The organism is Bradyrhizobium sp. USDA 4353 (genome assembly GCF_054063215.1).
The window spans coordinates 4,036,304-4,093,709 of record NZ_JBSSGB010000001.1; the positions used below are offsets into that span (position 1 = coordinate 4,036,304).

General features: G+C 65.3%; 52 protein-coding genes and 1 riboswitch (1 of these 53 only partly in view). Of the genes, 18 read left to right on the plus strand and 34 right to left on the minus strand.

The genetic code is table 11. From position 1 onward, the window contains the following. The 3 genes from ACVILH_RS18055 to ACVILH_RS18065 all read right to left on the minus strand — a co-directional run. Positions 1–608: the 5' portion of an HD-GYP domain-containing protein gene (locus ACVILH_RS18055; protein WP_456714085.1), read on the minus strand. It extends 439 nt beyond the left edge of the window; the window shows 608 of its 1,047 coding nt (coding positions 1–608); it begins with the start codon at positions 606–608; the stop codon falls past the left edge of the window. Positions 609–821: 213 nt separating this feature from the next. Beyond that, on the minus strand, positions 822–1,211 hold the full coding sequence (locus ACVILH_RS18060; protein ID WP_456714086.1) for a hypothetical protein: 390 nt from the start codon (positions 1,209–1,211) through the stop codon (positions 822–824). Positions 1,212–1,258: 47 nt separating this feature from the next. Then, positions 1,259–1,441: a hypothetical protein gene (locus tag ACVILH_RS18065; RefSeq protein WP_456714087.1), complete on the minus strand. Its 183-nt coding sequence runs from the start codon at positions 1,439–1,441 to the stop codon at positions 1,259–1,261. Here ACVILH_RS18065 and ACVILH_RS18070 point away from each other — a divergent pair. Further along, positions 1,440–2,939, plus strand: coding sequence for a caspase family protein (locus ACVILH_RS18070; RefSeq protein WP_456714088.1), 1,500 nt, complete (start codon positions 1,440–1,442; stop codon positions 2,937–2,939). The two genes, ACVILH_RS18065 and ACVILH_RS18070, sit on opposite strands and share 2 nt — an antisense overlap. 117 nt (positions 2,940–3,056) lie before the next feature. Here ACVILH_RS18070 and ACVILH_RS18075 read toward each other — a convergent pair whose 3' ends face one another. Together ACVILH_RS18075 and ACVILH_RS18080 are read right to left on the minus strand one after the other, a co-directional pair. After that, positions 3,057–3,308: a PilZ domain-containing protein gene (locus ACVILH_RS18075; protein ID WP_006610151.1), complete on the minus strand. Its 252-nt coding sequence runs from the start codon at positions 3,306–3,308 to the stop codon at positions 3,057–3,059. 147 nt (positions 3,309–3,455) lie between these two features. Beyond that, positions 3,456–3,896 (minus strand): PaaI family thioesterase, encoded by a 441-nt coding sequence (locus ACVILH_RS18080; protein WP_456714089.1) that lies wholly within the window; start codon positions 3,894–3,896, stop codon positions 3,456–3,458. 365 nt (positions 3,897–4,261) lie between these two features. On the opposite strand from ACVILH_RS18080, the gene ACVILH_RS18085 reads away from it, so the two are divergent. Continuing rightward, positions 4,262–4,558, plus strand: a complete 297-nt coding sequence (locus ACVILH_RS18085) for a hypothetical protein (protein ID WP_456714090.1) — start codon at positions 4,262–4,264, stop codon at positions 4,556–4,558. A gap of 114 nt (positions 4,559–4,672) precedes the next feature. Next, on the plus strand, positions 4,673–4,903 hold the full coding sequence (locus ACVILH_RS18090; protein ID WP_456714091.1) for a hypothetical protein: 231 nt from the start codon (positions 4,673–4,675) through the stop codon (positions 4,901–4,903). A gap of 15 nt (positions 4,904–4,918) precedes the next feature. Here ACVILH_RS18090 and ACVILH_RS18095 read toward each other — a convergent pair whose 3' ends face one another. The 3 genes from ACVILH_RS18095 to ACVILH_RS18105 form a co-directional block, all read right to left on the minus strand. Beyond that, positions 4,919–5,056 carry a hypothetical protein gene (locus ACVILH_RS18095; protein ID WP_172114324.1) on the minus strand — a complete coding sequence of 46 codons (138 nt, stop codon included), beginning with the start codon at positions 5,054–5,056 and terminating at the stop codon, positions 4,919–4,921. Between the two features lie 191 nt (positions 5,057–5,247). Beyond that, the gene (locus ACVILH_RS18100; RefSeq protein ID WP_015665825.1) at positions 5,248–5,487 is read right to left on the minus strand and encodes a DUF6894 family protein; all 240 of its coding nucleotides are present in this window, start codon (positions 5,485–5,487) and stop codon (positions 5,248–5,250) included. A 1,446-nt stretch (positions 5,488–6,933) separates the two neighbouring features. Further along, on the minus strand, positions 6,934–7,287 hold the full coding sequence (locus ACVILH_RS18105) for an ADP-ribosylation/crystallin J1 (protein ID WP_456714092.1): 354 nt from the start codon (positions 7,285–7,287) through the stop codon (positions 6,934–6,936). Between the two features lie 338 nt (positions 7,288–7,625). Between ACVILH_RS18105 and recA the strand changes: the two genes are divergently transcribed. Next, the gene (gene recA / locus ACVILH_RS18110; protein WP_456714093.1) at positions 7,626–8,717 is read left to right on the plus strand and encodes a recombinase RecA; all 1,092 of its coding nucleotides are present in this window, start codon (positions 7,626–7,628) and stop codon (positions 8,715–8,717) included. 234 nt (positions 8,718–8,951) lie between these two features. After that, a complete protein-coding gene (locus ACVILH_RS18115; protein ID WP_456714094.1) occupies positions 8,952–9,998 on the plus strand; it encodes a DUF1835 domain-containing protein in 1,047 nt (348 codons plus the stop codon). Between the two features lie 118 nt (positions 9,999–10,116). On the opposite strand, the gene gcvP is transcribed toward ACVILH_RS18115, so the two are convergent. The 3 genes from gcvP to gcvT form a co-directional block, all read right to left on the minus strand. Beyond that, a complete protein-coding gene (gene gcvP / locus ACVILH_RS18120; RefSeq protein ID WP_456714095.1) occupies positions 10,117–12,990 on the minus strand; it encodes an aminomethyl-transferring glycine dehydrogenase in 2,874 nt (957 codons plus the stop codon). 147 nt (positions 12,991–13,137) lie between these two features. Then, positions 13,138–13,503: a glycine cleavage system protein GcvH gene (gene gcvH, locus ACVILH_RS18125; protein ID WP_456714096.1), complete on the minus strand. Its 366-nt coding sequence runs from the start codon at positions 13,501–13,503 to the stop codon at positions 13,138–13,140. A 24-nt stretch (positions 13,504–13,527) separates the two neighbouring features. Continuing rightward, on the minus strand, positions 13,528–14,685 hold the full coding sequence (gene gcvT, locus ACVILH_RS18130; protein ID WP_456714097.1) for a glycine cleavage system aminomethyltransferase GcvT: 1,158 nt from the start codon (positions 14,683–14,685) through the stop codon (positions 13,528–13,530). 139 nt (positions 14,686–14,824) lie between these two features. Continuing rightward, positions 14,825–14,936: riboswitch (glycine riboswitch) on the minus strand. A gap of 180 nt (positions 14,937–15,116) precedes the next feature. Here gcvT and alaS point away from each other — a divergent pair. From alaS to ACVILH_RS18150, 4 genes are all read left to right on the plus strand, one after another. After that, on the plus strand, positions 15,117–17,792 hold the full coding sequence (gene alaS / locus ACVILH_RS18135) for an alanine--tRNA ligase (RefSeq protein WP_456717017.1): 2,676 nt from the start codon (positions 15,117–15,119) through the stop codon (positions 17,790–17,792). A 2-nt stretch (positions 17,793–17,794) separates the two neighbouring features. After that, on the plus strand, positions 17,795–19,036 hold the full coding sequence (locus ACVILH_RS18140; RefSeq protein WP_456714098.1) for a cyclic nucleotide-gated ion channel: 1,242 nt from the start codon (positions 17,795–17,797) through the stop codon (positions 19,034–19,036). 135 nt (positions 19,037–19,171) lie between these two features. Further along, entirely contained in the window at positions 19,172–19,378 is a 207-nt protein-coding gene (locus ACVILH_RS18145) for a hypothetical protein (RefSeq protein ID WP_456714099.1), read from the plus strand. A 42-nt stretch (positions 19,379–19,420) separates the two neighbouring features. Next, a complete protein-coding gene (locus tag ACVILH_RS18150; RefSeq protein WP_456717018.1) occupies positions 19,421–19,669 on the plus strand; it encodes a type II toxin-antitoxin system RelE/ParE family toxin in 249 nt (82 codons plus the stop codon). A gap of 15 nt (positions 19,670–19,684) precedes the next feature. On the opposite strand, the gene ACVILH_RS18155 is transcribed toward ACVILH_RS18150, so the two are convergent. The 5 genes from ACVILH_RS18155 to ACVILH_RS18175 are packed head-to-tail and all read right to left on the minus strand — an operon-like array spanning position 19,685 to position 25,703. Next, positions 19,685–19,930 carry a formate dehydrogenase subunit delta gene (locus ACVILH_RS18155; protein WP_008961224.1) on the minus strand — a complete coding sequence of 82 codons (246 nt, stop codon included), beginning with the start codon at positions 19,928–19,930 and terminating at the stop codon, positions 19,685–19,687. Further along, positions 19,920–20,756: a formate dehydrogenase accessory sulfurtransferase FdhD gene (gene fdhD, locus ACVILH_RS18160; RefSeq protein WP_456717019.1), complete on the minus strand. Its 837-nt coding sequence runs from the start codon at positions 20,754–20,756 to the stop codon at positions 19,920–19,922. Before fdhD ends, ACVILH_RS18155 begins: the two co-directional genes overlap by 11 nt. 13 nt (positions 20,757–20,769) lie before the next feature. Beyond that, positions 20,770–23,649, minus strand: coding sequence for a formate dehydrogenase subunit alpha (fdhF, locus tag ACVILH_RS18165; RefSeq protein WP_456714100.1), 2,880 nt, complete (start codon positions 23,647–23,649; stop codon positions 20,770–20,772). A gap of 24 nt (positions 23,650–23,673) precedes the next feature. Then, a complete protein-coding gene (locus tag ACVILH_RS18170) occupies positions 23,674–25,230 on the minus strand; it encodes a formate dehydrogenase beta subunit (protein WP_456714101.1) in 1,557 nt (518 codons plus the stop codon). Further along, positions 25,227–25,703 (minus strand): formate dehydrogenase subunit gamma, encoded by a 477-nt coding sequence (locus tag ACVILH_RS18175; protein WP_456717020.1) that lies wholly within the window; start codon positions 25,701–25,703, stop codon positions 25,227–25,229. Before ACVILH_RS18175 ends, ACVILH_RS18170 begins: the two co-directional genes overlap by 4 nt. Positions 25,704–25,977: 274 nt before the next feature. On the opposite strand from ACVILH_RS18175, the gene ACVILH_RS18180 reads away from it, so the two are divergent. Together ACVILH_RS18180 and ACVILH_RS18185 are read left to right on the plus strand one after the other, a co-directional pair. Then, complete coding sequence (locus ACVILH_RS18180) at positions 25,978–26,871, plus strand: LysR family transcriptional regulator (RefSeq protein WP_456714102.1); 894 nt, start codon at positions 25,978–25,980, stop codon at positions 26,869–26,871. 332 nt (positions 26,872–27,203) lie between these two features. Next, positions 27,204–28,445: a YeeE/YedE family protein gene (locus tag ACVILH_RS18185; protein WP_456714103.1), complete on the plus strand. Its 1,242-nt coding sequence runs from the start codon at positions 27,204–27,206 to the stop codon at positions 28,443–28,445. A gap of 12 nt (positions 28,446–28,457) precedes the next feature. Here ACVILH_RS18185 and ACVILH_RS18190 read toward each other — a convergent pair whose 3' ends face one another. The 10 genes from ACVILH_RS18190 to ACVILH_RS18235 form a co-directional block, all read right to left on the minus strand. Then, positions 28,458–28,811 (minus strand): antibiotic biosynthesis monooxygenase, encoded by a 354-nt coding sequence (locus ACVILH_RS18190; RefSeq protein ID WP_456714104.1) that lies wholly within the window; start codon positions 28,809–28,811, stop codon positions 28,458–28,460. A gap of 454 nt (positions 28,812–29,265) precedes the next feature. Then, a complete protein-coding gene (locus tag ACVILH_RS18195; protein ID WP_456714105.1) occupies positions 29,266–31,590 on the minus strand; it encodes an ATP-binding protein in 2,325 nt (774 codons plus the stop codon). A 208-nt stretch (positions 31,591–31,798) separates the two neighbouring features. After that, complete coding sequence (locus ACVILH_RS18200) at positions 31,799–33,187, minus strand: cation diffusion facilitator family transporter (RefSeq protein WP_456714106.1); 1,389 nt, start codon at positions 33,185–33,187, stop codon at positions 31,799–31,801. A gap of 108 nt (positions 33,188–33,295) precedes the next feature. Beyond that, positions 33,296–34,264 (minus strand): zinc-binding dehydrogenase, encoded by a 969-nt coding sequence (locus ACVILH_RS18205; RefSeq protein ID WP_456714107.1) that lies wholly within the window; start codon positions 34,262–34,264, stop codon positions 33,296–33,298. A gap of 169 nt (positions 34,265–34,433) precedes the next feature. Then, the gene (locus ACVILH_RS18210) at positions 34,434–34,853 is read right to left on the minus strand and encodes a CBS domain-containing protein (RefSeq protein ID WP_006610125.1); all 420 of its coding nucleotides are present in this window, start codon (positions 34,851–34,853) and stop codon (positions 34,434–34,436) included. Between the two features lie 213 nt (positions 34,854–35,066). Next, positions 35,067–36,383, minus strand: coding sequence for an oxalate/formate MFS antiporter (gene oxlT, locus ACVILH_RS18215; RefSeq protein ID WP_456714108.1), 1,317 nt, complete (start codon positions 36,381–36,383; stop codon positions 35,067–35,069). A gap of 245 nt (positions 36,384–36,628) precedes the next feature. Further along, complete coding sequence (oxlT, locus tag ACVILH_RS18220) at positions 36,629–37,918, minus strand: oxalate/formate MFS antiporter (protein ID WP_456714109.1); 1,290 nt, start codon at positions 37,916–37,918, stop codon at positions 36,629–36,631. Positions 37,919–38,126: 208 nt separating this feature from the next. Beyond that, positions 38,127–39,626, minus strand: coding sequence for a tripartite tricarboxylate transporter permease (locus tag ACVILH_RS18225; protein WP_456714110.1), 1,500 nt, complete (start codon positions 39,624–39,626; stop codon positions 38,127–38,129). A 42-nt stretch (positions 39,627–39,668) separates the two neighbouring features. Next, complete coding sequence (locus tag ACVILH_RS18230) at positions 39,669–40,163, minus strand: tripartite tricarboxylate transporter TctB family protein (protein WP_456714111.1); 495 nt, start codon at positions 40,161–40,163, stop codon at positions 39,669–39,671. A gap of 9 nt (positions 40,164–40,172) precedes the next feature. Beyond that, positions 40,173–41,171, minus strand: coding sequence for a Bug family tripartite tricarboxylate transporter substrate binding protein (locus ACVILH_RS18235; protein WP_456714112.1), 999 nt, complete (start codon positions 41,169–41,171; stop codon positions 40,173–40,175). 156 nt (positions 41,172–41,327) lie between these two features. On the opposite strand from ACVILH_RS18235, the gene ACVILH_RS18240 reads away from it, so the two are divergent. Beyond that, complete coding sequence (locus ACVILH_RS18240) at positions 41,328–41,585, plus strand: hypothetical protein (RefSeq protein WP_456714113.1); 258 nt, start codon at positions 41,328–41,330, stop codon at positions 41,583–41,585. Here the strand turns inward: ACVILH_RS18240 and ACVILH_RS18245 are convergent. Next, positions 41,570–41,707, minus strand: a complete 138-nt coding sequence (locus ACVILH_RS18245; protein ID WP_456714114.1) for a hypothetical protein — start codon at positions 41,705–41,707, stop codon at positions 41,570–41,572. The two genes, ACVILH_RS18240 and ACVILH_RS18245, sit on opposite strands and share 16 nt — an antisense overlap. A gap of 379 nt (positions 41,708–42,086) precedes the next feature. On the opposite strand from ACVILH_RS18245, the gene ACVILH_RS18250 reads away from it, so the two are divergent. Beyond that, entirely contained in the window at positions 42,087–42,578 is a 492-nt protein-coding gene (locus ACVILH_RS18250) for a peptidoglycan-binding domain-containing protein (protein WP_456717021.1), read from the plus strand. A gap of 40 nt (positions 42,579–42,618) precedes the next feature. Here ACVILH_RS18250 and ACVILH_RS18255 read toward each other — a convergent pair whose 3' ends face one another. From ACVILH_RS18255 to ACVILH_RS18280, 6 genes are all read right to left on the minus strand, one after another. Then, positions 42,619–42,924 carry a DUF7660 family protein gene (locus ACVILH_RS18255; protein WP_456714115.1) on the minus strand — a complete coding sequence of 102 codons (306 nt, stop codon included), beginning with the start codon at positions 42,922–42,924 and terminating at the stop codon, positions 42,619–42,621. A gap of 311 nt (positions 42,925–43,235) precedes the next feature. Continuing rightward, the gene (locus ACVILH_RS18260; RefSeq protein WP_456714116.1) at positions 43,236–43,445 is read right to left on the minus strand and encodes a hypothetical protein; all 210 of its coding nucleotides are present in this window, start codon (positions 43,443–43,445) and stop codon (positions 43,236–43,238) included. Between the two features lie 259 nt (positions 43,446–43,704). After that, complete coding sequence (locus ACVILH_RS18265) at positions 43,705–44,373, minus strand: hypothetical protein (RefSeq protein WP_456714117.1); 669 nt, start codon at positions 44,371–44,373, stop codon at positions 43,705–43,707. 487 nt (positions 44,374–44,860) lie between these two features. Continuing rightward, complete coding sequence (frc, locus tag ACVILH_RS18270) at positions 44,861–46,138, minus strand: formyl-CoA transferase (RefSeq protein WP_011927755.1); 1,278 nt, start codon at positions 46,136–46,138, stop codon at positions 44,861–44,863. A gap of 65 nt (positions 46,139–46,203) precedes the next feature. Beyond that, complete coding sequence (oxc, locus tag ACVILH_RS18275) at positions 46,204–47,934, minus strand: oxalyl-CoA decarboxylase (RefSeq protein WP_456714118.1); 1,731 nt, start codon at positions 47,932–47,934, stop codon at positions 46,204–46,206. Between the two features lie 52 nt (positions 47,935–47,986). Then, positions 47,987–48,682, minus strand: coding sequence for a GntR family transcriptional regulator (locus tag ACVILH_RS18280; RefSeq protein ID WP_371259368.1), 696 nt, complete (start codon positions 48,680–48,682; stop codon positions 47,987–47,989). A 226-nt stretch (positions 48,683–48,908) separates the two neighbouring features. Here ACVILH_RS18280 and ACVILH_RS18285 point away from each other — a divergent pair, with 226 nt between their 5' ends. The 5 genes from ACVILH_RS18285 to hyi all read left to right on the plus strand — a co-directional run bounded on the left by ACVILH_RS18285 (position 48,909) and on the right by hyi (position 56,710). Further along, positions 48,909–51,050, plus strand: a complete 2,142-nt coding sequence (locus tag ACVILH_RS18285) for an acetate--CoA ligase family protein (protein WP_456714119.1) — start codon at positions 48,909–48,911, stop codon at positions 51,048–51,050. A gap of 127 nt (positions 51,051–51,177) precedes the next feature. Continuing rightward, a complete protein-coding gene (locus ACVILH_RS18290; protein WP_456714120.1) occupies positions 51,178–52,011 on the plus strand; it encodes an IclR family transcriptional regulator in 834 nt (277 codons plus the stop codon). Between the two features lie 128 nt (positions 52,012–52,139). Further along, complete coding sequence (locus tag ACVILH_RS18295; RefSeq protein ID WP_456714121.1) at positions 52,140–53,942, plus strand: adenine deaminase; 1,803 nt, start codon at positions 52,140–52,142, stop codon at positions 53,940–53,942. Positions 53,943–54,097: 155 nt separating this feature from the next. Then, the gene (gene gcl / locus ACVILH_RS18300; protein WP_456714122.1) at positions 54,098–55,885 is read left to right on the plus strand and encodes a glyoxylate carboligase; all 1,788 of its coding nucleotides are present in this window, start codon (positions 54,098–54,100) and stop codon (positions 55,883–55,885) included. A gap of 33 nt (positions 55,886–55,918) precedes the next feature. After that, complete coding sequence (hyi, locus tag ACVILH_RS18305; protein ID WP_456714123.1) at positions 55,919–56,710, plus strand: hydroxypyruvate isomerase; 792 nt, start codon at positions 55,919–55,921, stop codon at positions 56,708–56,710. 223 nt (positions 56,711–56,933) lie between these two features. Here the strand turns inward: hyi and ACVILH_RS18310 are convergent, their stop codons facing one another. Then, a complete protein-coding gene (locus ACVILH_RS18310; RefSeq protein ID WP_456714124.1) occupies positions 56,934–57,374 on the minus strand; it encodes a hypothetical protein in 441 nt (146 codons plus the stop codon). Positions 57,375–57,406 lie beyond the last annotated feature (32 nt).

Below are 57,406 nucleotides of genomic sequence, written 5' to 3' on the forward strand. Positions count from 1 at the left end.
CCAAGGCTCAGACCGAAATCGACGGTGATGCCGGTGACGAGCAGGCAGTGCTGATAGGTGCCTTCATGATGGCGGCGGACGGTGGCGAGCCAGTCGGACAGGCCGTTCTCGGCGATGCAGTCGGCAATCCGCTTGCCGGCGCGCCGCGTCTCGTCGACATCGATCTCGGCGCCGCTCAGCACGGCGGCGAACATCGAGGCGATGCAGGAGGCTCCGCTGAACGCGGCCTGCCGGTCGTCCGTGGCGACGCTCTTCGCCGGTGAATGGGGGCGTGCATCGAGCAGCTTGCTGAGTAGTTGATTGCGGCTCGGTGTGGCCGAGAGAACGGTCGTGGCGCCGAGCGCGTAGGCCTGCACCGTGGACAGGCGCGATTTGTGATTGGTCAGGAAGATGCGGCGCGGAATACGCGCGAGCCGGTCGGAGATTTCCTTCAGGGCCGTGATGTTGTCGACGTCGCGCAGATCAGCGGCCACGACGATCGCATCGATGTCGCCGCCCTTGATGTCGGCCTCACCGATCAGCTCGGTCGTGAGAGAGCAGCGCTCGGCCAGCATCCCGCGCAGCAAAGCAAGCTTGGCCGAATCGTCTCCGACGAGGTGAACGTTCATGAAGAACCAGATCCAGTGGTCATTCCCGGCGTTAGCTGACCGCAATGTTGCGCAAGAATCGTTAAATTTGAGCCAGTCGTGCGCTCCTCGGTTTCGCGCTTGCGTTAGCTAATAACTAACGCTTCGCTGCCCGGGAGGTAGCGGGTTCCCGCGTCTCTCGCGACTTGATCCGCTGCGGTCGATTGCATCGCGCATCATCAGCCAGGAGTTGAATCACTTTGTTGGTAGGACAGCGGTGAAATTTTCGGAAACACAGTCCTGGCCGGCGGCGCGCCGGCGGTCGATGATCTCATCCTGCCGGATCGTCAGCCGGTAGGTCTGGCGCCGGAGCGGAGCGCCGGTGACCGAAATGATCTCCGCGCGGACGCAGGCCGTCCATGCATCGCCACGTTCCGTGCGCTGCGGGGCAGTGGCCTCGAGATCGCGCGGTTGCGTCGTGGCGACGAAGATCATGTCGAGGTTCTTGCGGACGAGACGCCCGACATCCGGGGGAGCTTCGGGCGGCGGAGGCTCGGGTGCCCGCACGCGCATGAAGGCCGGCAGCCGCGATTGGCTGTCTGCGGCGCAGCCCGAGAGGAGCAGAGCTGCGAGCAGCCCTGCCAATGTTGCCGTCCGCCGCATTGTCACCCCGCCGCCATGCGGCGCGGAAGCTATGAGGCGATCGCGGCAACACCGCGGGAGTCCTGTGCAGCAACGATGTCCAATTCCGTTTCCAATGTGCCGAGCAGCACAGATCCAGCCGCGCCAGGCGTGTAGTACTTGCTTCTGCAATGAACCGGGTCGCGAACCGGCCCGACCAACTGGCACGTCAGCAGCAGATTGGAGATCGCCATGTTTCGCCACGCTTTCAGGGCCGCATTGATTGCGGGCGGCCTGCTTGCCGGCCTGGCGCCAGCCTCGGCCGAGAGCAGCCGGCTGGCGCTAGTGATCGGACAGTCGGCCTATCGGTCAGTGACGCCGCTGCCGAATCCGGCGAACGACGCCAACGCGATGGCCAAAATGCTGGGAGAGTCGGGCTTCGAGGTGACCACGGCCGCCGATCTCTCACAGAAGGATCTGAACCGCGAGGTCGGAGATTTTGCCGCGAAGATCGCGAGCAAGGGGGCCGATACGGTAGCGCTGGTGTTCTATGCCGGCCACGGGCTGCAGATCGACGGCGAGAACTATCTGGTGCCTGTTGATGTCGATCCGCGCCGCGAGGCCGATATTCCGCTACAGGCGGTGCGCCTTAACGATGTTCTCAACACGCTCAACGCGGTGCCGAGCCGGATGCGCATCCTGCTGCTCGATGCCTGCCGCAACAATCCTTTCCCGGCCATCAACCAGAGCGCCGGCCGCGGCCTTGCGTTGCTCGACACCAAGAGCGGCGCGCCGGGCACGTTCCTGTCCTACTCGACCTCGCCGGGCGCTGAGGCTGAGGACGGCAATGGCGCCAACAGTCCCTACACCACCGCGCTGCTGCAGGCGGCACGCGAGCCCGGCCTGCCGATCGAGGAGGCGTTCAAGCGGGTGCGCGTCGCCGTCAACAAGGCGACGGAAGGACGGCAGACGCCGTGGGATTCGTCCTCGCTCACGGAGGATTTCCGCTTCGTGGCCGCGAGCGATGCAAGCGCCGCCAATGCCGGGCCGCGGCCGGTGATCGCCAAGCGCAGCGTCGACGAATGGAAGCGCAGCCTGCAAGGCAAGCCGATTGAGACCGCCAATGAGATCATCGTCGGCGACGGCAGTGTCGAAGCTTATGAGGCGTTCGTCACGCTCTACACTGCGCCGCCCTATGGCCCGCAGGCGCGGCAATGGCTCGATCTGCACAATCGCATGGCCGCGTGGAACGAGGCCGTGCTGATCAACACCGTCGCGTCCTATCAGGGCTTTCTCGATCGCTTTCCGGAGAGCGACCTCACGCCCACCGCACGCAAGCTGATCGAGCGCTTGCGCAACCGTCCGGTCGTGACGCCGGTGGTCGCGGCGGCAAATGCCGCCATCCCCGCGGTGGTCCCCGCAACGCCGCTGGTGCCGGCGAATGCTGCCGCCGGTCCGACCTGTCCGTGCTCGCAGACGCCGCCGGCGCGCAAGTCCGATACGCCCAAGCGTGTCGAGGAGAAGCCGGTCAGGAAACGCGACGAGGATCCGCCGAAGCGCGCCAGCCGCCCGTCGCGCCGTGACCCCGATGATGTGGTGGTCTACGCGCCGCCGCCACCGCCGCCGCGGGACTATTATGGACCGCCGGTGCGGGTGGTGCCGCCGGTCAGCATCGGGATCGGCATCGGCGGTGGCTATGGTGGTGGCTACGGGCGGGGTCCTTCGAACTATCCGACCCGGCGCGGCTACTAAGTCGACCAAAAGCGGCCGCTCTGGAGGCGGCCGCTTTTATGGCGCGCTCGCTCCCAAGCTCCAAAGGAGCGCCGCCGGCCCGCCATGCGCGACAGGTCCAATCGCCAGGTATTCCGGTCAATCGAAAGCGATGCCGATCCGCTTGTCGTGGCTCCACACGGCGTGGCCACGGCGCGTGAACCTGTCCGCCGGGATCACCAGCGTGAAGGCTTCGGGCAGGCCGACCGGGCTGACCACCTCGACGCGCGCGCCGGTATCCGACATGTTGCGGACCATGCAATCGACCGCGCCGCCGCCGTCGAACGCCAGCCTGCCTTGCTTCAGCACCCGATGACGGGGTGCAATTCGTTTTTCATCTGTCTCGCTCATCGCCTGCAACCCGATGCCGAATGGGATCACCTTTCGCGTCAAAAGCGCATAAAATAAATCAGGCCCGGGTTTCATCGCGATGAATCGGATCGACCAAGACCGGCCCCTCATCTTTACGCTTCGTTAAACTCCCGTGGCTTTGCGGGCTCAGAGCATCGCAAAGGCGCTCGACACCATTGCAACCGGCTTGCCGTCGGCGGCGCTCGTCAACGTGACCCGGCCGAAGCCCATCGTGCGGCCGAGCCGGACGACACGCGCATCGGCCAACACGTCGGAGGAGGAGGCCGCGCGCATGAAGTGCGTGGTCTGGTCGACCGTGGTCATCGGCCGATAGCCTCCGCTCGCGCTGACCATCGCGATGACCGTGGCGGTGTCGGCAAAGGCCATCAGCGCCTGCCCGCAGACGACGCCGTTGTCGCGGCACAGACGCGGCGAGAACGGCAGGCGCAGGATGGCGCCCGGCTCGCCCTGCGCGGAGGGCGCGATGTCCTCGACGACCAGCGCAAGATCCTTGATCCAGGGGGCGAACACGTCATCCAGCAGGCGCCGCGCCTGATCGAGGGTGAAGTCCGGTGTGTCGTTCGGCACGAGCGAGCGTCCTCCAGTTTCGATGCCAGTCTTGTTATCGGAGCGCGAGTCTCGGACGCAGCGGTCCGGGCGGTTTGCCGCGATCCGGCGGCTTGAAAAGGCCGGAGTTGGGAGCCTATGCTGAATGCCGGCAGGGCAACAGCGCGATGCGATAGCCTCGTCAGGCTTCGCCCCGGACCGGTCTTGTGCGGCCCGCTGTCGAGCTGATGGTGGGCCTCACATGCGCGGCCGCCGCTGCAGTGACGGCTCGGGCTCGTCGTTCCCCGGGGGCAGGGAGGTCCCTGGACCGCTGGGACAACACGCGCCTGAGACTTGGCGCAGGGCGGCGCAATGGTATAAGGCGGCCAATACCGGGGAGTAACCAAATGAAGAAGCTGATCGTGACGATGACGGTCGCCGTGCTGACGTGCTGGGCCGTGCCGGCAATGGCGCAGATGCCGAACATCAACCTTCTCGCCGACGGTCCTTCCAAGACCCCGGAGGAGAAAGAGGCCGAGGCTGCGCGGGACAGGGCCTACAGGGACACCATGCGCAAGATCCCGGACGCCAAGACAGCTTCCGATCCCTGGGGCAATGTGCGCACCGCCGAGCCGCCGAAAACCACGCCTCCGGTGAAGACGACTGCGGCGAAAAAGCCGAAGACCGGCGCCAGCACCAACTGACGCTTGGCCCGGGGAGGCGGCGCCCCGCTCGCAGAGCGGGAACGATGACGATCGGACTCGGATTCCGTGCAGCCTCGTCTATATTGACGGGGTGCAACGTGTTGGAGTTCGTCGATGGGGTTGCGCCCGCGGGACATTGCCAGCCGGTTGGCGGCCCGGCGCCGGAAGCCGGACGGTTACGTGCGCGACACCTTCACCCTGCCGCGTGAGGCCGCGCGAGCCAAGGCGCGCGACTACCTGACGCGCTATCCCAAGGCCGGCTATATGAGCGCCGTGGAAAGCTGGCGCGAACTCCCGGACGGGGCAATCGAATTCACGATGCGGCGATTGCCGAGCGCGGATTGAGCCGCCACGAGCCGCTTATTCCCGCTCGCCAAGCAGCTTTCGGGTGTCGCGGTTGATGAAGTGAAGCCGCGTGCAGGCCTTGCAGACCACGGTTTCATACGCGCATGCAGGATCGCCCGGCTTCGGCTCTTCCAGCCAATGCTGCACGTTCATTCCGGTTCGCGGACATTTGAAGATCAGATTACCCATACAAATTTAAGTGTCGGCCAGCAGGGACCCTGCCTACTTGATCTAGATCAAGAGTGCCTGCCGAAATGACAGGCAATGGCCTGTCTTTTGCGATCTAGGGTTGTAGTTTTGGGATCGTTTTCGACCCCTGATGGAGATTGCCGCGCAGAGCAGGCTCAGGCCTGATCCAGCGACTCGGCCACGATGCGGATGCGAAACACCGGCTGCCGCGTCTCGTCGAGCAGCTCCATCTGCCACTCGGAGTTCTCCGCGAGCTTGCGCGAGATGCTGCTGGCCATGTCGGCGCAGACAGTGGTCATCTCTTTCCAGGCGGCGTTGCGATCGGCACACTCGGTCCCATACTCGGACGCGCCTGAGAAGTGGCCGTTACGGATACGAAAGAAATAGAGCGGCATTGCCAAAACCGGTGAGCCCTGGCCGCCCCAGGCCGCTGGGTTTGATGAACGCGGCGTAAATGGAAGCGGAAAACCCCCCTGGATCAATTCCGGTAAAATACGGTCGACGGATGCGGCGGCTGTTAGTTGTTGCGGGTGCGCGAGAGTATGCCGCCTTGGCACCACGGATGCGCCGAAGCCGAGGCGAACTTCGTGTCCGGTCATGTCTCCGCGAGTAAGCGAGCCTCGGACCGCCGCGGTCCGAGGCTCCGTCAACGTCGTAGCTTCCCGGCGAGGGCAGTTCGGCAATGACATTGGTATAATAGCCGGCAACTTGCACGCGCGCCTTGCGTCAAATCAAGGGTTGCAAATAACAGGTCAGATCGGGTTTTACGCGGGCGCGTTGCGACCCGAATGGGCCGCCCTCCATGCGGTCAGCGCGGATCGAAAATCCGCTCCGGGACGACCGCGAGGCGGTACGCGACCTCCGTCGCGCCGTCCACCGTTTCCAGTACGACGTGGCAGGCCGGGCATCGCTTGTCACCGGCAACACCGCGTCGGGAGTGAAGCTCGAGGCTGCAGGCCGGCGTTGCACGAGCGGCAGTTGAGATCATCGCGTGTCATCGGCCATGATGATGCGCAACGAGGGCGATCCGTTCCGGCTCCGCGCGATGACAAATCGAGATGGATGCGGAGCTGCGACCTCGAACGTCAAAAGCCCCGGACATGGGGTCCGGGGCTTTCTTTCGACGCGGATGGTTTCAGGGCCGTGCGCCTACAGTGACGGAGCCTGCAGCATTGTCTCGGCAATCGTCTGCAGATGGCATGTCACATGGCTGCACATCACTCGCCAAATGAGCCGGTTGACATGCGCCAATCATCATCGGAAACGAACAAACAAATTCGGGGCTGAAAAATCCGTTGTCACGCTCCAAGATCCGATTTTCGTATCACAACCAAAAGTTTATGACAATGGCCGTGGTTTGCCGGGGGCTTTGCGCTTCGGGGTGCGTGAGGCGCGTCACGCAGCCGGCGGCTTGACAATTTTACCGAACGAGATTTGCTCGTCTTGCGGTTGTGTGCGGCGTGCGAGGGGCGGGAGCATCGACCACGAAGAGGTGCGTCAGCGGCCGGCTTCACCTGCTGATCATCATGCTATGCGTGATCCCCCGGCAGAATTGATCCCGAAGATCCGCTGAGTGGAACTTGCTGTGACACGTGTCGCATGTCTCGCCGTAAGAGGTGCCTACGATGTCTCGCGTTGTCGCTCGCCTGGTCGCAAAGTTGCGCGACGATCGTCGGTGGAACTCGCAAGTCTTCCATCGTCGTCTGCTCATTGGTTGCATGAAAAGCGAGCGGCTGCTTAGAGGATGAGCCGAACAAAAGCAGAAGAGATGCTGGAACTTCGTTCTTCTCAGGAGAACCACGGACGTGCGGTGTTCGCACGTCAGCGGAAGTCCGGTTGTTTCAAGGAAAACTTTTGACGCAGACGATCAGCCCGACGATGGCGGCGTTGAACTCAGCGAGATGCTCGCTCGGAATCCAGTACTCAAGATGGTCGCGCCCGCCGGCCTCTTGCACCTGATAGCGATCGATGAAGTCGCGCAACACCTCGAACCGCAGCACATGGCCGCTGCCGCTCGCCGGAACGTTCCAGTCGCGCGCGATCTTCACCGCGTAGTCCTCGGTCAGCACGGGATAGAAGATCGGTTGTTCGGGCAGCCGCGGCGGAAATGCGCGCATGCCGGAGGCCTCGATCAAAGCGAGCTCCTTCGGGCCGACAGGGCGCCACAGCGTGATGGTGTCGGTGGAGGCGGTCATGAGGATCGAAGTGGTGCGGGGTGGATCGGATCTCTCCCGAGGAAGCAGAACCCGAGAGCCGGCGCAAGCGCGTCGCGCATCCCGCAATTTTTAGTTGCATCCTGGCCTGCCGCGTTCGCGGCGTGAGACGCTGGAACTGTGCTGATGTCGTCGCGGCGCTCTGGCCGATGCTCGTCGAGGCGGCTGCGTTGGCACGTTGCCGAAGCTGTGAATGGGTGCGGATAGTCGAAAGAACATATTGCGAACAAAGAACAGATGGAGTACATTCACCTCAAGATTGCTGGCCGACCTCGTTAACCGTTTGTCCATCCCGCGAATCCCCGCCATAAGGAGCGCCAATGTCCGCCACCGCCCTGCGTATCGTCGAAGGTTCTTCCATGGATAAGAGTAAGGCGCTCTCCGCTGCGCTGTCCCAGATCGAGCGCCAGTTCGGCAAGGGCTCGGTGATGAAGCTGGGCAAGAACGATCGCTCGATGGATGTCGAGACGGTGTCGACCGGCTCGCTCGGGCTCGACATTGCGCTCGGCATCGGCGGCCTGCCGAAGGGGCGCATCGTCGAGATCTATGGGCCGGAATCCTCGGGCAAGACCACCTTGGCGCTGCACACCGTGGCCGAGGCGCAGAAGAAGGGCGGCATCTGCGCCTTCATCGACGCTGAGCACGCGCTCGATCCGGTCTATGCGCGCAAGCTGGGCGTCAACATCGACGAGCTGCTGATCTCGCAGCCGGACACGGGCGAGCAGGCGCTGGAGATCTGCGACACGCTGGTGCGCTCCGGGGCGGTCGACGTGATGGTGGTGGACTCGGTGGCGGCGCTGGTGCCGAAGGCCGAGCTCGAGGGCGAGATGGGCGAGTCGCTGCCCGGTCTGCAAGCGCGATTGATGAGCCAGGCGCTGCGCAAGCTGACCGCCTCGATCAACAAGTCCAACACGATGGTCATCTTCATCAACCAGATCCGCATGAAGATCGGTGTGATGTACGGCTCGCCGGAGACCACCACCGGCGGCAACGCGCTGAAGTTCTACGCCTCGGTCCGCCTCGACATCCGCCGCATCGGCGCGATCAAGGAGCGCGACGAGGTGATCGGCAACTCCACCCGCGTGAAGGTCGTCAAGAACAAGCTGGCGCCCCCGTTCAAGCAGGTCGAGTTCGACATCATGTATGGCGAGGGCGTGTCCAAGATGGGCGAGATCCTCGATCTCGGCGTCAAGGCCGGCATCGTCGAGAAGTCCGGCGCCTGGTTCTCCTATGACAGCCAGCGGCTAGGGCAGGGACGCGAGAACTCGAAGACGTTCCTCAAGGCCAACCCCGACATGACCGCCAAGATCGAGGCTGCGATCCGCCAGAACTCCGGCCTCATCGCCGAGCAGATCCTGGCCGGCAACGCCGAGCGCGACGACGGCGACAGCGAGGAGCCGGCGGAGGAGTAGGGTTAGGAACGCTGCGGGTGCCCGGGACGTCGGAGGTCGGCGGCCCGGAGCCCGCATGCAGTTGCTGATGCTCTGGTCAATCTGTGCATCTTAGATCTACGCGTCCCCTATCTGCGCCGATCAGCCTGCGCCTCCTGAGCCTGAGCCTGTTGGGCCGCGGCAGTCTCCAGATGGATTGAGCGTGTTTTTCCGGACACCGGACACGGTCTCCCATCCGAACAACTGACAGCGCGCGTGCGGACCGCATCCGCGCTGCTGGACCGGGCCTTCCGACGCCAGCTCTTGGCGTCGATATCCGATCGCGAAGGTGTTGGACCATCAGGCCGTGCCGGAGCCGACCGCATGACGCGCTTGATTGTAACGGCCGATGATCCCAGCGCCGGCGCGCTTCGGAGAGGCGGTTTCGCCGACCTGGTGGTGCCAATCCTCCATCGGTTCGTGTGGGGACCACTGCCAGCCGATGCCGAGCTCGCGGCCCATCTCCAGGAGCGTGCCGCGCGACGGAAGAGGGGTCATTGGTTGGATTTTGCCTCGCGTCGTGACTTCATGGCGGTGGGCGGACGGGGGCACGGTCTTCTCGAGCTTGTCGACCGTTGCGACAGCGTCGAGCTCTGGATCGCGACGCGGCCGAACGATCAGTTGGTCCTGATCTGGCTGTTGGATTATCTGCGCCTTCATGGGGAGATCGCGTCGAAGATCGTCCTGCGGCATCTCGAGGCGCCGGTCTTCGAGGCTTCATCGGGACGATCGGCCGGCCGGACCATTGAAGGTGTCGTGCTTACGAGAGACCATCTCGATCTTGGGCATCTGGCCTGGCAGGCGTTTCGGGCGCCGACGCCGCAAGCCTGGTTCGATCTGTTGAAGCAGGATCTCAGCATCCTGCCGCAGCTTCGGCGCGCGGTGCAGGAGATGCTCGACGAGCTTCCCGGTGCTGCGACGGGTCTCGGCGCGTCCGAGCTGAGAATGCTCGAATTGCTGTCGGCGGGCTACCGGCGCCCCTTCGACCTGCTGCCGCATCACCGGGAGCGCTTCCAACGGCGCGTCTACGACTATTGGGAGGGAGGCATGTTGCTCGACCGCCTGGCGCTTGCCCCGACGCCGGCCATCTCGGGCCTCGCCGAATGGCCGTTTTCGGTCGACATGCATGACAGCCGCGACCGCTTCGCGCGCTACCAGTCGAGCACGCTGTCGCTGACATCGCTCGGCAAGGCCATCCTGGCGGGCGAGCAGGATTACAGCAGCCACAACCCGATCCGGCGCTGGTGGGCGGCACCGAATTGACGAACGCCAATCTCTGGCGTTGGCATGCGGCGCTGATCGCTCCGGAGCTTGACGGACCTGACGGCGTTGACTGCCGCGAGCCGTGGCGCCCGGTTGATTGGGGTGCGCCCGAGGCGGCCTACTCCGCCGCCTGCGCGTAATCGTCGACCGGCGGGCAGGAGCATACCAGATTGCGGTCGCCATAGACGTTGTCGACGCGGCCGACGGGGCACCAATATTTGTCGGTGCGCGAGGTGCCCGCGGGGAAGCAGCCTTCGCTGCGGCGATAGGCGCGGGTCCAGTCGTCATCGGCGATGTCGTGCACCGTGTGCGGCGCATGTCGCAGCGGCGAGGCCTCGATTGTGAAGCGGCCCTGCTCGACCTCGGCGATCTCCTTGCGGATCGCAATCATGGCGTCGCAGAAGCGGTCGAGCTCGGCCTTGGATTCCGACTCGGTCGGCTCGATCATCAAGGTGCCGGCGACCGGGAAGCTCATCGTCGGCGCATGGAAGCCGTAGTCGATCAGCCGCTTGGCAATGTCGTCGACGGTGACGCCGCTGGTCTGCTTCAGCGGTCTGGGATCGATGATGCACTCATGCGCGACGCGGCCGCGTTCGTTGCGATAGAGCACCGGGAAATGCGCATCGAGCCGCGCCGCGACGTAGTTGGCGTTGAGGATGGCGATCTCCGTGGCGCGGGTCAGGCCCTCGCCGCCCATCAGCAGCATGTAGATGTAGGAGATCGTCAGGATCGAGGCCGAGCCATAGGGCGCTGCCGAAACCGGTCCGACCGGATGCGCGCTGGCGGCGTCCGTGGCGGGATGCCCCGGCAGGAACGGCGCGAGATGCGCCTTGACGCCGATCGGCCCCATGCCAGGGCCGCCGCCGCCATGCGGGATGCAGAACGTCTTGTGCAAATTGAAATGGCTGACATCGGCGCCGTAGTCGCCGGGGCGGGCGAGGCCGACCTGCGCGTTCAGGTTGGCGCCATCGAGATAGACCTGTCCGCCATGCGCATGGACGATATCGCAGATGTCGCGAATGTGCTCCTCGAACACGCCATGCGTCGAGGGATACGTGATCATGATCGCCGCGAGCTTTGCGCTATGCGTCTCCGCCTTGGCCTTGAGGTCGGCGAGGTCGACATTGCCGTTCGTGTCGCAGCCGACCACCACGACCTCCATGGCGACCATGTGCGCGGAGGCCGGGTTGGTGCCGTGGGCGGAGGAGGGGATCAGGCAGATCGTGCGATGGCTGTCGCCGCGCGCGGCGTGATAGCCGCGGATCGCCAAGAGGCCGGCATATTCGCCCTGCGCGCCGGAGTTCGGCTGCAGCGACACCGCGTCATAGCCGGAGATCCGGCACAGCCAGTCCTGGAGATCGGCGAACATCGCGTGATAGCCGGCCGCCTGCGCGTGCGGCACGAACGGATGCAGGCTGGCGAATTCCGGCCAGGTCAGCGGGATCATCTCGGTCGTGGCGTTCAGCTTCATCGTGCAGGAGCCGAGCGGAATCATCGCGCGGTCGAGCGCGAGGTCGCGGTCGGCGAGCTTGCGCAGATAGCGCAGCATCTCGGTCTCCGAGCGATGCGCGTGGAACACCGGATGGGTGAGGTACGGCCGCTGCCGCTTCAACTCGACCGGGACAGCGTCGCGCGCTTCCGCCTCGATGTCAGCGTAGGACAGCTCGCCGCCGAATGCGCGCCAGACGGCTTCGACGACATCGGCCGTCGTGGTCTCGTCGAGCGCGATACGCAACCGGCTGCCGTTGCGGCCGAGATTGACCCGCTCGCCTTCCGCCTGCGCGATGATCGCAGTGGCTTTGGCGCCGGCCTCGACGCTGACCGTATCGAAGAAGGCGTCGCTGGTGGGCGCAAAGCCCAGCTCGCGCAGGCCGGCCGCCAGCACCGCAGCCCGGCGATGCACCGTGCGCGCAATCGCCTTCAGCCCCTCCGGACCATGATAGACCGCGTACATTGCCGCGATCACCGCCAGCAGCACCTGCGCGGTGCAGATGTTCGAGGTCGCTTTCTCGCGGCGGATGTGCTGCTCGCGGGTCTGCAGCGCCAGGCGATAGGCGGGGGCGCCGCGCGAGTCGACGGAGAGGCCGACGATGCGGCCGGGCAGCGAGCGCTTCAGCGCATCGCGCACCGCCATATAGGCGGCGTGCGGTCCGCCATAGCCCATCGGCACGCCGAAGCGCTGCGCCGAGCCGATCGCGATGTCGGCGCCGAGCTCGCCCGGCGAGGCGATCACGGTCAGCGCCAGGAGATCGGCGGCAAGGATCGCCAGCGCGCCCTTGTCGTGCAGCTTGGCGATGGCACCGCGCGGATCGCGCAACGCGCCGGTCGTGTCGGGATATTGCAGCAGCCCGCCGAACACCTCGGCGCCATCGAGATCATTGGCGGGATCGCCGACGATCAGCTGCCAGCCCAGCGGCTCGGCGCGGGTGCGCAGCACCGCCAAGGTCTGCGGATGCACGTTGTGATCGACGAAGAACGCCTTGGTCTTCGCTCGCGCCGAACGCTCGGCCAGCGCCATCGCTTCCGCCGCCGCGGTGCCCTCGTCGAGCAGCGAGGCGTTGGCGACGTCGAGCCCGGTGAGGTCGCAGATCATGGTCTGGAAGTTGAACAGCGCCTCCAGCCGGCCCTGGCTGATCTCGGGCTGGTACGGCGTATAGGCCGTGTACCAGGCCGGGTTCTCCAGGATGTTGCGCTGGATCACCGCCGGCATGACCGTGCCGGAATAGCCCTGGCCGATCAGCGAGGTGAAGACCCGGTTCTGCGCCGCCAGCGCGCGCATGTGGCCGATCGCCTCGACCTCGCTCATGGCCGGCTCGAGCGTGAGCGGGGTGGCCTGCCTGATCGAGCCGGGCAGGGTCTGCGCCATCAGCTCCGCGACGCTTTTTGCCCCCACGGTCTCCAGCATCGCCGCGACATCGCGGGGAGACGGACCGATATGGCGGCGGGCGAAGCTGGTGGCGGCATCGTCGAGCGGCTTGAGCGGCGTGGTCATGAGCAAATCCTCTGGGCCTCGTCACGCCCCGCGGAGGCAGGGCATCCAGTATTCGTTGCGGTCGAGATCAGGCGGAGGGGCGCGGCGGACTGGAGCGCCCGGTCGAGCCGAGCGATGACTCTGGTCTATGCCGCCGCGCCGCGGCTCTCACGCCGTGTGCGCCTTGTAGGCGGCCTCATCCATCAGGCCACCGAGCTCGCTTTTGTCGGCGATTCTCAGCTTGAAGAACCAGGCCTTGCCGTCGGCATCGGTGTTCACCAGCGCCGGCTCGTCGACGATGGCCTGGTTGACCTCGACCACCTCGCCGGTGATCGGCGCGTAGACGTCGGAGGCGGCCTTGACCGATTCGACGACGGCGGCGGCTTCGGTCTTCTTCAGCGCGCGGCCGACCTGCGGCAGCTCGACGAACACGACGTCGCCGAGCTGCGCCTGGGCGTAGTCGGTGATGCCGATGGTGGCGACATCGCCCTCGATGCTGAGCCATTCATGGTCGGAGGTGTAGAGCGTGGTCATGGACGTCCTTCAGCGCTTAAGGGGTCAACGTTTGTAGGTGTTGGGGACAAAAGGCGTGGCGGCGACGCGCAGCGGAAGCCGCTGGCCGCGCACATCGGCGAATAGCTGGGTGTCGAGCGCGGCGAGGGCGGACGGCACGTAGCCCATCGCGACCGGCGCATTCAGCGTCGGCCCGAAGCCGCCGGAGGTCACCTTACCGATCGGCTCGCTGCCGTTAGCAGTAGCGAACAGCACCGCCCCCTCGCGCACCGGCGCGCGGCCCTCGGGCCGCAAGCCCACGCGGCGTCGGGCCGCGCCACCGTCGAACTGCGCCAGGATCTTCGCCGCGCCCGGAAAGCCGCCGGCGCGGGCGCCGCCTGATCGCCGGACCTTCTGCACCGACCATTCCAGCGCCGCCTCGACCGGCGTGGTGCCGGTGTCGATGTCATGGCCGTACAGGCAGAGGCCGGCTTCGAGCCGCAGGCTGTCGCGGGCGCCGAGTCCGATCGGCAGCACGTCCTTGTCGGACAACAGCGCTTCCGCCAACTGCTCCGCCTTGTCGGCCGGCACCGAGATCTCGTAGCCGTCCTCTCCGGTATAGCCCGAGCGCGAGACGTAGCAGGCGAGCCCGTCGACCATGCGCGGTCCCGAATCCATGAACCGCATGGTCTCGGCCTCTGCACAGAATTTTGCCAGCACGCTCGCCGCCTTCGGCCCCTGCAGCGCCAGCAGCGCCCGATCTGTCAGCGGCTGCACCTCGCAGACGTCGGACAAGCCGTCGCGCAGCAGCGCGATGTCCGCCTCCTTACAGGCGGCATTGACGACCAGCACCAGATGCTCGCCGAAATTCGCCACCATCAGGTCGTCGAGAATGCCGCCTTCGGCATTGGTGAACTGGGCGTAGCGCTGCCGGCCAGCCGGAATGCCGATGATGTCCTGCGGCACCAGCCGCTCCAGCGCGGCGGCGGCGTCAGCCACCTTGCCCGATTTCGGCAGCAGCGCGACCTGGCCCATGTGGGAGACGTCGAACAGGCCCGCGCGGCTGCGGGTATGGAGGTGCTCCTTGAGCACGCCGGGCGCGTATTGCACGGGCATCTCATAGCCCGCGAACGGCACCATCTTGCCGCCGAGGCTGACATGCAGCGCATACAGCGGCGTTCGCTTTAAAGGGGAAGAAGAGGTTGCAGCAGCCGGTTCAGCCATCAGGGGTCCTCGCGCGGTTCCTCGGGACCAGTCCCGAAAAACACCGAAGCCCCATCTGTCGCTGTGCCTGAGAGTATTATCCCGTCGGCGGACGCTTCCCGGGACCAGGCCCGGCCAGCGTCTCTTTCCAGATGCAGTTGAAGTCGCGAGGGTCCTTTTGCCTGAGAGTTTCCGGGGCGGTTGCTCCTTCGGCGCCGGCCCTTGAAGTTCAACCAGAACCTCAGAAGACCAGTCTCTCCCGACGCGACTGTCGTCAGTGCGGCGACAAAACACCAGCTCACCCGAGCTGTCAACGCGTCACCATGGCTTTCAACCAGCTTTAGGAGCCGTGCAGCAACCCCATGATGTTTCTGCACAGTTTCTGGACACGTGAAGGCCGCTTGTCTAAAAGCAATGCCGCCGAATTCCCGGACTTCTTCGATTGGATTGCTATGAGCGGCGTCAACGAGATCAGGTCGACCTTCCTCAATTTCTTCGCTGCGAACGGCCACGAGATCGTGCCGTCCTCGCCGCTCGTGCCGCGCAACGACCCGACCTTGATGTTCACGAACGCCGGCATGGTGCAGTTCAAGAACGTCTTCACCGGCGTCGAGAAGCGGCCCTACAACCGCGCCACCACGTCGCAGAAATGCGTCCGCGCGGGCGGCAAGCACAACGACCTCGACAATGTCGGCTACACCGCCCGGCACCACACCTTCTTCGAGATGCTCGGCAACTTCTCCTTCGGCGACTACTTCAAGGAGAACGCCATCGAGCTCGCCTGGAAGCTGGTCACCAAGGAGTTCGGCCTCCCCAAGGACAAGCTGACCGCGACCGTCTATATCGACGACGACGAGGCGTTCGGGCTCTGGAAGAAGATCGCGGGGCTCCCTGAGTCGCGCATCATCCGCATCGCCGGCTCGGACAATTTCTGGCAGATGGGCGACACCGGTCCGTGCGGCCCGTGCTCGGAGATCTTCTACGACCATGGCGACAAGATCTGGGGCGGCCCGCCCGGCTCGCCGGAGGCGGACGGCGACCGCTTCATCGAGATCTGGAACCTGGTGTTCATGCAGTACGAGCAGCTCGAGGGCGGCGTCCGCAATCCCTTGCCGAAGCCGTCGATCGACACCGGCGCGGGCCTGGAGCGCGTCGCCGCGGTGCTGCAGGGCAAGCACGACAATTACGACATCGACCTGTTCGTCGCGCTGATCCGGGCGATTGCGGACCTCACCAATGCCGACCCGCAGGGCCCGCAGAAGGCGTCGCTGCGCGTCATCGCCGACCACCTGCGCGCCTCGTCGTTCCTGATCTCCGACGGCGTGCTGCCGTCCAACGAGGGCCGCGGCTATGTGCTGCGCCGGATCATGCGCCGCGCGATGCGCCACGCCCAGCTGCTCGGCGCGCGCGAGCCGCTGATGCACAAGCTCGTGGGCGCACTGACCCGCGAGATGGGCCAGGCCTATCCGGAGCTGATCCGCGCCGAGGGGCTGATCAAGGAGACCCTGCGGCTGGAAGAGACCCGCTTCCGCAAGACGCTGGAGCGCGGGCTTGCCATCCTCGACGAGAAGTCGGCCTCGCTCTCCAAGGGCGACATGTTCGACGGCGACGTCGCCTTCACCCTGTACGACACCTACGGCTTCCCGCTCGACCTGACGCAGGACGCGCTGAAGTCGCGCGGCATTAGCGTCGACCAAGCCTCCTTCACCGACGCGATGGAGCGGCAGAAGGCGAAGGCCCGCGCAGCCTGGGCCGGCTCCGGCGAGGCGGCGACCGAGACCGTCTGGTTCCCGCTGCGCGAGAAGCTCGGCGCCACCGAGTTCCTCGGCTACGAGACCGAGACCGCTGAGGGCGCGGTGACGGCGCTGGTCAAGGACGGCGCCGAGGTCGACAGCCTCCAGGCCGGCGAGAGCGGCGCGATCGTGTTGAACCAGACGCCGTTCTACGGCGAGTCGGGCGGCCAGGTCGGCGACACCGGCGTGCTGACCGGCGAGGGCGTCCGCGTCCGCATCACCGACACCCAGAAGAAGGCCGGCGATTTGTTCGCGCATATCGGCACCGTGGAGCAGGGCACGCTCAAGCCCGGCACCGCGCTGCAACTCGACGTCGATCATTCGCGCCGCTCCGCGATCCGCGCCAATCATTCGGCCACCCACATCCTGCACGAGGCGCTGCGCCAGGTGCTCGGCGACCACATCGCCCAGCGTGGTTCGCTGGTCTCGCCCGACCGGCTGCGCTTCGACTTCGTCCATCCGAAGCCGATCACGGCGGAGGAGCTCGCCCGCGTCGAGGACATCGCCAACGACGTCGTGCTGGAGAATGCCGAGGTCACGACCCGGCTGATGGGGCTCGACGATGCCCGCGAGGCCGGCGCTCGCGCGCTGTTCGGCGAGAAATATGGCGACGAGGTCCGCGTCGTCTCGATGGGCCATGCCGCGCGCGACCACGGCGCCAACGCGATGGGCTGGTCGGTCGAGCTGTGCGGCGGCACGCATGTCAAGCGCACCGGCGACATCGGCCTGATCGCGGTGACCTCCGAAAGCGCGGTGGCCTCCGGCGTCCGCCGCATCGAGGCGCTGACCGCGCGCGGCGCCCGCGCCCATGCCAACCACAATCTCGCGCTCGCCAAGGCGGCCGCGGCCGAGCTGCGCACGACGGTCGACGAGGTGCCGGCGCGCATCACCGCGCTGATGGAAGAGCGCAAGAAGCTCGAGCGCGAGCTGTCGGATGCGCGCAAGAAGCTCGCGATGGGCGGCGGCGCGGCGGCGGGCGGAGCTGCCTCCGGCATCCGCGAGGTCGCCGGCATCAAGCTGATGGCCCGTGCGGTCGATGGCGTCGAGGTGAAGGATCTCAAGTCGCTGGTCGACGAGGCCAAGAAGCAGCTCGGCTCGGGTGTCGTTGCCATTGTCGGCCGCAGCGAGGACGGCAAGGCCGGCGTCGTGGTCGGCGTGACCGCCGATCTCACCTCGCGCTTCAACGCGGTCGAGCTGGTGCGTGCGGCGTCCGAGGCGCTGGGCGGCAAGGGCGGCGGTGGCCGTCCCGACATGGCTCAGGCCGGCGGCCCCGATGGCAGCAAGGCTGAGGCTGCGCTGGCCGCGATCGAGAGCGCGATCAGCAAGGCTGGCTGATCGTGCCGCCGCTCGGGCCGGGCGAGGGCGTTCGCGATCCCGATCGCATGCGCGATCCCGATTTGCGGGACCGGCTCTACGAGCTGCTCGAGCACGACCATCTGCCGAGCACGCACGGCTCGCGCCTGATCCAGCTGATCGTGCTGGTCATCACGCTCGACGTGCTGGCCGTGGTGCTGGCGTCGGACCCGGACATCGCCGCCAGCTTCGGCTGGCCGCTGCGGCTGATCAAGATCACCGCGCTGGTCGTGTTCGCCGCCGAATATGTCGCGCGGCTCTGGAGCGTCGCCGGGCACATGCCGCGGCGGCAGTCGCCGTGGCAGGACCGGCTCGCCTACGCCTTCTCGGCGCTCGGGATCATCGATCTGCTGTCCTTCGTGCCGGCAGGAATCGCGCTCCTGCTCGGCGACCGCAGCCTGGAAGCGGTGAGCATCGTGCTGCCGTTCCTCAAGCTGGTGCGCTATTCGCCGGCGCTGCGCTCGCTGTTGTCGGCCGTGCAGGCCGAGCGGCGCACGCTGGTCGGCTGCCTCGTGATCCTGGCCGGCGCGGTGCTGCTGTTCGCCTCGCTGCTCTACGCCGTCGAGCGCGACGTGCAGCCGGACAAGTTCGGCACCATCCCGCATGCGATGTGGTGGGCGATCGTGACGCTCGGCACCGTCGGCTATGGCGACGTCGTGCCGGTGACGCCGCTCGGCCGCATCATCACGGTGGTCGCGATCATCTGGGGCTTCGCGATGATCGCGCTGCCGGTCGCCATCATCTCCACCGCCTTTGCCGAGGAGATCAAGCGGCGCGACTTCGTCGTCACCTGGGGCATGCTCGCCAAGGTGCCGCTGTTCTCGCATCTCAACGCCTCGGAGATCGCCGACATCATGCGCCTGTTGCGCGCGCGCACGATCGAGTCCGGCGAGGTGCTGGTGCGGCGCGGCGATGCGGCGTCATCGATGTATTTCATCACCGCGGGCGAGGTCGAGATCGCGCTGCCGACACAATGCGTCAAGCTCGCCGACGGCACCTTCTTCGGCGAGATCGCGCTCCTCCACCGAACCAAGCGCTCCGGCACCGTGACGGCGACCCGAAAGACACGGCTGCTGGTGCTCGACGCCCAGGACTTCCACGCCTTGATCGCCCGCATGCCGGCCCTCGCCGCGCATGTCCGAACCATCGCCAAGGCCCGCATGGCCGACTCCGGCGACCTCGCCCTCGCGGAGCTATCGCAGGCCGAGCATGAGGAGGAAGCCTGAGATCAAACGCCGTCACAACATGGTCAGCTCCTCTCCCCGTAAGAACGAGGAGAGGGAGCTGACCTCGCAAAATGAGCCGAAAGTTGCTATGTTTGAGTAGGCAGCCCCTTCGGGCCGTTTTCCGGGAACAACCCCATGTCGCAAACCAAGATCGGTGTCGTGCCTTCTGCGTTGCCGCCCAGTGATGCGGAACTCGCGGAGTGGAATGGCTTGAGCCGCGAGGAGCAGATCGCTCGCTACCGAGAGTTCTTCGCGCATCCCGATTGCGAGAGGTTCACCGACGAGACTGCCGAAGATATTATCGTGGCCGCCCGGCAGCGCGCTGCGGCGCGCCGTGGGTAGCTATCGCCTGACCATTCGTGCGCGCGCGACCAGCTCGCACAGATCTACGCCTACACAGAGACGCATTTCGGTTCTTATCAGGCGGACGCCTACGCGTCCGGACTGATCAGAACTTTCGAGCTGCTCTCGGACTTCCCTGCAATCGACCAATCAGCCGACGAATTTCGAGCGGGACTGCGACGGTTCCGTTTCCAAGCACACGTCGTCTACTACACGGTATCTATTGAAGCGGTCGAGATCCGAGGCGTTTTGCATCACGCGCGCCGGATCCGATCCAGCCTGTTCGATTGACGGCGTAGAGGCGCCTTACGCCTTCTCCTTCGCGACCGCGGCGTCCTTCAGCTTGCCGATCGCGTCCTTCACGGCCGGATCCAGGCCTTCGCCGCCGGCGTCGTGGTGGGCGTAAATGGTCTTCAGCATGCGCGGGTCCCAGAACTTCTTGATGTGCTCGGCGACGCCGGCGACCTCCTTGTCGCGGCCCTGGCTCTGGAAGAATTTGCCGATCTGGTTCGCCATGTAGACGAGGCGGTCGTGGGTGCTGCTATGCGACATAGGGCTTGTCCGTCTGAGGTGATTGCGCGCGCGCCTCGGCGCTCGCCACGATGCGGTCGGGGTGGGTAAAGATTTCGAAGCCGTCGTTGCGCGCGACGGCAATGAGGGTGATGCCGGCGGCCTCGGCCATGCGGATGGCCAGCGCGGTCGGCGCTGAGACCGCGACCAGCACGGGCGCGCCCATTGCGGCGCCCTTCTGCACCAGTTCGACAGAGACGCGGCTGGTCATGATCACGAGGCCTTCGCTCGCCGCGCTGTGCGTCTGCGCGAGGTGGCCGGCTAGCTTGTCGAGCGCGTTATGGCGGCCGACATCCTCGCGCAACGCGACGATGCCGCGCGCGGGAGTCCAGAACGCGGCAGCGTGCACGGCGCGGGTTTCGTGATTGAGCTTCTGCAGCGGCTCGATCGCGGCCAGCGCCGTCATGATGTCGCGCGGCGTGAAGCGCCGGCCCTGAGGAACATGCGCCGCCGGCCGCACGGCTTCGGCGAGGGAGTCGATGCCGCACAGGCCGCAGCCGGTGGGGCCGGCGATGTTGCGGCGGCGCTCGGCCAGGCGTTCGGCGAGAGCGTCAGGCAACCACATCCTGAGCTCGACGCCATCATTGAGCTCGACGATGTCGAGCGAGACGATCTCGTCGCGGCTCGCGACGAGACCTTCGTTGAGGCTGAAGCCAATTGCGAAGTCGCGGAGGTCCTGCGGCGTCGCCATCATGACGGCCTGGGTGCCGCCATTATAGGTCAGCGCGACCGCGGTCTCCTCCGGCACGCGGCGGTGGCCCTCGGTGAGGGCACCGTCGCGCCAGACCAGACGATCCGCGATGCGCACTGCATCGGTCATGCTACTCCGCCGCCTCCACGATCGGAGCGATGCGGCGCGAGTTGCGGGCCTGCTCGTCATAGGCCTTCTGCCAGTCCGACGGGCCGTTGGACTGCGACACCTGCACGGCCGTGACCTTGTACTCGGGGCAGTTGGTCGCCCAGTCCGAGTAGTCCGTGGTGATGACGTTGGCCTGAGTCAGCGGATGGTGGAACGTGGTGTAGACCACGCCCGGTGCCACGCGCTCGGAGATCAACGCATGCAGGGTGGTCTCGCCGGCGCGGCTGGTCAGCCGCACCCAATCGCCGTCGCGGATGCCGCGCTGCTCGGCATCGTGCGGATGGATCTCCAGCACGTCCTCGCCATGCCACACCACGTTGTCGGTGCGCCGCGTCTGAGCGCCGACATTGTACTGCGACAGGATGCGGCCGGTGGTGAGCAGGAGCGGGAAGCGCGGGCCGGTGCGCTCGTCGGTCGCGACGTATTCGGTGACCACGAACTTGCCCTTGCCGCGGACGAAGCCGTCGACATGCATGATCGGCGAGCCCTCGGGGAACTTCTCGTTGCAGGGCCACTGCACCGAGCCCATCTCCTCGAGCTTCTGGTAGGAGACGCCGGTGAAGGTCGGCGTCAGCGCCGCGATCTCATCCATGATCTCGGAGGGGTGTTTGTACGTCATCTCGAAGCCCATCGCCTTGGCCAGCCCGATCGTGACCTCCCAGTCGGCGAGGCCGTTGCGCGGGCTCATCACCCTGCGGACGCGCTGGATGCGGCGCTCGGCATTGGTGAAGGTGCCGTCCTTCTCCAGGAAGGTCGAGCCGGGCAGGAAGACGTGGGCGTAGTTGGCGGTCTCGTTCAGGAACAGGTCCTGCACGATGACGCATTCCATCGACGACAGCGCCTGCACGACGTGGCTGGTGTTCGGATCGGACTGCAGGATGTCCTCGCCCTGCACGTAGAGGCCCTTGAAGGTGCCGTCGATCGCGGAGTCGAACATGTTGGGGATGCGCAGGCCCGGCTCAGGGTTCAGCTTGACGTTCCACATCGCCTCGAACTGGTCGCGCACCGCGTCGCCCGAGATGTGCCGATAGCCCGGCAGCTCGTGCGGGAAGGAGCCCATGTCGCAGGAGCCCTGGACGTTGTTCTGGCCGCGCAGCGGGTTCACGCCGACGCCGCGGCGGCCGATATTGCCGGTCGCCATCGCGAGGTTGGCGATCGCGATCACCGTGGTCGAGCCCTGGCTGTGCTCGGTGACTCCAAGGCCGTAATAGATCGCGCCGTTGCCGCCCTTGGCATACAGCCGGGCCGCGCCGCGGATGGTTTCCGCATCGACGCCGGTGAACTGGGCGACCGCCTCGGGGCTGTTCTTCTCGAGTGCGACGAACTCGGCCCAATCCTGGAACTCGCTCCAGTCGCAGCGCTCGCGCACGAAGGTCTCGTTGACGAGGCCCTCGGTCACGATGACATGCGCCAGCGCGGTCAGGATCGCGACGTTGGTGCCGGGCAGCAGCGGCAGATGATAGTCCGCCTTGATGTGCGCCGACTTCACGAGATCGATCTTGCGCGGATCGACGACGATCAGCTTGGCGCCCTGGCGCAGCCGCTTCTTCATGCGCGAGCCGAACACCGGATGCGCGTCGGTTGGGTTGGCGCCGATCACCATGATCACGTCGCTGTCTTCGACCGAGTCGAAGTCCTGGGTGCCGGCCGAGGTGCCGAAAGTGGTGGCGAGCCCATAGCCGGTCGGCGAATGGCAGACGCGGGCGCAGGTATCGACATTGTTGTTGCCGAAGCCGGCGCGGATCAGCTTCTGCACCAGATAGGTTTCTTCGTTGGTGCAGCGGGAGGAGGTGATGCCGCCGATCGAATCGCGGCCATACTTCGCCTGGATGCCGCGCATCTTCTGCGCGGCGAAGGTGAAGGCCTCGTCATAGGAGACCTCGCGCCAGGGCTGATCGATGGTCTCTCGGATCATCGGCTTGAGGATGCGCTCCTTGTGGGTCGCATAGCCATAGGCGAAGCGGCCCTTGACGCAGGAATGGCCGCGATTGGCCTTGCCGTCCTTGTAGGGCACCATGCGCACGACTTCCTCGCCGCGCATCTCCGCCTTGAAGGCGCAGCCGACGCCGCAATAGGCGCAGGTGGTGACCGCCGAATGCTCGGGCTGGCCGATCTCGATCACGCTCTTCTCGGTCAGGGTCGCGGTCGGACAGGCCTGCACGCAGGCGCCGCAGGAGACGCATTCGGACCCCAGGAAGCTCTCGCTCATGCCCGGCGACACCCGGCTGTCGAAGCCGCGGCCGGAGATGGTCAGCGCAAACGTTCCCTGCACCTCTTCGCAGGCGCGGACGCAGCGCGAGCAGACGATGCACTTGGAGGGATCGTAGGTGAAATAGGGGTTCGACTCGTCCTTCGGCAGCCAGGCCGGATTGGCCTCGCCGCAGGCATCGGCGAACACGTGGTTCTCACCCTGGTTGCCGTAGCGCACGTCGCGCAGGCCGACCGCGCCGGCCATGTCCTGCAGCTCGCAATCGCCATTGGCGGCGCAGGTCAGACAGTCGAGCGGGTGGTCGGAGATGTAGAGCTCCATCACGCCCTTGCGCAGCTTCTTCAGCCGCTCGGTCTGGGTGTGGACGACGAGGCCCGCGGCGACCGGCGTGGTGCACGAGGCCGGCGTGCCGGCTCGGCCCTCGACCTCGACGAGGCAGAGGCGGCAGGAGCCGAACGCGTCGACCATGTCGGTCGCGCACAGCTTCGGGATCTGCGTGCCGGCCTCCATGGCCGCGCGCATGATCGAGGTGCCCTCGGGAACGGTGATGCTCTGGCCGTCGATGGTGAGCGTCACCATCTTCTCGGACTTGGAGAGCGGGGTGCCGTAATCGGTTTCGTGGATGAGCGACATGGCCGTGTCCTTATTCCCGAATGTCTATTCCGCAGCCTGCAGGCGCGGTTGCTGAGGACCGAAATCCTCGCGGAAGTGTTTGAGCGCCGAGAGCACAGGGTAGGGCGTGAAGCCGCCGAGTGCACACAGCGATCCGAGCTTCATGGTGCCGCAGAGGTCCTCGACGAGAGCGATGTTCTCGGCGACGCGCTCGCCGCGGCGGATCTTGTCGATGGTCTCGGCGCCGCGCGTCGAGCCGATGCGGCAGGGCGTGCACTTGCCGCAGGATTCGATGGCGCAGAACTCCATCGCGAAGCGCGCCTGCTTCGACATGTCGACCGTCTCGTCGAACACGACGATGCCGCCATGGCCGATCAGGCCCTCCTTGGCGGCGAACGCCTCGTAGTCGAACGGCGTGTCGAACAGCGCGCGCGGGAAGTAGGCCCCCAAGGGCCCGCCGACCTGCACCGCGCGGACGGGACGGCCCGTGAAGGTGCCGCCGCCGATGTCGTCGACGAGCTCACCGAGCGTGATGCCGAACGCGGTCTCGAACAGACCGCCGAACTTGACGTTCCCCGCGATCTGGATCGGCATCGTGCCGCGCGAGCGCCCCATGCCGAAATCGGCATAGGCCTTGGCGCCCTCGTCGAGGATGAAGGGGATCGCCGCGAACGACAGCAGATTGTTGACCACGGTCGGCTTGCCGAACAGGCCGTGATGCGCGGGCAGCGGCGGCTTGGCGCGAACGATGCCGCGCTTGCCCTCGAGGCTCTCCATCAGCGCGGTCTCTTCGCCGCAGACATAGGCGCCGGCGCCGGTGCGGACCTCCAGGTCGAAGTTGTAGTTGGAACCCGCGATCTTCTCGCCGAGCAGGCCGGCCTTCTTGGCGATGTCGATCGCCTTGGCCATGGTCGCGATCGCGTGCGGATATTCCGAGCGCGTGTAGATGTAGCCCTTGGTGGCGCCCACCGCGATGCCGCAGATGGTCATGCCTTCGATCAATACGAAGGGGTCGCCTTCCATCAGCATGCGGTCGGCGAAGGTGCCGCTGTCGCCCTCGTCGGCGTTGCAGATGACGTATTTGCGGTCGGCCGCGGTCTGCGACACCGTCTTCCACTTGATGCCGGTCGGGAAGCCGGCGCCGCCGCGGCCGCGCAGGCCCGACGTCGTAACCTCGGCGATCACAGCATCCGGCGACAAGGTCAGCGCGCGCGTGAGTCCCTTGTAGCCGCCATGGGCGCGATAGTCCTCGAGCGACAACGGATCGATGATGCCGCAGCGGGCGAAGGTGAGGCGGGTCTGCCGCTTCAGCCACGGGATCTCCTCCGTCAGGCCGAGCGAGAGCTTGTGCGAGGTGTCGTCGATGATCGCGTCGAGCAGCGACGGCACATCGTCAGCGGTCACAGGGCCGAAGCCGAAGCGGCCCTGCGCCGTCTCCAGCTCGACCAGCGGCTCCAGCCAATACAACCCACGCGAGCCATTGCGGACGATTTCAACATCGACCTTGCGCTCCAGCGCCGCCTTGTGCAGCGCCTGGGCGACTTCATCGGCGCCGACGGCGAGCGCGCCGGCATCACACGGGACAAAAAGACGCACGCTCATCGCTGGGCCTCCGAGACGAGAGCATCGATCCGGGCCTCATCGAGCCGGCCGACCAGCCGGCCGTCGAGCATCGCCGAGGGTGCGGTGGCGCACAGGCCGAGGCAGTAGATCGGCTCCAGCGCGACGCGCTCATCCGCCGTGGTGTTGCCCATCGCAATCCCGAGCTTGGCTTCGGCGCGCGCGGCCAGAGCATCGCCGCCGGCGGCCTGGCAGGCCTCGGCGCGGCACAACTTCAGCACGTGACGGCCGGCCTTCTTGGCCCGGAAATCATGGTAGAACGTGAACACGCCGTAAACCTCGGCGCGCGACAAATTGAGAGCGGATGCGATCATCGGAATGGCATCCTCCGGCACGTAGCCGAACGCCTCCTGCAACGCGTGGAGGATGGGCAGGGTTGCTCCCTCCATCTGGCTATGTTCGGCGATGATCTCGGCGCCGCGCGCCGCATCCCAACTTTCATACACCGGCGTCATTTTGGGCGTCATCCTGATCCCGATTCTGCGTTGCAAGCGTTTCGCATATCCAAATTGGAATTGCTCAAGATATCAATAAAGCAGTCCCGTGCTGCGATAGCGAAACGCAATCGTGAGATAGCTAGAAGTTGACGAAAAACCGACCTTCTCGCGACCGGCTTGCGGCCGCGTTTTACCGTGTCCGTGACCCCCTCGCCGTGATAGGGTTTCGGCATGGCCTACACCGCCGAAAGCGTGCGGAATTGGGCCCTTCAACCCTGGGAAGGCCGACCTCTTGATCGACAAGCTCGAACTGCTGCTGGCCCTCGCCAAGGAGCGTCATTTCGGCCGCGCAGCGGAGGCCTGCGGCGTCACCCAGCCGACGATGTCGACCAGCATCAAGCAGCTCGAGGAGATCCTCGGCGTCATGCTGGTGCAGCGCGGTTCCCGCTTCCAGGGTTTCACGCCCGAGGGCGAGCGCACGCTCGACTGGGCGCGCCGCATCGTCGGCGACTTCCGCGCGATGCGCCAGGAGATCAACGGCCTCAAGGACAAGCTGTCGGGCGAGATCCGTATCGCGGCGGTGCCGACCGTGCTCGGCATGGTGGCGTCGCTGACGACGCCGTTCCGCGCCAAGCACCCGGAGGTCCGGTTCCGCATCATGTCCTGCACCTCGGCCGACGTGCTGGGTCTGTTGGAGAACCTCGAGGTCGATGCCGGGCTGACCTATATCGAGAACGAGCCGATCGGCCGCGTCCGCACCATCCCGCTCTACAACGAGAGCTACCGGCTGCTGACCGCGCCCGACGCCATGTTCGGCGATCGCGACCAGGTGACCTGGCAGGAGGTCGGCCAGGTGCCGCTATGCCTGCTGACGCCGGACATGCAGAACCGCCGCATCATCGACCGCGCGCTGAAGGCCGCCGGCAACGAGGTGACGCCGACGCTCACCTCGAACTCGCTGCTGGTGCTCTACACCCATGTGAAGACCGGCCGCTGGGCCAGCGTGATGCCGGCCAAGCTCGCCGAGACGTTGGGGCTTGCGGACAAGGTGCGCTCGATCCCGATCATCGATCCCGTGATCAACTACCAGATCGGCCTCGTCATCCCCCAGCGCGACCCGATGACCCCGCTGATCGCCTCGTTGGTCCAGATCGCACGCGAGGTTGCGCCGACCTTGCAGGCGTAGCGCGCGACCAGCGTAGGCGCTTTCCACGGGTAGGCCTCACGGCCACCAACGAGAAGCGGTGCACGCGGCCCCTGGATTGCTTCGCTGCGCTCGCAATGACGGTGCCCAACAGTTTCGGTCCGTGCCTTGGCCCGTGCCATCGGCAGCGATGGTCCATGGCTCTTTCCACGCGTCATTGCGAGCGCAGCGAAGCAATCCAGGATCTTGCAGCACGATCTCGTGCTTCGGTTCGGATGAGATCAGCCCACGCGCGTTGATCGCCGTCGTCAGGCTGGAACAGCCCGCAGCAGCGGCTGTTAGCCCAGGACAGTTTCATCGCTTCCGGAACCGCCATGACCGACCTCTCCATCGACGCGCGGCTGCTCGCGCCGGACAACAACCGCAACCGCTCGAACACGCCGGTCGTCGCCGTCGCGGCGGCAGCCTTGCTTCTCGGTGCGCTGGCGCTCTCTGCTGCGATCACCTGGCGGCAGGGGGCGCTGTTCCTGGTCGGCGGTGCGCTCGGCCTGTCGCTGTACCACGCGCTGTTCGGCTTCACCTCGGCCTGGCGCGTCTTCATCGTCGCCCGCCGTGGCGCCGGTCTGCGGGCGCAGATGGTGATGCTCGCAATCGCCGTCGTCCTGTTCTTCCCGGCGCTCGCCCATGGCACGCTGTTCGGCCAGCCGGTGCACGGCGAATACGGCGCCGTCGGCGTCGGCATGCTCACCGGCGCGTTCCTGTTCGGCCTGGGCATGCAGATGGGCGGCGGCTGCGCCTCTGGCACGCTCTACACCGCCGGCGGCGGCAACACGCGGATGCTGGTGACGCTCGCCGCCTTCCTCGTCGGATCGACGATCGGCGCGCGGCATCTGCCATGGTGGAGCGCGCAGCCCAACATCGGCGCGGTGTCGCTGATCGACAAGCTCGGCTGGATGCCGGCGCTGATCGCCTGCCTCGTCGTCATGGCCGGCATCTACGTGTTCACGCTGCAGGTCGAAACCCAGACCCACGGCGAAATCGAGCCGGGCGCGCGCACCGAGCTCACCGGCGCCAGACGCTTCCTGCAGGGTCCTTGGCCGCTGCTGTGGGGCGCCGTCGCGCTCGCGCTCGGCAATTTCGCCACGCTCTATCTCGCCGGCCGCCCGTGGGGCATCACATCGGCCTTTGCGCTGTGGGGCTCGAAGATCGCGATGGCGTTCGGCGTCGACGTCGCGTCCTGGGGCTATTGGCAGGGCGCCCGCGCCGCCTCGCTGCAGCAGAGCATCTTCTCCGACGCCACCTCGGTGATGGATTTCGGCATCATGCTCGGCGCGCTGCTGGCCGCAGGCCTCGCCGGCAAATTCCATCCGACCTGGCGCCTGCCGCTGCCGTCGCTGCTCGCCGCCATCGTCGGCGGCCTGCTGCTCGGCTACGGTGCACGGCTCGCCTATGGCTGCAACATCGGCGCCTATTTCAGCGGCATCGCCTCGGGCAGCCTGCACGGCTGGTGCTGGTTCGTGGCCGCCTTCATCGGCAACATGATTGGCACGCGGCTGCGCCCGCTGTTCGGGCTCACCGTCGAGCGCGGGCCGGTGCCGGTAGCGAAGCCCGCCTGAGGCGATCTTGCATTAGCCGATGCGCAGTTCATATTGCGCGGCGTGCGGTTCATAGCGGCTGAGCAGCTTGCGCGCGGCCGGCGGTACGACGGCTTGCTTTGATGGTCCGGCGAAGCGGACGACGGCGTCATCATCGGCGAAGCTCATGATCGTCATGAACTCCACTTCGGTGTCGAGCGGCCGGCGCAGTAGCTCGATGCCGAGGAATCCGGGAATGGCGCGGTCCTTGATGTCCGGAAAGATCGTCGAGCGCAGCAACGCCTCATAGGCATCCGCGTCCACGTGGGTGGTCCAGCCGCGCCAGATACGTTTGAGCATTTGATGGTCCCTCGACGTGATGATGTCGGTCGAGAGGATCGCGCACATCGAGGTCGTCGACTTGGCGAAAATTGCGCCGCCGGGCTTCGTCCGGCGGCAGGATTTGCTTCGATAGGGCGCACGATCTCTCGCGTGTCGTCCCGGGCAAGCCGCGACGCCGCGCTAGCTAGCGCGTCGTGGCCCCGGGACCCATACGCCGCGGCGGCTGAGATGCGATGCTAAGCATCTTTGATCATACCAACCGCGAGGGCACTGTCAGATACAGCGCCCTCGCCCCTTGTGGGAGAGGGCATGTGCGGCCCGTCCACGCGCGCGGTTGGGTGAGGGGTCTCTCTCCGCAAGCTGCACCCGTGGAGAGAGACCCCTCACCCAACCGAACTCGCTGCACTGTCCTACATGCCCTCTCCCACAAGGGGCGAGGGCGCATTCACAGGCACCGCGCTATCTGCCCTTGTTTGACTGCCACGGCGATCACCTAAATCGTTGCCCAGCACCGGGCAACTCACGCCGCGACCGAGATGCTCGCCGTGGCCTTGTACGCGTCGCGGGGCAGGGTGACGCGGACGACGGTGCCGTGTTCGAGGCGAGAGCGCAGGCGCATCGAGCCGCCGTGGAGCTGGGCGAGCGAGCGGGCGATGGCGAGGCCGAGGCCCGAGCCGTGATAGGTCTTGGTCATCTGGCTCTCGACCTGCTCGAACGGACGTCCCAAGCGGGCCAGCGACTGCGCGGGGATGCCGATGCCGGTGTCGGCGATGATCAGCACCACCTTGTCCTCGAACACCCGGCTGCGCATCGTGACACGGCCACCTTCGGGGGTGAACTTCACCGCGTTGGACAGCAGGTTGACCATGATCTGCTTGGTGGCGCGGCGGTCGGCGATGACCGGGATGCTGCCCTCGATGTCGGCGTCGAGCACCAGGCTCTTGTCCTGCGCGCGGCCGGAGACGACGCGCAGCGACTCCGCCAGCGTCTTGGCGAGGTCGAGCGGCTCCATGTCGAGCTTCATCCGGCCGGCCTCGATCTTCGACATGTCGAGAATGTCGTTGATCACCTCGAGCAGATACTGACCGGAGGTCAGGATGTCGTGGCAGTATTCCTGATACTTCTCGGAGCCGAGCGAGCCGAACATGCCAGAGCCCATGATCTCGGAGAAGCCGATGATGGCGTTGAGCGGCGTGCGCAGCTCGTGGCTCATATTGGCGAGGAATTTCGACTTGGTCTGGTTGGCTTCCTCGGCCCTTGTCTTTTCCTGCGAGTACTTCTCGGCGAGGTCGGCGAGCTCGATCGCCTGGCGCTCCAGCGCCGTCTGCGAGCGCTGCAGGTCGATGACGGTGGCGCGCAGGCGCAGGTCGTTGTCGACGAGCTTCTGCTCGTGCTCCTTGATGCGGGTGATGTCGGTGCCGACCGAGACGTAGCCACCGTCCTTGGTGCGACGCTCGCTGATGTGCAGCCAGCTTCCATCGTCGAGCTGCGCCTCGAAGGTGCGGCCGCCCTTCGCCTGCTGGCTGTTGTCGTGCAGCCTCGTGCGGATCTCCGGCATCTTGCCGACCTCGATCACGGTCTCATAGGAGGTGCCGGGAGTGACGGCGGAGTCCGGCAGCTTGTGCAGCTTCTGGAAGTGCGAGTTGCACAGCACGAGGCGGTTGTTGGAGTCCCAGAGAACGAAGGCCTCCGAGATGGTCTCGATCGCGTCGCGCAGCCGCAGGTCGGCTTCGACCGTCTTCTCGACCAGGCTCTTCTGCTCGGTGACATCGACGGCGATGCCGATCAGGTGCAGTCCGGAATCCGTGGTGCCCTGCGAGAGCTCGCAGCGCACGCGCAGCCAGATCCAATGGCCCTCGGTGTGGCGCATGCGGAAGCTCTGGTCGATCTGGCGGATGTCGCCGGCGACGAGCTGGTCGGCGATCGCGAACAGGTCGATATCGTCAGAGTTCACCAGCGCATTGACCTCGCCGAAGGTGAGCAGGTCGCTGCGGTTGTCGAGGCCGAGCATCTCGAACATCGAGTTCGACCAGAAGATCCGGCCGCGCGACAGGTCCCAGTCCCACAGGCCGCAGCGGCCGCGGTTCAGCGCGGTGTCGATGCGGCCGCGCACGGCATCGTTGATCAGGTCGCCTTCGCGGGCGCGGGTCGACTGCCAGTGGAAGGCGAAGCCGAGGATCAGCACCACAAAGCCCGTGGTTGCTGACAGCGTGATCGACAGCGCCGCGTCCGAGCCCCAGATCGGCTCGATCTTCTCCTGGATGATGACGACGCGGCCGGGCAGCGGCTTGATCAGCTGCGAGACGGCGAAGGCCGGACGGCCGTTCGGCAGGGTGATCTCGGTGACGGCGCCCTGCAGGCCTGGCGTCGCCAGGAGCTGCGCGGTCGAGATCAGGTCGAGGATGCGGTCGTTCTCGCCGAGGCCGGCATCCACCGGAACCCGGGCGAGGATCCGATGGTCGGCGCCGGTCACGATCACATGGCGGCCGGCCGCGACGCCCCAGGCGGGGATCAGGTCGGGCAGCAGCATCTGCAGATGCTCGATATTGGCGATGCGGTCGGGCCGCATCGCCAGATGACCGATGCGGTCGGCGAGCAGGTCCGAGATCGCGGCGAGGTCGCGCTTGGTCGCGCCGCGCTTCTGCCGGCTGTGATCGAGCACCTGGACGAAGGCGCCGAGGCAAATGGTGACGAGAAAGGCGATGATCAAAGTGGGGACAGCACGACGCAATACCGGCTCAGCAGTCAGCAGCCTTTGATAGGCCGGTTTCGCGATCGATTGCGCCAACCCCTTGATGGAATCAGAAGATTGGACGCACGCGTTCGCGGCATGCGCACGCGCCATGCTGTAGACCCCCGAAACTTCCTGGATTACCCGAATTTCGAAAGAGCCCCAGCCGCTTCCGAATCAAGTTGATTTGAATCCAGATTTGTCGGGCTGTCGAGAGTCAACGATTTGGCAAAAGCTAATAAATCTTATCCAATGCGGAGTTGCGGTGACAAAAAATCGGCGAGATGAGTCCGAAGCAAGAACACTGCGTGACTCCAGGGCCTCAGCCGTGCGGCGGCTCGGCGTGGCTGATGACGCGCTTCACGGTGGGGAAGGCGCGCCGCAGGCCGCGCTCGATGTGATCGACATTGTCGTGCACCCTGAGCACGCTCATCGACGGCGCCGCGCGGCAGTGGAAGTTGACGATCTCGCCGGCCTCGGTGTTGCGGACGCGGACGTTGTGCACGTCGTACATGTCGGTCTCGGCGGCGAAGCGCTGCAGCGCCTCGGCGATCACGGCAAGGCGCTCCGCGGGGACATCGATGCCGAACGGCAGCTCGGGCTCGAGCGGCTCGATATGGGTGTCGACCTCGACATCGGCGCCGAACTCGTCTCGGATCGAGCGCTCCAGCTCGTGGGCGATCGCGTGCGCGGCGACCAGGCTCATGTCGCCATCGACCTCGAGGTCGATCGCGACGATCAGCCGGCCGCCGACATCGTGAACGGTGACGTGGTGGATCGCGAGCCCGGAGTTGCGCGCGATCACCATGATGCGCTCGCGCACGCTCTCATTGCTGAGCGCCACCGGCACCGTGGTGAAGGTGACGTCGGCGCCGGACAGGCTGGCGTCGACGGCCGCCTGCGCGTCGCGCTTGATCTCGTGGACGCGGTCGATCGGATAGGTGCGCGGCACCTGCACGGTGGCGTCGACGAAATGGGTGGCGCCGACGAGCCGCACGCGCAGACGCTCGACGTCGACGACGCCGGGGACTGAACGGATCGCAGCATCGGCCTTCTCGGCGGCGCCGTCCGGCGCGCGGTCGAGCAGTGTCTCGACGGTTGAGCGCGCGAGTCTGAGACCGAGCACGGAGATCATCACGGCCACCGCGACGGCGGCGGCGGAGTCGCCCCACCAGAATCCGAGCGCGGTGAGCACGAGGCCGGCGATGACCGCGATCGAGCCGAGCACGTCGGAGGCGAAATGCAGCGCGTCGGCCGCGAGCGCCTGGCTGTGGGTCTCATGCGCGGCGCGGTGCAGCGCGCGGGCGCGCCAGAAATTGACGGCGATGTCGACCAGTAGCACCACGAAGGGGATCGCCGACAGCGAAGGCGGCGGCGCGGCCTCGCGCAGACGGCTTACGGATTCGACCAGCACGCCGCCGGCGAGCACGTAGAGCAGGGCGATGACGCCGAGCGCTGACAGGCTCTCGAGCTTGCCGTGGCCGTAATGATGCTCGTCATCGGCCGGCCGGTCCGATACCCGAACGACCATCCAGGTGATGACCGTGGCGACGACGTCGACGCCGCTGTGCAGCGCCTCTGAGATCAGCGCGAGGCTGCCGATCAGAACGCCGACGACGAATTTCGCCGCCGCCATGCTGGCGCTCGCCGCGATCGAGATCGCGGCGACACGGGCTTTCCCGGGATGGATGGGGGAGACGGCATCGCTCATGGCCGCGGATGTAGCAGCCGAGGCTCTGCGGTGAAAGCCGGGATCGCGCGGCATATGTGCATGAGCCGCGCACTGTTTCGATTGCTTCTAAATGTCAGGAGGTCGCGTTCACAAGGTCACCACGATCTTGCCGAGATGCTTGTTCGCTTCCATGTGCGCGAACGCCGCGCCGATGTCATCGAAGGCGAAGACGCGGTCGATCGGCAGGCGCAGCGTCCGGGTTTCCACGGAGCTCCAGATGTCCGCCTTCACCTCGTCGAAGATCGCGCGGATCTCTTCGATCGAGCGGGTGCGGAAGGTGACGCCGACATAGCTGATGCGGCGCGCGGCGTGGAGATCGAAGTTGAAATCAGCATGGGTGCCGCCGAGCCGTCCGACATTGACGATGCGGCCGAGCACCTTTGTCGCGGCGAGATTCTGGTTGGCGACCTGGCCCGAGACCTGGTCGATGATGAGGTCGACGCCTCCACCATTCGTCGCCTCGAGCACCTGATCGACCCAGGCGGGATCGCTGGAATCGATCGCAAGGTCGGCGCCGAACTCCGTGAGCCGTCCACGGCGCATGGCATCGGTCGAGGAGCCGATCACGAGAGAAGCGCCCTTCAGCTTGGCGATCTGCATCGCCATCAGGCCGACGCCGGAGCTCGCGCCCTGCACCAGCACGGTCTGTCCGGGCTGCAGCGCGCCGTTGGTCACGACGGCGTTGTGCATGGTGGTCAGCGCGATCGGCAGCGTCGCGGCCTCGTCGAAATTCATGTTCGACGGCGCGTGGAACAGCCGGCCGTGATCGGCGAGAGTGTATTCGGCGAACGCGGCGGCGCCCGAGCCCATCACCCGGTCGCCGATCTTTACGCCCTTCGCATCAGGTCCGAGCTCGGCCACTTCGCCGGCCCATTCCATGCCGAGCACGGTGCCGACGCCGCCGGCGGCGCCATGCACATGACCCTTGGTCATGCCGAGGTCGGCGCGATTGAGGCCGCAGGCGCGCACGCGGATCAGAACCTGCGTGCCCTTCGGGGTTGGCTTGGCGATGTCGGTGATCGCGGCGCCCTGGGCGCCATAGACATAGGCTTTCATCGCAACGGAATCCTGTCGGAGTGAACGAGCCGCGACCCGAACGTTGCGGCCCTGTGTTGCGCACCGCCTAGCAGGCGGCGCGCTGCTCCGACAAGTCTGCGGTGGCGACGGAACGGTTCCGTCGCCATGTCTCCCGCTCAGCATGTCTCCCGCTCAGCATGTCTCCCGCTCAGGCGGCGGCAGACGCTTCCGCCTCGTCGAACGCCGAGGAGACGTCGCGCATGCTGATCACGCCGGCGAGCGCGAAGTCGACGATGACGGGCAGATGGCGGATGTGATGCACGTTCATCAAATGGCGGACGTGCTCGAGCGAGTCCTCGGTGCTGCAGGAGATCAGCCGCTGCGGCGAGATCAACTGCGACACCTTCATGGTGACGCCGGCAGCGCCGTGCTCGGCGATGGCGCGCACCACGTCGCGCTCGGTGAACATGCCGGCGGCGGTATTGCCCTCGGTGCGGACGACGTCCTTGACGACGAGGGCGCTGACATTGCTGGCGCGCATCAGCTGCGCCGCGACGCCGACGGTCTCGTTCATTCGCACCGTGATCACGCGCGCCGTCTTGTTGCGCAGGATGTCTCCGACCTTCATGGCACCCTCCCGTTGGTTAATCATTGATCGCCAAACTCTGGTATACGTTATGCCAGATGTCAATGCGGTCGGGCTGTTTTTTGTCAGCCGGGTCACCGAAAAAACACGTCAGTCACGCTGCCCGAGCTGGGCGGCGTGGCTCGAATGTTCTGTGCAAAAAAAGAGGCGCACCTGGGTGCGCCTCGTGAAGTCGCGGGAAGAAAGCGGGGGGGCTCACGCCGTTCGGACGTCCTGCGCCGCCGGCTTGGCGACCGGCGCCTCCTTTCCGAGGATGAAGGCGCGGCGCAGTGGCTTGATCACGAACAGCGCCATCAGCGCCGCGGTCGCGTTCAGCGCGACGCCGATCACGAACACGGCCTGCCAGCCATACTTAGCCGACACCAGGCTCGCGAGCGGGACCAGCAGCGAGGCGGTGCCCTTCGCGGTGTAGAGCATGCCGTTGTTGGTCGCGGCGTATTTGCTGCCGAAGGTGTCGCCGGAGGTCGCCGGAAACAGGCTGTAGATCTCGCCGAACACGCCGAAATAGACGGCGGTGGCGAGCACGAAGACGATCGGGTTCTGGCCGTAATTCGACAGCGTCAGCAGCATCACGGCCGCCGTGCCGAAGGCGATGAACATGGTGTGCTCGCGGCCGATCGTATCCGAGATCCAGCCGAAGATCGGACGGCCGAAGCCGTCGAAGATGCGGTCGAGCGAGATCGCAAAGGTCAGCGCCGCCATCTGGAAGCCTGCGAGCGACACCGGCTCGTTGGCGATCTTGAAGTCGTGCGCGATCGGCGCGATCTGGGCCGCGGTCATCAGGCCGCCGGAGGCCACCATGACGAACACCAGGTACATGATCCAGAAGATCGGCGTGCGCAGCACCTGCGGCGGCGTGTAGTCGATCTTGCTCTGCGGCAAATTGAGCTGCTTCTTGCGCGCCGGCGCGGCGTGGGTCGGCGGCCGCAGGAAGATGGCGAGCACGAACACGATCAGGCCCTGGCCGATGCCGAAGGTGAAGAACGCCGACTGATAGCCGCTCGAGGCGATCATGCTGGCGATCGGCACGACGGTCAGCGCCGCACCCGCGCCGAAGCCGGCAGCGGTGGCGCCGGCGGCGAGGCCGCGGCGGTCGGGAAACCATTTCAGCGCGTTGCCGACGCAGGTGCCGTAGACCGCACCAGCGCCGATGCCGCCGATCACGGCGCCGGCGTAGAGCAGGGTGAGAGAGTCGGCATAGGAGTTCAGCACCCACGCCAGCGCAATCATCACGCCGCCGAACATGATCACGACGCGCGGACCATATTTGTCGACGAACCAGGCTTCGACCGGCACCAGCCAGGTCTCGGTCACGACGAAGATGGTGAAGGCGAGCTGGATGGCCGTGCGGCCCCAGTGATACTTGGCGTCGATCGGATCGACGAACAGCGTCCAGCCATATTGCAGGTTCGCGATCATCGCCATGCAGACGATGCCCATCGCAAGCTGGACCCACCGGAAGCCGCTCGACTGCGGCGGGGTGGGCGGTGACGCCTCTGTGCTGGAAACCATGAATCCTCCCAAAGCGCGCTCTCTTGGAGGTTGCGGCTGCGACCAGCGCGCCCTCATCTGCGCATCTGCTCATCCTGGTATAATATATTCCAGTCTGCAATATGGCCTGCGACAGCGGGTGCGACATGCTGCTTTGCAGCGAGACGCGTTTGCTCGACCAACCAAAAGAAAACGCTCGGCAAAATGCCGAGCGCCGCTTCCATGGAATCGTTCTATTTTATTTTTGCTGCGCTGCGAAGCAGCACCTATTGCAGCATCGACTTCGCCACCACCACCTTGCGCCAGGGCTTGAGCACCGCGATCGAGAGGATCGACGCCAGGATGTTTGCGCCGGCCGCGATGATGAAGACGCGGTCCCAATCGCCCGACGACTGCTGCATGTAGTTGGCGATCGGCACCAGCAGTGCCGCGGTGCCCTTGGCGGTGTAGAGCAGGCCGGCATTGGTGGTCGCGAACTTCGTGCCGAACGTGTCGGTGCAGGTCGACGGGAACAGCGAGTAGATCTCGCCCCAGGCGAAGAACACGAAACCGGAGAGGATCACGAACCACACCGGATCGTGGCCGAGCATGTAGAGCGCCCAGATGCCGATGCCTTCCATGCCGAAGGCGATGAACATCGTGTTCTCGCGGCCGATATTGTCGGAGATCCAGCCGAAGAACGGACGCGTCAGGCCGTTCAGCACGCGGTCGATCGTCGCCGCGAAGGTCACGGCGGTCATGGTCATGCCGATCAAGGTGACCGGGATGTTGTCGACCTTCCAGTCGCCGGCGATCGGTTTCAGGTTGGCCGTCACCATCAGGCCGCCGGCGCCGACGATCACGAACATGAAGTACATCAGCCAGAAGATCGGCTGGCGCAGCACCTCGGTCGGATTGTAGTTGCGGCGGCTCTGCACCAGGTTGGTGTTCTGAGCGACCGCGGGCACCTGGCCTTCCTTCGGAGCAAACAGGAAGAAGGCGAGGATGACGATGATGATGCCTTGTCCCAGACCGAAATACAGGAAGGTGGTCTGGAAGCCGGAGTCGCGGATCATGGCCTGGATCGGAGCCACGGTCAGCGCGGAGCCCGCGCCGAAGCCGGCCGCGGTGATGCCGGCGGCGAGACCGCGCTTGTCGGGGAACCACTTCAGCGCGTTGCCGACGCAGGTGCCGTACACGCCGCCGGCGCCGATGCCGGCGATGATCATGCCGAGATAGTAGCCGTTGAGCGAGGTGGCGTAGGCGTTGATCATCCAGCCGATCGCGCAGAGCACGCCGCCGACCAGCACGACGATGCGCGGGCCGTATTTGTCGACGAACCAGCCTTCGACCGGCACCAGCCAGGTCTCGAACAGCACGAACAAGGTGAAGGCCCACTGGATCGAGGCGCGATCCCAACCGAACGTCTTGGCGATATCAGGGACGAAGAAGGTCCAGCCGTATTGATAGTTGGCGATCATCACCATCGCCAAGACGCCGACCACCAGCTGCGTCCAGCGATAGGCATCGCTTACTCTTGCAGATGCGGGCGCCCCCGCGTGAGCCAAGTCCGTCATGCTTCCTCCAGGCTGTCTATTTTTGTCCTAACAGCTAAGCGGAGTTTGGTATAACATATGCCAATAGACAAGCTGATTTCCGCGGAGCCAGTGGTCTTGCACTGCGAAGCCGGTCGAAAAAGACCTGCAATAGCAAGGCAAATCGTTGCAGCGACAATACGACGCGGCAGCGGAGAATTGTAGATCAACTATCGGATTAACGTGTGGTTTAAGCGGCCGCTGCGCGCAACCGGCTCCATCCCTGGTTGAGGGGCGACCAGAACAGCGCGATCAGTCCGAGCGCCATGATGGTGCCGACCAGTCCGTTGGAGAAGAACACGGCCAGGGATCCCTGGGATCCCAGCAGCGACTGGCGGAACGCTTCCTCGGCCTTGTCGCCGAGCACGATGGCGAGCACCAGCGGCGCGAGCGGGTAGCCGCACTTCTTGAACAAATAGCCGAGCACGCCGAACGCCAGCATCAGCACGACATCGAACGTGCTGCTATGCACCGAATAGGCGCCGATCGCGCACAGCACGAGGATGAGCGGTGCGATGATGCTGAAGGGGATGCGCAGGATCGCTGCGAAGATCGGTACGCAGGTCAGCACCACGAGCAGGCCCGCGAGATTGCCGAGATACATCGAGGCGATCAGGCCCCAGACGAACTCCTTCTGCTCGACGAACAGCATCGGACCGGGCTGCAGGCCCCAGATCAGCAGGCCGCCGAGCAGCACCGCAGCAGTGGGCGAGCCGGGCACGCCGAGCGAGAGCATCGGCAGCAAGGCTGCGGTGCCCGCGGCATGCGCCGCCGTCTCCGGCGCGACGACGCCTTCGATCTCGCCATGGCCGAAACTCTTGCCCCGCTTCGACAGGCGCTTGGCGATGCCGTAGCTCATGAACGAGGCCGGGGTCGCGCCCGCGGGCGTGATGCCCATCCAGCAGCCGATCAGGCAGGAGCGCAGCGAGGTCCACCAATAGGCCGGCATCTCCTTCCAGGTGTGCAGCACCACGCGCAGATTGATCCTGGCGTTGCCGCCGCGGAAGCTCAGGCCTTCCTCCATGGTCAAGAGAATCTCGCCGATGCCGAACAGGCCGATCACGGCGATCAGGAAGTCGAAGCCGTTGAGCAGCTCGGTGATCCCAAAGGTGAGCCGGAGCTGGCCGGTGATGGAATCGAGGCCGACGGCCGCGAGCGCAAAGCCGATCATCATCGCAGCGAAGGTCTTGAACGGCGGCTCCTTGCTGAGGCCCACGAAGCTGCAGAAGGCGAGGAAGTACACGGCGAATTTCTCGGCCGGGCCGAATTGCAGCGCGAAACTCGCCACCAGCGGTGCGACCAGCGTGATCATCATCACCGCGAACAGTGCGCCGACGAAGGACGACGTGAACGCCGCGGTCAGGGCCTCGCCGGCCTTGCCCTGCTGCGCCATCGGGTAGCCGTCGAACGTCGTCGCCACCGACCATGGCTCGCCGGGGATGTTGAATAAGATGGATGTAATGGCGCCGCCGAACAGCGCGCCCCAATAGATGCAGGACAGCATGATGATCGCCGAGGTCGGCGGCATGCTGAAGGTCAGCGGCAAGAGGATCGCGACGCCGTTGGCGCCGCCGAGCCCCGGCAGCACGCCGATGATCACGCCCAGCACGATGCCGAGGATCATCACCATGATGTTGAAGGGCTGCAGCGCGACGGCGAAGCCGTGAAACAGATTGGCGAGCTCTTCCATGCCGGCAAAGTCCTGCAACCCTTCAGCGGATGATTGTTGTTGTTAGAGGCCGAGCCATTCCTCGACCGGTCCCTTGGGCAAGGGGACCATGAACCAGCGCTCGAAGATCAGATACGTCACCACCGGCATGCCGATCGAAACCGCCGCGACCGTGAGCCAGCCATATCTGCCGAGCCACCGCATGAACCAGGCGATGAAGATCATCGATGCCAGATAGAGCCCGGTGAAGGGCAGGGCGCCGACATAGATCGCGGTCGGCACCACCACGCTCATCACCTGGCGCAGCTGCGACCATTCGGCGAACAGCCCGCCATCATCCTCGCGCAGCGCATTGCGAAAGTTCATCGCGCTCGACGCCACGATGAAGAGGCCGACATAGAACGGGAAGAAGCCGGCGCGCGGCCCCTCGGCACCCCAGTTGATTCCCGCCTTCACGCTGCCGACGATCACGATGATCCCGAACAGCGCGATGGCCAGCGTGACGCTGAGCTCGACCGCCTTGTGGCTCGGCCCGGCGGATCGTCCAGGACTGCTCATGCGCGCCGCTCAGTTCGAGGCCAGGAAGCCGGCGTCCTTCATCAGGGTCTCGTGCCGCTTCTCCTCGGTCTCGACCCATTTGGCGTAGTCGGCGCCGGTCATGAAGGTGGTGTTGAAGGCGCCGGTCTTCATGAAGTCCTGCCAGTCCGGCGTTTCCCGCACCTTCTTGAACAGCTCGACGTAATACTCGACCTGATCCTTGGTGGCGCGCGGCGACATGAAGATGCCGCGCAGCATCAGGTACTCGATGTCGAGCCCCTGCGACTTGCAGGTCGGAATATCCTTCCAGGCCTTGCCGTCGGTGATCGGCTCGTCATAGCCCATCGGCTTGGCGTCGAACACGCAGAGCGGCCGCACCTTGCCGCCGCGCCATTGCGCCACCGCCTCGATCGGATTGTTCACGGTGGAATCGACGTGGTTGCCGACGAGCTGCACTGCGACCTCGCCGCCGCCCTTGTAGGGGATGTAGGTGAACTTCGCGCCGGTCGCCTTCTCCATGGCCACCGTGATGATCTGGTCTTCCTGCTTCGATCCGGTCCCGCCCATCTTGAGCGTGCCGCCGGCCTGCTTGACCGCGTCGATATAGTCCTTGGCCGTCGCGTAGGACTTGTCGGCATTGACCCACAGCACGAACTCGTCGAGCGCGAGCATCGCGACGGGTGTGAGGTCCTTCCAGTTGAAGGGGATGCCGGTGGCGAGCGGTGTCGTGAACAGGTTCGACAGCGTGATGATGATCTTGTGCGGGTTGCCCGCCGACGCCTTGACGTCAAGAAAACCTTCGCCGCCCGCGCCGCCCGACTTGTTGATGACGACCAGCGGCTGCTTCATCAGATTGTGCTTGGTGACGATGCCCTGGATCGTTCGCGCCATCTGGTCGGCGCCGCCGCCGGTGCCGGCGGGAACGATGAACTCGACCGGCCGGACCGGTTCCCATGCCGCGAGAGCCGGAATGGACCCTGCGACCACGACAGCCGTAGCCGCAACAGCAACGCGCGCGAAACGCTTCATCGACGCCTTCTCCCCTTCATTCCCCGGCTCCGGCGGCTTCTTTGTTGGCCGCTCCGTCCGGTCGAACCGCTACTCTGTGTTGAACCCGGTCGTCCTCATGTTCCAGTCTGCGTGCCCCCGGTCCGCTTCGCACGGTCTCTCCCGCGCGCCCGCCTCATGCAGCCAAAAGTTGCGTTGGCGGCCAGCGGTGTGCAGCAGCAGGGGTCTGCGCAGCAAATCGATCGATTTGATTTTGGTATGAAGAGGACGCCGACCGCAATTGAGCAGATCGGCTGGGATGCCTCCGGCGCGAATTTGTCGCAGGCAGCAGGCGTGCCGAAAAGCAAAAGCCCCGGCGAGCCGGGGCTGTTGATTGGGTATCTCGCTACCGGATTGCGCGCCGGTGGCGCGCGGCGTCCTCAAAGGCCGAAATAGGGCACGTCGCCGTTGCGGTTGGCGGCGCGGGCGCTGGCCATCAGCACGCGATCGAGAGCGGCCAGGAAGCGGCCGAACAGGGACACGGGCTGGACGAGGGGGAGGGCGACGGTCTTGGACATGATTTGTCTCCTTCAGTAGGGCGGTACGACGTTCTGACTGAGGAGAATTTACGTATACCAGATGCCAGATACAATGATCGATACTGCATAGCGATATGAGATTTTTGCGCTGCAGCACCTATGTCACAATTGGGATTTCTTATTGAAGCCGGCATTCTTGTACAGAAAGCGCCGCCCAAAGTCGGCGACAAAGGTGTCAAGATACCTATGTGGCCCGAACGCCAGGCACCAACAATACCGCTTCGACGCGGGAACCCTGCAGGACGGAACGCCGTTGATGGCACCGAAGCGGGACGGCGCCCTGGGTGTGATCGTACATTTCACCGGCCGTCTCAGGATGGAACAAATTATCGGCAGATTTGAGGGCGAAGGAAGAACCATGCGCGCCTTGATCCTGGCAATGTCCATCCTGACTGTCGTCGCGAGCGCTGACGTCGCGAACGCCGGTCTGAGCAGCTCACCGCGTGAGGCGACCGAGTCCGCCGATCCCGCGGTCGCCGCTCCAGAAGCAAACCGGCAAGATGCAAACCAGCAGACCGAGAGTCAGATCGGCCTCACCAAGGCGAAGCGCCGTGCTGTGCAGCGCAGCCTGACCCGGCTCGGCTTCGACACCAAGGCCAACGGGACGTTCGACGACCAGACCCGCGCCGCCATCTCGCGGTGGCAGGAGGAGCGCAGCTATCCGGCGACCGGCTACCTCAACGCCGCTCAGCACAAGGTCCTGATGGCCGCGGCCACCGAGGCTGCCAAGTCCGACCGCCAAGCCCGTCGCAGCGCGGGGCGGGCGCGGGGCCAGCGGACGGTGGGAGGCCCCATCGGCGCGATCGGCGGCGCGATGCATCGCGTGGTGGGCGGAATCTTCGGCAGGTAGTCGAGCTGCCCGACTTTTGCCCAGCAACGCTGAAATGCGCTCACTCGTAAATCTTGCCGATGAACAGGAATTGCGCGAAGCGACGCCAGAGATTGTCTGCGGCGATCCCCTGAGCGATTCCAAAGTCGGTAGACGCCGCCCAAGCGGCGGCTGCTTCGAGGTAGGTTTCGATCCGCGTATTCTCCCACCCTCCCGCATCGGGCCCCCATGGGGAGCTCGGCTGCACCTTTTCACTCTCGACCGCAGACACCCGATCGGCGACGAGAGCGTGAACGAACGCCAGAAATGAATTGGCGTCCGTGACGGCTTCCCATCTCGCTATCAGCTCGTCATTCGCGTCCGACACTGAGGAATTCCCTCGCTTGAATTCGACGCTTTCGTGGTCGCGCCTGAGACTATCGAGCGTTCTTTCGCACTCTCCGACGGAGTGATCCACAGCGGTGCCGCGCTCGCGAGATTTTCAGCCGTAAGCCGAGAGGATCTCTAAAATCGGTGCCGGCTTGGCCAAGGTCGACTGGACACTGATCGCGCAGATCATCGATGCCGAACTCGAGGAGAAGGATCACACGCTGGTGGAATATCTCGCATGAAAACGCTCGGTGGACTCGGCGCTCGATACCTCGCGCCACGCTAGGCTTGATGGGGCGCTGCGGCTGCCTATCGAAACATCGGGAAATCGCCAACTGGTCCAGCCGGATCTCTTTTGGGCGGCCCCAGCACGTCGCCCAGACCTGGGTTGCCCGACTGCGCGATCGCGCAGACTCTGGTCTGCAAGGTCTCGGTTTTCTTGTGGCCAGCCTTGAGCATGCCCGCGACGTCAGGCGGAATTCTGCAATTGGTCGAATGAGCTTCGACATATTCGATCATTCTGAGTTCGGCCTCAGAGAAACTGCGAATCAGCTCACAGCAATTACGGGACAGTGCATTTAACTCGCCACTCCGGACGGCATCAATCACGCGACGCCCGGTATTGGTCGTCTTGCGCTTAATGCATTGCCTAAAGCCGAGGACTTGTCGAGGGATCGAATTGGTGTGCTTGCACGAGGTGCAGCGCGCGAGTCATGGCTCACCTCGGCACGGCTTCCGCCATTTCGATCGGCTGTCGGTCAACAGGCACTTGCGACGCTCACGGATCATAGATGATTTTGGCCTTGATGCCCAATCTGGCGGCGGTTGCGTCGACTTCGTCTTGGCTTTGAGGATAGGACTCAAAGACGATGTTCGCCTTGAAAAGGCGTGGATAATATCTCGGGTTGAGCGTCCAGAGGATGTCGCGGTCCACCCCTGTCTCTGCGTAGAGGCTCGCTACTCTCCTTCTGACGTAGTTGCTATCGGCCGGCGAGGCGAACGACGGGGCAATCGCCCTCTCTCGGAAATACTGAGCTTCGCCCGCCGATGAGTAGTCGACGGTGTCGTTGCTCTCGCCACAAGGGCGACGCCGCAAGGCTCTCGGGCCATCCTCGCGTGGCGTCTTGAGGAAGGCACAATACGGATCGGTCGGGTCGCCGCTTTGCGGATTATGCCAAAGCACCAGGGCGTCCTTGATCACCAACGTATGGTCGGGAGCGGTCATGATAAACTCGGCACAGGCCGAGAAACAATACTCGTAGACAACGACGGTCGCTCGCCGCTCGCGAATGAGGCCGGCAAGCTCGAGGGCTTTGCTCACCCGTCCACCCGTGCTGCGGATGACGAAGAACCCACCTGGCTCGAGCGCCTTTGTCAGCGAGACGTCTAGGTCTGGAGCGATCTGCCCGTCGAAGCACATGATGTATCTGTCCGGGCTGAGCGTCATGGGATTCTCCGGCCAGACCGTCCGGCAGTATCCGACGGCATAGTAGGAGCTGTCCCAGCTCATCGCGTCCTGTGCACACGCTGCGTGCGCGAATAATAAAAGCCAGACGGACAGCAGGAAAGTCAGCCGCCAGCCATGTCGTAACCAGTGGGCCACCGAGACGGCTCCTTAACGGACTCTGCATTTTGGCTTCCTATTGTGATTTCATATCACCCGCGGGACGAGACATCAAAGATCGCTGTAATCGAGGCGATTACGAGCCGCCGGCCCACAGGCGACTGCGCCGCGTCCGGGCGTTCTTTGGTTCATAAACGCTCAACAGTCGCGATCGACGGCCGCAACCGGACCAAGGTTATCGTCGATCTGCGCCGGAGAGGCCAATCCTCAACTGCGATAACAGAAAGCCGCCGGTGACGCCGGCGGCTTGATGTTGATTAGGAGGGGAGCGGCGATCGCGCCGCACCTGTTTAAGGCGTAACTAGCTGCCTTACTCCGCCGCTTCCTTCCGCGGCGGATCCAGTGCGCCGGAGTCGTGGATTTCGGCGACCTGGTGGTCGCTGAAGCCGAGGACCTGGCGGAGGATCTCGTCGGTGTGCTCGCCGAGCAGGGGAGAGCGGGTGACGTCGGCCGGGCTGTCCGACAGCTTGATCGGGTTGCCGACCGAGAGATATTTGCCGCGGGTCGGGTGGTCGACCTCGACCAGCGTGCCGGTCTTGCGCAGCGACTCGTCCTCGGCGATCTCCTTCATCGACAGGATCGGGCCGCAGGGGATGTCGAACTCGTTCAGGATGTCCATGGCCTCGAACTTGGTCTTGGTCATGGTCCACTGCTCGATGCGGCCGAAGATCTCGTTCAGGCGCGGCAGGCGGGCGGCGGGCTTGGCGTAGTTCGGGTCGGTCTTCCAGGTGGGCTCGCCGATCACGTCGCAGATCTTCTCCCAGACCGGGGCCTGGGTGATGAAGTAGATGTAGGCGTTCGGATCGGTCTCCCAGCCCTTGCACTTCAGGATGCGGCCCGGCTGGCCACCGCCGGAGTCGTTGCCGGCGCGCGGCACGGCATCGCCGAACGGCACGCCCTCGCCGAACTGGCTGTATTCCTTCAGCGGGCCGTGGTCGAGGCGCTGCTGGTCGCGCAGCTTGACGCGGCAGAGGTTGAGCACGCCGTCCTGCATCGCTGCGGTGACGCGCTGGCCACGGCCGGTGTGGGTGCGCTGATAGAGCGCGGTGACGATGCCGAGCGCCAGATGCAGGCCGGTGCCGGAATCGCCGATCTGCGCGCCGGTGACCAGCGGCAGGCCGTCACGGAAGCCGGTGGTCGAGGCGGCGCCGCCGGTGCACTGCGCGACGTTCTCGTAGACCTTGCAGTCCTCGTAGGGGCCGGGACCAAAGCCCTTGATCGAGGCGACGATCATCTTCGGGTTGATCGCCTGGATCTTCTCCCAGGGGAAGCCCATGCGATCGAGCACGCCGGGGCCGAAATTCTCGACCAGCACGTCGCACTTCTTGATCAGCTCGGTGAGGACTTCCTTGCCCTTCGGGTTCTTGGTGTCGAGCGTGATCGACCGCTTGTTGTGGTTCAGCATCGTGAAATAGAGGCTGTCCACGTTTGGAATGTCCTGCAGCTGGCCGCGGGTGATGTCACCCACGCCCGGACGCTCGACCTTGATCACGTCGGCGCCGAACCAGGCCAGCAGCTGGGTGCAGGTCGGTCCGGACTGGACGTGGGTGAAGTCGAGAATGCGAACGCCCTCGAGCGCCTTGGTCATGTTGTTCCTCTCCGTATCGAATGGTCATCCCGCATGGGCGGGCAGGTGATGTCTTGCGGGTGGCCTTACTTCTTCTTGGTCAGCACGCTCTGCGGATTGAGATTGCCGATACGGCCGCTCTCGGAGCCCGCTGCGGGATCGATCACGGCATTGATCAAGGTCGGCTTGCCGGAGTCCATCGCCGCGTTGACGGCGCGCTTCAGCTCGTCGGGGCTCGTCGCGTTGACGCCGACGCCGCCAAAGGCCTCCATCATCTTGTCGTAGCGCGCACCCTTGACGAACACGGTGGTCGCGGGATCGCTGCCCGCCGAATTCTGGTCGGTGCCGCGATAGATGCCGTCATTGTTGAAGATGACGACGCAGATCGGCAGATTGTAGCGGCAGATGGTCTCGACTTCCATGCCGGAGAAGCCGAAGGCCGAGTCGCCCTCGATCGCCAGCACCGGCTTACCGGTCTCGACGGCAGCGGCGATCGCCGAGCCCATGCCGATGCCCATCACGCCCCAGGTGCCGACGTCGAGCCGCTTGCGCGGCTGATACATGTCGATCACGCCGCGGGCGAGGTCGAGCGTGTTGGCGCCCTCGTTGACCAGGATCGCGTCCGGACGCTCCTTGATGATGGTGCGGAGCACGCCGAGCGCGCCGTGATAGTCCATCGGCGAGTTGTTGTTCATCAGCCGCGGCGCCATCTTGGCGACGTTGTCCTCGCGCTTCTTCTGTACCGCGCTCAGCCACTCGACCGGCGCCTTGGCCCAGTTGCTGCCCATCGCCTCGGAGAACGCCGTGACGACCGAGCCGATGTCGCCGACCACGGGGGCCGCGATCTCGACGTTGGAGTCCATTTCCTTCGGCTCGATGTCGACCTGGATGAACTTCTTGGGTTGATCGCCCCAGCTCTTGCCCTTGCCGTGCGACAGCAGCCAGTTGAGGCGGGCGCCGATCAGCATGACGACATCGGAATCCTTCAGCACCGTCGAGCGCGCCGCGCCGGCGCATTGCGGATGCAAATCGGGCAGCAGGCCCTTTGCCATGCTCATCGGCAGGAACGGCACGCCGCTCTTCTCGACGAAGGTCTTGATCGCCTCATCAGCCTGCGCATAGGCCGCGCCCTTGCCGAGGATGATCAGCGGACGCTTGGCGCTCTTGAGCACGTCGAGCGCGCGCTTGACCGAGTCGGGGGAGGGGATCTGCGCCGGAGCCGGATCGATCACCTTGACCAGCGAGGCGTGGCCTGCCTGCGCGTTCATCACCTGGCCGAACAGTTTGGCCGGCAGATCGAGATAGACGCCGCCGGGACGCCCCGAAACGGCGGCGCGGATGGCGCGGGCGAAGCCGATGCCGATGTCCTGGGCGTGCAGCACGCGGAACGCCGCCTTGCACAGCGGCTTGGCGATCGCGAGCTGATCCATCTCCTCATAGTCGCCCTGCTGCAGGTCGACGATCTCGCGCTCCGATGAGCCCGAGACCAGGATCATCGGGAAGCAGTTGGTCGTGGCATGCGCCAGCGCGGTGAGGCCGTTGAGGAAGCCCGGCGCGGAGACGGTCAGGCAGACGCCCGGCTTCTTGGTGAGGAAGCCGGCGATCGCGGCGGCGTAGCCGGCGTTCTGCTCGTGGCGGAAGGACAGCACGCGGATGCCTTCAGCCTGCGCCATGCGGCCGAGGTCGGTGATCGGAATCCCCGGGACGTTGTAGATCGTGTCGATCCCGTTCAGCTTCATCGCGTCAATGACGAGATGGAAGCCGTCCGTCAGCTCCTCGTGGGTCTCCGCCTCGGTCTTCATGGCTGTCTGCGGCATGCGCCTCTCCCTGGTCGTCTATGAAGGCGCATTCCGCGTCTTCTGTTTGAAGTTAGCTGAACAGTTCTTGACCGTGCGTCTCGACATAGGTCGCGAGGCCCAGCGTGTGATCACGGGCGCGCTTCTCGGCGAGCTCGGTGTTGCGTTCCTCCAGCGCCTCGATGATCGCGAGGTGCTCGGGCAGGGACGCCGCGATACGATCGGTGCGGCCGATCGTGAGCTGGCGATAACCGCGCACATGGAGCAGAATGTCGTTGGTCATGTCGACCAGCACCGGCGACTCCGACAGCGAGATCAGCGCCTGATGAAACGCGATGTTCGCCTTGGAATATTCCTCGATGTGCTCCTGCGGCGGACGGTCCTTGCCGAAATCCTTGAAGTAGTCGCGCAGCGCCGTGATGTCCTTCTTGCGCGCGATCGTGGTGATGAGGCGCGCCGCCATGCTCTCCAGCGCCGCCCAGGCGCGGATCATGTCGACGATCTCGCTCTTCGTCCGGCGCACCACGACGATGCCACGGCGCGGCACGGTCTTCACGAAGCCGTCCTGCTCGAGCATCGCGATCGCCTCGCGGATCGGCGTGCGGCTGACACCGAGGCGTTCGGAAAGCGCGCGCTCGTCGAGCATGACCGGCTCGGGCGAGGCGTAGATGTCCATCTTCAGAATGGCTTCTTTCAAGGCCTCATAGGCCTTATTCTTGAAGCTCGTCTCCGGGGCGATGCGAGCGATCGCGATGTCAGCCTCGGCCATGATGGGCAATGCCTTGTTCGTTTTCTCTGTCGACACGACCGATCTCCTCTCCTTGGGAGATCACTGTGTACAGCATTTTGCGTCCAATATTTTTGGCATGCCAGATGCCAGACTGTCAAGGTGAGCGATTTTTCAGCGTTTCCACATCTTCGATGCGCTTGACAAAGTTTGCTTCTGGCATACCAAATGCCATAAACCACCAGCAATCCCCCAGGAGGAAGCCCCAATGTCTGACGCCATCCCCAACGCCAAGGCCACGATCCGAGACGTGCTCGATCGTGTGAAGGCGGACAAACGCACCGCCCTGACTGCGCCCGAAGGCAAGATCGTCTGCGACGCCTACGGGATTCCGGTGCCGAAAGAGGGATTGGCGAAGTCGGCCGGTGAAGCTGCCAAGCTCGCCGGCGACATGGGTTTCCCGGTGGTGATGAAGATCGTCTCGCCGGATATCCTGCACAAGACGGAAGCGGGCGGCGTCATCGTCGGCGTCAAGACCGCTGACGATGCGCAGAAGGCGTATGAGACCATTCTCGCGAATGCGAAGAAGTACAAGGCCGACGCCAAGATCGAAGGCATCCAGGTGCAGCAGATGCTGACCGGCGGTACCGAGGTGATCGTCGGCTCCATCACCGACGGCTCGTTCGGCAAGCTGGTGGCCTTCGGTCTCGGCGGCGTGCTGGTCGAGGTGCTGAAGGATGTGACATTCCGTCTCGCCCCCGCCACCAAGGAAGACGCTCTGTCGATGCTCGACGGCATCCAGGCGCACGAAATGTTGAAGGGCGTGCGCGGCGGCGATGCCGTCAGCCGCGAGGCGCTGTCGGACGTCATCGTCAAGGTCTCGAAGCTGGTCAGCGATTTCCCTGAAATCGTCGAGCTCGACCTCAACCCGGTGTTCGCCACCAAGAACGGCGCGATCGCGGCCGACGTCCGCATCGTCGTCGATTTCGACTACAAGCCCCGTCCGGCGCCACGCTCGAACGAGGACATCGTCACCGCGATGAACCGCATCATGAAGCCCCAAGCGGTCGCCGTGATCGGCGCCTCCGCCGAGGACGGCAAGATCGGCAACTCCGTGATGAAGAACCTGATCAACGGCGGCTACAAGGGCCAGATCTACCCGATCCACCCGAAGGCCTCCGAGATCCTCGGCTACAAGGCGTATAAGAGCGTCAAGGACGTGCCGGGCGTGATCGACACGGCGGTGTTCGCGATCCCCGCCAAGTTCGTCGCCGGCGCGCTGACCGAATGCGGCGAGAAGCAGATCCCCGGCGCGGTGCTGATCCCCTCGGGCTTCGCCGAAGCCAACGAGCCTGAGCTGCAGGCCGAGATCGTCGAGATCGGCAAGAAGTACAATGTCCGCCTGATGGGGCCGAACATCTACGGCTTCTACTACACGCCGGCCAATCTCTGCGCGACCTTCTGCACCGCCTATGACGTCAAGGGCCACGCGGCGCTGTCGTCGCAGTCGGGCGGCATCGGCATGGCGATCATCGGCTTCTCGCGCTCGGCCAAGATGGGCGTCTCGGCGATCGTCGGCCTCGGCAACAAGTCTGATATCGACGAGGACGATCTGCTCGCCTTCTTCGAGCAGGATCCGAACACCAACCTGATCGCGCAGCACTGCGAGGACCTCAAGGACGGCCGCGCCTTTGCGGAAGCCGCCAAGCGCGTCTCCAAGAAGAAGCCGGTCATCGTGCTCAAGGCCGGCCGCACCTCGGCAGGCGCCAAGGCGGCCTCGTCGCACACCGGCGCGCTGGCCGGCAACGACAAGATCTATGAGGACGTGCTGAAGCAGTCCGGCGTCATCCGCGCCCGCAGCCTGCGCCAGCTGCTCGAATTCGCCCGCGGCGTGCCGGTGCTGCCGACGCCGAAGGGTGAGAACGTCCTCATCATCACCGGCGCCGGCGGTTCGGGCGTGCTCTTGTCCGACGCCGTCGTCGACAACGGCCTGTCGCTGATGACGATGCCGCCGGATCTCGATGCCGCGTTCCGCAAGTTCATCCCGCCGTTCGGTGCCGCCGGCAACCCGGTCGACATCACCGGTGGCGAGCCGCCGATCACCTATGTGAACACGGTCAAGCTCGGCCTGTCGGACGAGCGCATCCACGCGCTGATCCTCGGCTATTGGCACACGATCGTGACCCCGCCGATGGTGTTCGCGCGCAACATGGTCGAGGTGAAGAAGGAGATGGAGGCCAAGGGCTTCGTCAAGCCGATGGTCGCCTCGCTCGCCGGCGACGTCGAGGTCGAGGAAGCCGCCGAATATCTCTACCAGAACGGCATCCCGGCCTACGCCTATTCAACCGAGCTCCCGGTCGAGGTGTTAGGGGCCAAGTACAAGTGGGCGCGCGGCGCGGGCCTGCTCTAAGTCATCGTGACGCGAATGCCGCTCCGGCCTCTCGCCGGGGCGGCACTTTATTTGATAGCCTGACGAAGCAAGATCCGTCCGTCCTGCAACGACGCCGCCTCATGAGGGCCGCGCAGAGAGGCGCCACGTGATCCGTCGCAAGACGATCGAGCCACGCGCAGATGCCGCGGCCGAGCCCCGCGACGGCGGCGTGCAATCCGTCGGCCGCGCGCTGCAGATCCTGGAAATTCTCGCCGAGGACGACGAAGGCTATCGCCTCAGCGATCTCGCCGTGCGCGCCGGCCTGTCGACCTCCACTGTGCATCGCCTGCTGACGACCCTGGAGAAGCGCCGCTTCGTCCAGTTCGATCGGCTGGAGTCGAAATGGCACGTCGGCGCGCAGAGCTTTGCCGTCGGCGCCACCTTCACCCGGCGGCGCAACTTCGTCGCGCTCGCGATTCCCTATCTGCGGCGGCTCCGCGACCAGTCGCGCGAGACCGCGAACCTCGCCGTCGTCGACGATGAGTCGCTGATGGTGCTGCTGCGGCTCGACAGCCGCGAGATCATGCGCTCGCTGACCAAGGTCGGAGGCCGCCTGTCGATGGTCGCCTCCGGCATGGGCAAGGCGGTGCTCGCGACCTATTCCGACGACGACGTCAACGCCATCATCCACCGTCAGGGCATGCCGCGCCTGACCGAAAAGTCCATCATCCGCGCCAGCGACCTGTTCCGCGAACTGGAGCTCATTCGCCGCCAGGGCTACGCCGTTGACGACGAGGAGGCGAGGCTCGGTCTGCGCTGCATCGCCGCCGTCGTCCACGATTCCTGCCGCGAGCCGCTGGCCGCGATCTCGGTGTCGGGCCTGGCGAGCCGGCTGACGGAAGAGCGGGTGCCGGTGGTCGGCGGCATGGTGCGGGACATCGCGGCGGAGCTGACGGCGGCGCTGGGAGGCGCGAAGTCGCCGACACCAGACGTGAACTGAAGAGGGGACGACCCGATATGCCTGCCTAGCGTGTGGGCAGCCGGACGGGTCTATTTGAGCTTGCTCCCTGCGTGTCCTGGCGCGACCATCCCACTGGTAATCGCCAACAACTCCAGCGAGACATCCGGATGACCAGGCTGAACCGCTTCTCCGTCGCCCTTTTGCACACAATGACGCGCCGGTTGGCCGATGTCGCCTCCGGCCGCGTCGCGCCCGACCTCGTGCTCACCGGCGCGCGGGTGCTGTCGACCTATTCGGAGCGCATTCTGCCGAGCCGCGAGCTGTGGATCACCGGCGGGCGCGTCGCGGCGGTGAAGCCGGCGGGCGCGCACAAGGCGCTTCCCTCAGGCTTCGCGATCTACGACGCGGCCGGCGGCATCATCGCCCCTGGTTTGGTCGATCCGCACATCCACATCGAATCCTCGATGGTCACGGCCTGCGCCTATGCGGAGGCGGCGCTGCTCAACGGCACCACGACGATCTTCTGCGACAGCCATGAGATCGGCAACGTGATGGATGTCGCCGGCGTCGAGGCGATGTTGGAGGATGCGCGGCAGGCGCCGCTGTCGATCTTCCTCACCGTGCCCTCGACGGTGCCGGCGACGTCGGCCGCGCTGGAGACCGCCGGCGGCGATCTCACGCCGGACAAGATCGCCGGCCTGTTCGACCGCTGGCCGGAGGCGGTGGCGCTCGGCGAGAAGATGGACTTCGTGCCGGTCTGCATGGGCGACGAGCGCAGCCACGCCATCCTCGCCGCGGCGCTGCAGCGCGGGCGGCCGGTCTCGGGCCATGTCTATGGCCGCGAGTTCGTCGCCGCCTATGCGGCGAGCGGCGTGACCGACACGCATGAGGCGATCGACCGCGACATCGCCGACGACCTCTTGGATGCCGGCGTCTGGATCTTCCTGCGCGGGGGTCCGCCGACGACGCCGTGGCATAGCTTGCCGCAGGCGATACGCACCATCACCGAGCTCGGCGCCTCGCACAAGCGCACGGCCGTCTGCACCGACGATCGCGATGCCGATGACCTCATGCTGTTCGGCCTGGACTGGGTGGTGCGCGAGGCGGTGAAGGCCGGCATGTCGCCGGAGCAGGCGTGGTCGATGGGCTCGCTGCACGGCGCGACGCGCTTTGCGATGGATGGCGAGATCGGCGGCCTCGGCGGCGGCCGCCGCGCCGATCTCGTGCTGCTCGACGACGGCCTCAAGCCGCAATCGACCTGGTATGGCGGCGAGCTCGTCGTCGACAAGGGCAAGATCACCGCGCGGCTCGATGAGGCGCTGTCGCAGCGCTATCAGTATCCGAAGGCGGCCTATGCGACCGTGAAGCTGCCGGCGCAGATGAAGCTGACGCCGGAGCTGCCGACCAAGGCCTGCATCGTCAATGCGATCAAGACCGCGCTGCCCGGCATCACGCTGATCCATGAGAAGGTCGCGATCGAGCCGGCCAAGGATTGGGAGACGCTGTTCGCGCGCCACGGCCTCTGCTTCGTCGCGGTGATCGAGCGCCACGGCAAGTCGGCCGGCAACGTCGCGCATGGGCTGTTGAAGGATTTCGGCCTGAAGCGCGGTGCCGTCGCCTCCAGCGTCGGCCATGACAGCCACAACATCATCGTCGCCGGCACCAACGAGGCCGACATGCAGACAGCGGTGGCCGCCATCGGCGCGCAGCAGGGCGGCGTCTGCGTCGTCGCCGACGGCAACGTGCGGGCGATGGTGCCGCTGCCGATCGCGGGGCTCTTGTCGGACAAGCGCATCACCGAGGTCGCTGATGAGGTAAAGCTGCTCAAGACGGAATGGGTCGAGGCCGGCTGCACCATTCCCTACATGGGGTTCAATTTGATTCCTCTATCGGTCATTCCGGAAATTCGTATCACCGACAAGGGCCTCGTGCTGGTGCCGCAGATGGAGCTCGCGCCGCTGTTCGAGTAGCATGTTGTTAGGACGTGTCAGCGCCTTTCCATCCTAACTAACTGAGGCATCCGGTGTTTTGCCGAGCATGCCGCATCGTGGGAAAAATCGACGACTGAATTGAGGTCGACGGCGTCAGCAGCGATCCTCGCGCATCAAATAACGGGAGGCGCGAGATGGCGAAGATGCGGGCGATCGATGCTGCGGTGCGGATCTTGGAGAAGGAGGGCGTCACCTGCGCCTTCGGCGTTCCCGGCGCGGCGATCAATCCGCTCTATTCCGCGCTGCAACGGCGCGGCTCGATCCGCCACATTCTCGCCCGCCATGTCGAGGGCGCCTCGCACATGGCCGAAGGCTACACCCGCGCCAAGGCCGGCAATATCGGCGTGTGCATCGGCACGTCCGGGCCCGCCGGCACCGACATGATCACCGGCCTCTATTCGGCCATCGCAGACTCCATTCCGATCCTCTGCATCACCGGCCAGGCGCCGCGCGCGCGGCTCTACAAGGAGGATTTCCAGGCCGTCGACATCGAGCAGATCGCCAAGCCCGTGACCAAATGGGCGGTGACGGTGCGCGAGCCGGGCCTCGTGCCGCGCGTGTTCAGCCAGGCCTTCCACATCATGCGCTCGGGCCGGCCGGGCCCGGTGCTGATCGACCTGCCGCTCGACGTGCAGCTCGCCGAGATCGAGTTCGACGACGAGACCTATGCGCCGCTGCCGGTCTACAAGCCCGCCGCGAGCCGCAAGCAGGTCGAGAAGGCGCTGGAGATGCTCAACGCCGCGGAGCGGCCGCTGATCGTTGCCGGCGGCGGCATCATCAACGCCGATGCCAGCGATCTGCTCGTCACCTTCGCCGAGACCGTCAACGTGCCTGTTGTCCCGACCCTGATGGGGTGGGGCGCCATTCCCGACGATCACGTGCTGATGGCCGGCATGGTCGGCCTGCAGACTAGCCATCGCTACGGCAACGCGAACTTTCTTGAGTCCGATTTCGTCCTCGGCATCGGCAACCGCTGGGCCAACCGCCACACCGGCTCATTGGAGACCTACACCAAGGGCCGAACCTTCGTGCATGTCGACATCGAGCCGACCCAGATCGGGCGCGTGTTCAATCCCGAGCTCGGCATCGTCTCCGATGCCAAGGCCGCGCTCGAGATGTTCATCACGGTTGCGCGCGAATGGCGCAAGGCGGGGAAACTGCGTGAGCGGCAGGCGTGGCCGGCGGCGTGCCAGGACCGCAAGCGCACGATGCTCCGGCGCAGCGATTTCGACCAGGTGCCGATCAAGCCGCAGCGCGTCTATCACGAGATGAACAAGGCGTTCGGCCGCGACACCTGCTATGTCAGCGTCATCGGCCTGTCGCAGATCGGCGGCGCGCAGTTCCTCAGCGTCAATCATCCGCGCCACTGGATCAATGCCGGGCAGGCGGGCCCGCTCGGCTGGACCCTGCCGGCCGCGCTCGGCGTCCGCGCCGCCGATCCCAAGCGTGAGATCGTCGCGCTCTCCGGCGACTACGACTTCCAGTTCCTGATCGAGGAGCTCGCGGTCGGCGCCCAGTTCAATCTGCCCTACATCCATGTCGTCGTGAACAACGCCTATCTCGGCCTGATCCGCCAGGCGCAGCGCGGCTTCTCGATGGACTACCAGGTGCAGCTCTCGTTCGAGAACATCAACGCGCCGGAGGTCGGCGGCTATGGCGTCGACCACGTCGCGGTCGCGCAGGGCCTCGGCTGCAAGGCGATCCGCGTCACCGATCCGCGCCAGGCGCAGGCGGCGTTCGCGACCGCGCGCGAATGGATGGCGGAGTACCAGGTGCCCGTCGTCGTCGAGTTCGTGCTCGAACGCGTCACCAACATCGCGATGGGCACCGAGATCGACAACGTCGTGGAGTTCGAGGAGGTGCTCGATCTGCCCGTCGACGACACCCCGGCCGAGCCGCCGCGCACCTTGCAGCCGGCCTGATCGCATCCGCCGCTCTCATCCGAGGACCAGACCATGCCGCGCTTTGCCGCCAACCTCACCATGCTGTTCAACGAGCTGCCGTTCCTCGACCGCTTCGCCGCCGCCAAGGCGGCCGGCTTCGGCGGGGTCGAGTATCTGTTCCCCTATGAGTTCGACAAAGCGGAGCTGCGCGAGCAGCTCGCCCGCCACGGCCTGACTCAGGTGCTGCATAATCTGCCCGCCGGCAACTGGGCCGCCGGCGAACGCGGCATCGCCATCCTGCCCGATCGTGTCGACGACTTCCGCGACGGCGTCCGTCGCGCGATCGAATATGCCCGCGCGCTCGACTGCCGCCAGCTCAACTGCCTCGTCGGCATTGCGCCGGATGGCGCCGATCCGCGTGAGCTGAACCAGGTGCTAATCCGCAACCTCCGCTTCGCCGCGACCGCGCTGAAGGCGCAGGGCATCAAGCTTCTGATCGAGCCGATCAACACGCTCGACATCCCCGGCTTCTATCTCAACCGCACCGCCCAGGCCCTGCAGCTGATCTCGGAGGTCGAGTCGGACAATCTCTTCGTTCAATACGACATCTACCACATGCAGATCATGGAGGGCGACCTCGCGCGCACCATGCAGAAGCATCTCGCCCGCATCGCCCACATCCAGCTCGCCGACAACCCCGGCCGCCACGAGCCAGGGACGGGCGAGATCAACTACCCCTTCTTGTTCCGCCACCTCGATGCCATCGGCTACGCCGGCTGGATCGGCTGCGAGTACAAGCCCCAGACGACGACGGAAGCGGGACTCGGCTGGTTGACGGAGCGCGCGCTCGTTTCCACGAACTGAGCTTTGCATGTGTAGTTCGGCTCGGGTTACATTGCTGTTGCCGTGCCTCCGTGCCAGGCAGACGACGAGCGAGCTTTCTCCGCAGCACACGGTGCACTCCCTCTCCCCGTTCTTCACGGGGAGAGGGCTGGGGTGAGGGGCAGCCCCAGGCGAGCTGTGTATGTAAGCCCCCATTTCACCAGCGTGATCCAGAGCGCCTTTACCGCTGTTCGCTGCGCGCACCCTAGCCATCGCTGGCGCAGGGCCGGTACAGCGCTTGGAGCTGCGCGCCGCGAAGGAAGATCATGCGCGAGGTCATGCCGCCACGGCGCGTGATCCATTTCTTCACCGCCGCTGGGTAGCGGTCATAGAGCATCTGTGTTGCTTGGGGGTTGGGAATAGGCTTTCCATCCGGCCCAGGATTGTCAGCGACCTTGAACCCGAATGCGGCTCTCGGGGTCACACAGATGTTGTCGTGAGGAATGTAGGACAGAACGAGCGTGCAGGCGCCGGCGCAGATCCCGTCGATGATGACGGACGCGCCAAAGTTGCGCAGAAGCTCGAATCTGTCGACATAGTTGCCGATCCGTCCGCCCGGATCGAAAACAATGCGCACGGCTGCATGGCTCGTCCCCGTGCTCCCCAGCACGAGCGCCGCGACCAGGATCCCCCTCAAAAATCTCATCTGTCCCCCACATCCAACTCCATCGCCACACG

Coding starts and splice junctions, on each gene's coding strand:
- ACVILH_RS18070 (WP_456714088.1), top strand. CDS start 1,440: ATGTTTCGCCACGCTTTCAGGGCCGCATTGATTGCGGGCGGCCTGCTT.
- ACVILH_RS18065 (WP_456714087.1), bottom strand. CDS start 1,441: ATGGCGATCTCCAATCTGCTGCTGACGTGCCAGTTGGTCGGGCCGGTT.
- ACVILH_RS18075 (WP_006610151.1), bottom strand. CDS start 3,308: ATGAGCGAGACAGATGAAAAACGAATTGCACCCCGTCATCGGGTGCTG.
- ACVILH_RS18085 (WP_456714090.1), top strand. CDS start 4,262: ATGAAGAAGCTGATCGTGACGATGACGGTCGCCGTGCTGACGTGCTGG.
- ACVILH_RS18090 (WP_456714091.1), top strand. CDS start 4,673: ATGGGGTTGCGCCCGCGGGACATTGCCAGCCGGTTGGCGGCCCGGCGC.
- ACVILH_RS18095 (WP_172114324.1), bottom strand. CDS start 5,056: ATGAACGTGCAGCATTGGCTGGAAGAGCCGAAGCCGGGCGATCCTGCA.
- ACVILH_RS18100 (WP_015665825.1), bottom strand. CDS start 5,487: ATGCCGCTCTATTTCTTTCGTATCCGTAACGGCCACTTCTCAGGCGCG.
- ACVILH_RS18105 (WP_456714092.1), bottom strand. CDS start 7,287: ATGACCGCCTCCACCGACACCATCACGCTGTGGCGCCCTGTCGGCCCG.
- recA (WP_456714093.1), top strand. CDS start 7,626: ATGTCCGCCACCGCCCTGCGTATCGTCGAAGGTTCTTCCATGGATAAG.
- gcvP (WP_456714095.1), bottom strand. CDS start 12,990: ATGACCACGCCGCTCAAGCCGCTCGACGATGCCGCCACCAGCTTCGCC.
- gcvH (WP_456714096.1), bottom strand. CDS start 13,503: ATGACCACGCTCTACACCTCCGACCATGAATGGCTCAGCATCGAGGGC.
- gcvT (WP_456714097.1), bottom strand. CDS start 14,685: ATGGCTGAACCGGCTGCTGCAACCTCTTCTTCCCCTTTAAAGCGAACG.
- alaS (WP_456717017.1), top strand. CDS start 15,117: ATGAGCGGCGTCAACGAGATCAGGTCGACCTTCCTCAATTTCTTCGCT.
- ACVILH_RS18145 (WP_456714099.1), top strand. CDS start 19,172: ATGTCGCAAACCAAGATCGGTGTCGTGCCTTCTGCGTTGCCGCCCAGT.
- ACVILH_RS18155 (WP_008961224.1), bottom strand. CDS start 19,930: ATGTCGCATAGCAGCACCCACGACCGCCTCGTCTACATGGCGAACCAG.
- fdhF (WP_456714100.1), bottom strand. CDS start 23,649: ATGTCGCTCATCCACGAAACCGATTACGGCACCCCGCTCTCCAAGTCC.
- ACVILH_RS18170 (WP_456714101.1), bottom strand. CDS start 25,230: ATGAGCGTGCGTCTTTTTGTCCCGTGTGATGCCGGCGCGCTCGCCGTC.
- ACVILH_RS18175 (WP_456717020.1), bottom strand. CDS start 25,703: ATGACGCCGGTGTATGAAAGTTGGGATGCGGCGCGCGGCGCCGAGATC.
- ACVILH_RS18185 (WP_456714103.1), top strand. CDS start 27,204: ATGACCGACCTCTCCATCGACGCGCGGCTGCTCGCGCCGGACAACAAC.
- ACVILH_RS18190 (WP_456714104.1), bottom strand. CDS start 28,811: ATGTGCGCGATCCTCTCGACCGACATCATCACGTCGAGGGACCATCAA.
- ACVILH_RS18195 (WP_456714105.1), bottom strand. CDS start 31,590: ATGGCGCGTGCGCATGCCGCGAACGCGTGCGTCCAATCTTCTGATTCC.
- ACVILH_RS18200 (WP_456714106.1), bottom strand. CDS start 33,187: ATGAGCGATGCCGTCTCCCCCATCCATCCCGGGAAAGCCCGTGTCGCC.
- ACVILH_RS18205 (WP_456714107.1), bottom strand. CDS start 34,264: ATGAAAGCCTATGTCTATGGCGCCCAGGGCGCCGCGATCACCGACATC.
- ACVILH_RS18210 (WP_006610125.1), bottom strand. CDS start 34,853: ATGAAGGTCGGAGACATCCTGCGCAACAAGACGGCGCGCGTGATCACG.
- oxlT (WP_456714108.1), bottom strand. CDS start 36,383: ATGGTTTCCAGCACAGAGGCGTCACCGCCCACCCCGCCGCAGTCGAGC.
- oxlT (WP_456714109.1), bottom strand. CDS start 37,918: ATGACGGACTTGGCTCACGCGGGGGCGCCCGCATCTGCAAGAGTAAGC.
- ACVILH_RS18225 (WP_456714110.1), bottom strand. CDS start 39,626: ATGGAAGAGCTCGCCAATCTGTTTCACGGCTTCGCCGTCGCGCTGCAG.
- ACVILH_RS18230 (WP_456714111.1), bottom strand. CDS start 40,163: ATGAGCAGTCCTGGACGATCCGCCGGGCCGAGCCACAAGGCGGTCGAG.
- ACVILH_RS18235 (WP_456714112.1), bottom strand. CDS start 41,171: ATGAAGCGTTTCGCGCGCGTTGCTGTTGCGGCTACGGCTGTCGTGGTC.
- ACVILH_RS18240 (WP_456714113.1), top strand. CDS start 41,328: ATGCAGCCAAAAGTTGCGTTGGCGGCCAGCGGTGTGCAGCAGCAGGGG.
- ACVILH_RS18245 (WP_456714114.1), bottom strand. CDS start 41,707: ATGTCCAAGACCGTCGCCCTCCCCCTCGTCCAGCCCGTGTCCCTGTTC.
- ACVILH_RS18250 (WP_456717021.1), top strand. CDS start 42,087: ATGCGCGCCTTGATCCTGGCAATGTCCATCCTGACTGTCGTCGCGAGC.
- ACVILH_RS18260 (WP_456714116.1), bottom strand. CDS start 43,445: ATGATCGAATATGTCGAAGCTCATTCGACCAATTGCAGAATTCCGCCT.
- ACVILH_RS18265 (WP_456714117.1), bottom strand. CDS start 44,373: ATGACGCTCAGCCCGGACAGATACATCATGTGCTTCGACGGGCAGATC.
- frc (WP_011927755.1), bottom strand. CDS start 46,138: ATGACCAAGGCGCTCGAGGGCGTTCGCATTCTCGACTTCACCCACGTC.
- oxc (WP_456714118.1), bottom strand. CDS start 47,934: ATGCCGCAGACAGCCATGAAGACCGAGGCGGAGACCCACGAGGAGCTG.
- ACVILH_RS18280 (WP_371259368.1), bottom strand. CDS start 48,682: ATGGCCGAGGCTGACATCGCGATCGCTCGCATCGCCCCGGAGACGAGC.
- ACVILH_RS18285 (WP_456714119.1), top strand. CDS start 48,909: ATGTCTGACGCCATCCCCAACGCCAAGGCCACGATCCGAGACGTGCTC.
- ACVILH_RS18295 (WP_456714121.1), top strand. CDS start 52,140: ATGACCAGGCTGAACCGCTTCTCCGTCGCCCTTTTGCACACAATGACG.
- gcl (WP_456714122.1), top strand. CDS start 54,098: ATGGCGAAGATGCGGGCGATCGATGCTGCGGTGCGGATCTTGGAGAAG.
- hyi (WP_456714123.1), top strand. CDS start 55,919: ATGCCGCGCTTTGCCGCCAACCTCACCATGCTGTTCAACGAGCTGCCG.
- ACVILH_RS18310 (WP_456714124.1), bottom strand. CDS start 57,374: ATGAGATTTTTGAGGGGGATCCTGGTCGCGGCGCTCGTGCTGGGGAGC.